The following is a 57,671-nucleotide window of genomic DNA, read 5'->3' as shown; positions in this document are numbered from 1 at the left end:
AACTTCTGGAACACCAGGCCGATCATATTCTTGCGCACGTCGGCGAGCTGCGAGGCGTTGAGGTCCTCGAGCTTGCGGCCCTCGAGCTTCACGGAGCCCTTCGACGGCGAGTCCATGCAGCCGATCATGTTCATCAGCGTGGTCTTGCCGGAGCCGGACGAGCCGACGATCGCCAGCCATTGGCCGGCCGGCACGGTGAGGTTGAGGTCGTCCACGGCGTGCAGGTCGCCGTAGATCTTCGAGATGTGGTCGAGTTCAAGCAGCATGGTGGTTTCCTTACTCTTCACGAAGCACGATGGCCGGGTCGATGCGCGTGGCGCGGTGGACGGGCGGGATGGAGGCGACGACGGCGACGAGCGCGGCGAGCGCCACGGACGCCACGCCGAGCGCCCAGTTGAACGCGATCGCGCGTTCGAACACGGCGACGCACAGCCAGCTGGCGAGCCCGTAGCCGATCGCCGTGCCGACGAGGCCGCCGATGAGGCCGTACATCGCGGATTCGACGTAGAACTCCACGCCGATCGCGGCGGAGCTCGCGCCGAGCGCCTTGCGCAGGCCGATCTCGTTGCGCCGCTGCGAGACGATCGAGCTGATGGTCGTGCCGACGCCGACGAGCGTGAGCACGAGCACGACGAGCGAGACGATCCAGAACAGGGTCTGCAGCATCGTGATGATGCGCGTGTCCGAGGCGGTGATCTTGGTGACCTGCTGCGCCTTGACGTGCATCGACGTCATGTCGTTGATGCTGGCGACGAGCGCGTTGAGGTCGCTCGCGCCGGACGAGTATTCGATGACGTCCACGCCGCGCTTCACGCCGGTGAGCTTGTCGACGTCGGCGTTGGCCGCGTAGATGATGGAGTCCTCGCTGCCGCCGGTGTCGACGATGCCGGCCACGCGGAACTCGGTGCCGGTGGTGTCCATGATGTCGCTGTTCACGCGGCCGTCGCGCATCTGCTGCGACGATTGCGAGGATTGGGAGGCGGCGTCGGATTCGGGGGATTCGGCGGACTGGGACGAGGAGACGGACGAGCCGGTCGAGGAGGTCTTCTGCCCGGAGGCGTTGTCGGAGGCGCGGTAGCCGATGGTGATCGAGCCGCCGACCTTGAGGCCCATAGCGTCGGCGACGTCGCGGCCAACGAGGACCTTGCCTGCGGTCGGCCAGGAGCCGTCCACCACCCAGTGATGGTTGAGGTTCCTCACCTGTGCGGCGTCCACGCCGGCCATCACGTACGGCGCGGCGTTGACGCGCACGTTCTCGTAGCGGTAGGTGGCGTGCTTCTGCGACCCCTTCGCCGCGACCATCTCGGTGGTGTGCTTCACCATCGCCGCGTCGATGCCGGTGGACTTCGCGGCGGACGAACCGTCAGCGGACGAACCGGAATCACCGGACGCCGACGTGTCGGACTCCGCGTCCGAACCGGAATCGCCGGTGGGCGTGACGATGAGGTTCGCGCCGTACGCGCGCATCTCCTGGTTCATCTGCTGCGGCACGGCGATGCAGATCATCGCCAGGCAGAACAGCGTGGCCGCGCCGACCATCGACGCGATGACCGCCATGACCGCGCGCGAACGGCGGCGGAACACGGCGCTGAACAGCATCCGGAAGAACATGCCGGTATTCGTCATCGCGAACCTCCTCTCCTTGCGATCCTTGCGATCCTCTCGGCACTCTCGGCCCTCTTGCCTTCGATTCCACTCATATGACGGTTGCGACGGTCAGCGGCCATGGAGCACCTCCGCGGGCTTGAGGCTCAGGATCGAGCGGATCGACGAGGCGGAGGCGAGCGCGACCGTGAGCGCGAGCAGCACGAACACGAGCACGAACACCATCGGACGCATCGTGATGCCGGAACCGAACACCACCTGTCCGATGATCTGCGCGACGCCCGAACCGAGCCCCGCGCCGACCAACGCGCCGAGCAGCGAGACGGTCGCCGTCTCCGCCATCATGAGGCGGGAGACCGCGCCGTCGGTCGCACCGATCGCCTTGAGCAGCGCGAGTTCGCTGGAACGCTCGCCGATCGACGCGACCATCAGGTTCGCGACGGCCACGGCGGCGGCAATCAAACTCAGCACGGTCATCAGGATCATCACGGCCTGCGTCTTCTGCAGCACGTTGCCCTGCAACGCGGCGACCTGGCGCACCTGCTTGGCGACGGCCCCCGGGATCACCTCCTCGATCTGGTAGGCGATCGAGCTCGGGTAGGCGGTGCAGTACCAGGTCTCCCATTCGTCCTGGCTCAGCGCGGCCGGGTTCTTCGCGGCCTTGCGCGCCAGGTCGTTCTCCGGCGTGGTGAGCGCCTTCACCTCGATCTTGTCGATCGAGTCGGGCAGGTCGGCGAGCACCTGCGCAGTGGACGAGGCGATGTACAGCGACCCGTTCTCGTCGTCGCCGGAATCATAGACGCCGGTGAGGCGGATCCTCTGCGTATGCGTCTGCCCGGATGCGGTCCTCTTGGTGAGCGTGACCGTATCGCCGCGCTTGACGCCGAGCCGCTGCGCGAGCGTCGCGCCGATCACGCCCTGGTCGGAATCGTCCTTCGGCCACGTGCCGTCGAGCGTCCACCACGAGCGCATGCCCTCGACGCCCACGACGGTGGTTTCGCCGGATTCGAGCTTGAGCGTCTTGTTGAACCACGTGCCGACGATCGGCGCGGTCTCCTTGGCGCCGCCGTTCGCCCCCGAGACCTCGGCGTGCACGTTGAGCTGCGGCGCGAAGTTCGTGATGTTGAACGCCCAGAAGATCGTCTTGATCTTCGCCGCGTCGGACTCCTTGAGGAACGACGTCGGGTCGGCCTCGGAGGCCGCGCCGCCCGCCGCGCCTTCCGTGTTGTACAGGTCGGAGACGACGGCGTCGGACTTCGGCTGCACGGTGATGTTCGAGCCGTACGTCGACAGTTCGGCGTTGAGCTTGTCGCCCACGTCGAACACGACGCCGAGCATCGCGACGCTCACCGTGGCCGACAGGCACACGGTGAGGGCGATGAGCAGCCGCCTGCGCAGCTGGCGCGTGAACGACCGCGCGATCATTCGCAGAAAGAACATGATTGGCCTCCTGCCTTTGTCTCACTGGAAGTGGGCGCTCAGGGCGTCCAGGTCGGCGGTGTGGATCGTGATTTTGCCGTTGCCGGTCTTGTACGGGAACGGGATCGGGTTGCATCCGCCCTTGAATCCGATGGTCGCCAGGTTGATCGCGACCTCGCACTTCTTGCAGATGATCTTGCCGTCCTTCTCGTAGTACCCGGCGTCGCCGCAGTTCTCGCACGCGTCGAGGCCGATACCGTACGCGCCGCCGTTCTTCTTGATGATGATGAACCGCATCGAGGTGCCGTCCTTCGCCTTGTATTCGAAGCGGTGCAGGTGCCCGTCCTCGACCTGGCTGAACGGGATCGTCGCCACGCCGTCCTTGAGCGAGTACGCCTCCGGCGGCGAAAGCGTGATCGTGCGCGTGGTCGCGGCGACGCCCGCGGTGAGCGTCACGGTCACGCCGATCGCGGCGACGAGGCTCCACACGGCCGCGGCGACGGCACGACGGCGGAACGCCTTGTGCCGGCGCACGTCGGCCTCGTTCTCGCCGTCGCGCGGCTTCACGGGCGTGCGGAAGCCGGCGACGATCGACGCGACGGCGGGGATGGCGAACACGACGCCTTGCGCGATGATCATCTGCGTGTTGTGGTTGATGGACCAGACGAGCGGCTGGAACAGGAAGTGCGGGAAGAAGAGCGAATGCGCCTGGATGATCTGCAGCAGGCCGGTCGCGTGCTGGACGAACAGGATGAGCATCATGAGCGCGGCGGCCGCGGTGAACGCGGGCCGCACGGCGGTGTTGCGCATCGTGCGGAAGATCGCCGCAACGATGACCGACATGACGACGCCGAGCGTGAAGCCGAGCGCGCGCAGCAGCATCGCCGAGGTGAACGCGGTCTCGCCCGGTTCCACCCAGATCGTGAGCTGGAGGATCACGTCGGGCAGCGCGTAGAAGACGGTGAGCGCGATGGCGAGGGCGCCGACCGCGTTGGCCGCGTGCATGAGCGGCGCGTGGTTGCGCCAGTCCGTGGTGATCCAATGCCCGGCGATGACGGCCACGATGGCGAGCACGTCAACGATGACGGCCACGGTGAGCACCGGCTGGTTGACGAAGGTGCGCTGGTTGATGACGGCGGTGGCGCGCAACGCGGCGAACACGATGGCCGCGACCGTGCCGAAGAGGAGGCCGTAGAGGCGCCAACGGGCGCTGAGCGGCTTGTCCTTGCCTTCGCCGACCGTGAGCGTCACGCTCAGGCACATGACCAGCAACGCGGGTGCCAGCGTCCCCGGCATCACCGCAACGAATTGTTCCAGCATTCGCGCCCTTTCTGATGTGTTGTGCTCTAACGGCGAAAGCCCCCTCCCGGGGAGGGGGCTTTCAACGGGTCATTACCACTGACGCGGCGTGTACTCCCAGTTGTCGAAGGTGACCTCGAGCGGCTCGGTCCAGAAGTGGCCCTTGACGCCGGTCTCCGGGTCGACGTGGAGCATCCAGCCCTTCTTGGCCGGGGACTCGATCGAGAGCTTCAGCTGGTAGGTGCCGGCCTTGTCGAGCTTGACGTTGGCGCCGTAGTGCGGGCCGTCGGAGGCGTTCATCTGCATGAAGGTGCCGGAGGTGGCGGTGCCGCCCTCGACCTCCTTGCCGGTGGACTTGTCGACGATGGTGTAGTTGACGGTCAGGTCAGGGATGAAGTCGCCCTTGCCGTAGCCGAGCTCGGTGCCCTTCTTGTTGGCGTGGATGTCGGCCTCGAGGTGGAAGGAGGCGTCCGCGGCCTTGAGGCCCATGGAGGACGGCTCCATGTCGATCGGCTGGAAGTAGACGGCGCCGACGGTCAGCGGGCCGACTTCCTGATCCTGCTCCTCGGCGGTGCCGGACGGGCCGACCGGGACCTCTTCGAAGCCGGTGCCGGCATCGGAGGAGGAGTCGGAGGAGCTGGAGTCGGAGGACTGCGAGGAGGAGTCCGACTTGGCGGAGCTGTCGGAGCTGTTGGAGGAGCCGCAGGCGGCCAGCGAGAACGCCATGGAGCCGGCGAGCAGCACGCCGAGCAGGGCGGCGATCTTCTTGTTCTTCATCATTTCTCTATCCTTTTTCTTGTGGGAGTGAAGGGGACCTCACAAAAGGGACTTCACAGATTGTTGGTTGAATTATCGATTACTCGGGAAAGTCTTACTTGGTGGCTTACTTGGTGGAATCGTCCTTAGTGACGGACGCTCCGGACGCGGCGGACGCCTTGAGCTTGCGCTGCTTGGCGAAACCGACCACGAACAGCGCGATCACGGCGATGGCCGCGAGCACCTGCGCGACGATGCACTCGACGTACGGGTAGAAGCCGAGCCAATCGTTCGTCGGCACGCCGTCCAGGTAGATGGCGGGCAGCAGGTCGCCCTCGATGAGCGCGTGCACGCCGCCGCCGGCGAAGACGACGACCAGCACGGACATCAGGATCGACGTGACGAGGAAGAACGGGCCGATCGGGATCTTCACGGAGGTGAAGCGGATGATCAGGAAGATGATCACCAGCACGACGGCCGCGGCGATGCCGCCCGTCCACATGCCCTTCGAGTCCTGGCTCATCGAGTAGATGGACTGGTAGAAGATCACGGTCTCGGCGCCCTCGCGGAACACGGCGAGGAAGCTCAGCATGGCGAGCGAGACGATCGTGCCGAACGCCACCTTCTCGCCGGCCTCGACCTGTTCGGAGACGGACTTGACCGCTGCCTCGGTCTTGGTGCGGATGTAGCGGTTCCACGCTTCGACGCTCGACTTGTTGAGCATCCAGTTGCTGGTCCACAGGAGCATGCCCATGGCGATCAGGGCGCACACGCCCTCCATAATCTCCTGCTGCGGGCCGGAGCCGCCGAACAGGAGCGTGAAGATCACGGCGATGATGCCGGAGCCGGCGAGGCCGGCGACGACGCCCAGGTAGATCCACTTGGTGAAGCGCCTGTTGCCGGACTTGACGAGATAGGCGATCACGGCGGCGACGACGAGCAGCGCCTCAAGACCCTCGCGGATGAGGATGAGGAACGCCTGGCCGACGGCGCTGGTGATGAACTTGGTGAAGCCGCCCTCCTTGTCGGCGGCGCCGCCGTCGAGGATGCCGGCGTCCTTGACGAGCATGGCCTTGAGGTCGTCGACGAGCTTCTTGGTGGACTTGAGGTCCTGACCCTTGTTCATCGCGGAACGGGTCATCTTGAACTGGTATTCGACCTGCGAGACGCGGTTGCCGCTGATCGCGTTCATCACGTTCTTCTCGAAGCCGAGCTTCTCGTAGTACTGGTAGTACGCGTTGTTGACGAGCGTGGCGCCCTTGGCGCCGTCGCCCTTCTCGTACGCCTTGTACGCGTTGTCGAGGATCGGGGTCATCTCGTTGGCCACGTCGGTCCAGGAGCGGTTGCCCTTGCCCGGGTTCTTCTTCTTTTTGGCGTCGAGCTCCTTGCGTTCCTTGTCGAGCTCGGCCTGCAGGGCCTTCGCGTACTCCTTCGGCTTGGCGAGCTGCGTGTTCGCGTCGAGCTGCTGCGCGGTGGCGTCGAGATCGGCGACGAGCGCGGTGATCTTCTGATCGAGTTCGTCGTTGTTGCCGGGCGTGTAGGAGAGGTTCTGGATGTCCTGGAACGCCTGCTGCTGGGAGGTCTGCTTGTCGGCGCCGACCGTGGAGTTCACCACGGCGGTGAAGTTGGAGGCGACGTAGATCGAGTTGTACGCGGACATGAAGTCGGAGGTCGCGCCGGACGTGTTGCCGTCCTCGTATTCCTTCTGGCCGTTCTGCAGCTCCTCGGCCATCGCTTCGGCGACCGCGCCCCACGTCTTGTAGTTCGTGGCGTCGCTGGTGGCGGAGGACAGGCCGGACGAGGAGCCGGCCGCGAACGCGGTCCGCGGGGCGGCGATCGGCACGACGGCCATCGCCACGATCATCAGCAGCGCGCCGGCGAGTGCGATGGTCTTCGCCGAGGCGCGTTTGAGCAACGCAAACGCGGGCATCCTGAAATTTCCTCTCTATTTCACAGTCCATGTGAACGATAGAGAAAAAAATCTCGGAACAACAGTCTTGATTTTTCGCGGTTGTCGAGGTAGTGGGCGTGTGCAACGATTTAGCAACGGAAGTTTTCGCGGATTCATCACGTTTTCACGTCAGGACGCCCCACCCGGCGCGTCTCACATCGCGAACGCGACGCCTACTCTCCCACGCCGCGTCCGCATCGCGGAACGCCGCACGCCGCCGCTTCCCCGTCGTTCGGCGCGATCGTCACCGCGCCAAAGCGGCGAGCACCTTGCGTTCGTCGTAGAAGGCGAAGACCACGCCGCCGATGCCGCACAGCACGGCGGCGCTCACGGCGGCGATGCGGTAGCCCGCGCCGGAGGCCATGCCGATCGTGGAGACGCCGGTGAACAGCAGCATCGCGACGGACTGCCCCATCTTCATCGCGAACGTGCGGGCCGCGTAGAACATGCCCTGGCGGTCCTGGCCGGTGGTCTTCGAGCTGGCGTCGGCGATGTTGGCGACGATGGCCTGCGGCAGGATGCCGAACGCGGCCATCGGGATCGCGCCCACGACCGACAGCGCCACGCCCTGCGCCATCGGCGGCAGGAACGCGACCGCGCCGGAGCCGAGCGCGCCGGCGAACGCGAACGCGCAGGTGAAGATCACGAACGCGACGAGCAGCAGGCGTTTCTTGCCCACACGGTTGGCGAGCAGGTTGACGGGCAGGTAGAACAGCACGGAGACGCCGGTCATGAGCACGAAGTAGATGGTGGTCGTGGTCTCGGGGAGCTTGAGCAGCGAGGTCACGAAGAACGGCAGTCCGGTCTGGAACGTGGTGATCGCCACCCAGTAGACGACGTCGGAGCAGACGAATTTGCGGAATTCGCCGTCGCCGAACGTCTGTTTCAATGATTCGACGGTGGATTCGGAGGTGGGCTGCGAGTTGACGTAGTCGCGTTCGCGGATGGCGAGCGGCGGCACGAGCATGCATACGAACGCGACGGCCGCCATGATCGTGAAGGTGAGGCGGATCGCGTTCACGCGACCGAGCATCGGCACGAAACCGCCCCAGACGACGGGCGCCACGTAGGCGACGGCGGTGCCGAACACCCAGGTGAACGAGATGGCGGTGGAGATGGCGAGCTGCTGTCTGGAGTCGTGGCCGAGTTCGGCGATGAGCGCGTTGTACGGCGTGCAGTAGAACGTGAGCGCGATGTAGTAGCCGATCACGGTGACGAACAGGAACGCGGCGTTCGCCCAGCTGGTGGAGGAGACCGGGCTCCAGAAGACGAGCACGGTGACGATCGCAAGCGGGGCAGCGGCGAACTTGAGGAACGGCATGCGGCGGCCGGATTTCGCGCCGCACCGGTCGGACAGGGATGCGACGGCGGGGTCGACGAACGCGTCGAAGAAGCGCGCGAACGCGGTGATGCCTCCGACCACGGTGACGATGCCGAGCACGGCGAGCCCCTGCGGCACGAATACGGTCTGGCCCTGGGAGATGGTCTCGTTGTCCGGCTGGTAGAAGTAGACGAGCCAGTTGGAGATGATGCCGCTCAGCAGCGCCCAGCCGAACTGGCCGACCGCGAACGCCATGATCTTCGATTGCGGCAGGTCCCTCACCTTCGCCGCAGGCGCGGCAACGCCCATGTCCGCGGTCGCATCCGCGCCCGCGCCTGTACCCGCGCCTGCGCCCGCGTCTGTGCCTGTGCCCGTGCCCGCAACTTGTCCGCCCGTCATCGCGCCATCCATCCTCAACCACCTCCGTGACGTCATTGACACCCTGTCAATCCTAACACCCCGCCCCACGCACACCGCCGCATCACCCCGCGGCGCGGCCGCCGCACCGACCGCCACCGCATGGACCCATCACCCATTTTTTGTCCATTACCCCAAAGGGCAAAGAACAACGATTGTGAAGATTTCCTCAAGCTCTGTACACATGGTCCGCACGACTTGTGCACGGCAATCCCCGCCCGCCATCCTTGACGCAACGGTTCGCCGCATCCTGGCGAAACCCGAGGCAAAGGAGCACTCATGGGGCATACGAACGCGCCACCCACGGCAAACACACGCGCAAGAGCGCGCAACATTCCCGCATACGCCCGCCATCCAGTAAAAGATATACTTTGTATATCCAACCAAGGAGGCGACATGGTCAAGGCGAAAGTGACCAAATGGGGCAATGCGGCCGGCATACGCCTGCCGAAGGATTTCTGCGACCAGCTCGGCATCGCCATCGGCGACGAGGTCTCCATCGAACTCGACGGCGACCGCATCACCGTCGAGCCGGCACCAGGACGATGGACCCTCGAGGGACGGCTCGCACACGACTGGGACGGCACCCGACACCAGTCTCCGCGCATCGATTGGGGACCGGATGTCGGCAAGGAACGATGGTGGGAGGAGGAAGACCAATGAGATACGAGCAGGGCGACATCATTCTGCTTGACTTCAACCCCTCCCGTGGGCACGAGCCGAAGAAGACACGGCCGGCGTTGGTGGTCAGCAAAAGCAGTTTCAACAAAGCGACCAGTATGACCCTGGTCTGCCCGATCACCAGCACGGACAACGGCTTCTTCCTTCATGAAAGACTCCCCGAATATTGCAGGACACAAGGCTGGGTCATCATGGAGCAAGTGAGCGCCAAAGACGTGGAAGCACGGGAAAGCCAACTCATCGAGCATCTACCGGATACGGCGATGCAACCGATTCTCGACGCGATACGCACCTTCTGCTGAAAGCTCCCTACGATTAAAGGTATGACCTCACTTGCCGAACGCATGCCGCACACGATGGCCTTCCCGCACGCGCTGGGGACCGGAATGATCGTCCAGTCGGCGGAGGCGTTCGGCGATGCTGCGCACGCCGCGATCGCGACGTTCATCGGTGAATACGAGTCCGTGTTGTCGCGTTTCCGCGACGATTCCACGGTCGCGGCGATGCATCGCGCACCGCACGGCGGATCGTTCGATTTCCCGGATTGGGCGGCCCCGCTGTTCGACCTGTACGATGCGCTGGCCGAGGCGACGGACGGCGCGGTGGACCCGTGCGTGGGCGAGGACCTCATCCGGCTGGGCTATGACGCCCGGTACTCGTTCACGATGGAACCGGGTGCGGCCGGCCGTCTCGGCGCGGCCCACGGGCGCCCGACCTGGCGCGGCGATGTGGAACGCCATGGCACCACGCTGGTCACACGCCGCCCGGTCGGCCTCGATTTCGGCGCGTGCGGCAAGGGTTATCTGGTCGATCTCGTCGCCGCCATGCTGCGCGGGGACGGTAGGGCGGCTTCCGGCAGCGGCCAGGCAAGCGCATCGCCACGGCCGGAGTCCGGCGGTTTCGTCATCGATGCGGGCGGCGACCTGTTCGTCGATTCCCCCGTCGCCCCGATCACCATCGCCCTCGAGGACCCCGCCGATCCGAGCCTTGCGGTCGGTACGGCGCAGGTCGCGCACGGAGCGTTCTGCGCGAGCGCGCCCAGCCGCCGACGCTGGCCGAAGCGCTTCGGCCCCGACGCGGCAACCGCCGGCGACGAAGCGACCGCCGGCGATATCGAGGCAGCCGCCGCGACCGTCCACCACCTGCTCAACGCGATCGACGGACTGCCGGTCGACGACATGGCCGCCACATGGGTGTATGCGGAGGAGCCGGGGACCATGCAAGCGTCCGGCACGGCCTCCAACACCAACACCAACACCAACACCAACACCAACACCAACACCAACACCAACACCAACACCAACACCAACACCAACACGATCATCGCCCCGCACGCGGCCGATTCGCGCACCGATACCAATGACGGCAACGGCCCCCGCATCTTCTCCCCCAGCCATCACTCCGCGATGCTGGCCGACGGCGTGGCGACGGCACTGTTCACCACGTCCGCCACGCGTCTGCGCGAACATCTGCCGTTCGAGTGCGCCCTGCTCAAGGCCGACCGCACCGCCGCCGTCAGCCCGGGGTTCCCCGGAACGTTCCTCACGGACTGACCCGGAAGAGACCTCGGCCACACCCACGACACTCCATTCCACCCCATCGCCCCCGCCGTTCGCCATCACCCCCTCCGACGCAATATATGGAATCGGTACCACCGCACCGGACACCATACCGCAACCCACGGCATCACCCCGCCAATCCTCGGCGACACATATGCCATGTGCATCAAATCCCAATATTTGCAACGAGTTTCGCTCAAACATCGCATAAAAATATCAGCTTCACATCACCGGTGACACACCATCACCCACCACAACACCACCATGTCGTAGAATCGATACCACACCCGGTTGCACAGTCAATCGCGCACGCCGGGTGCATCGGCGGCAACGACGACAGACAACGACATACCAACGCACGGATCGGCGCGGACGACGCGGAACGAAAGGATCATGATGCCGACTTTTGAATGGGGCAACGAAGCCTTGACGCTGAGTTTCGAATGGACGGACGGCGAAACCGCCTCGGTGGCGGCGTTGCGCGCGAACGGGGTCGACGTGCGCTTCGGCCACCGCCTGCCGCTCACGGAGATCCTGGCGACCGGCACCGGCCACTGGCTGGCGAACGACCGCCTCGCGCACACCGACATCGGCCGCGCGCTGCGCTACGTCTCGCACGCCGCCACGCATGACGCGCACGGCGACCATCTCGACGTGACGCTCGCCGACACGGCGCTGGGCCTCACCGCCACCGTCCACTACGATCTGCCCGCCGGCACGCCGATGTTCCGCACGTCCGTGACGGTCGCGAACGTCGGCGATCCCGCCACCCCCGACGCTCCGGCGCTCGGCGGGGACGGCGCGATCGTCCTCGAATCGGTGACGAGCTGGGTGTCGGCGTTCGGCGCTCCCGCAGGCAAGGCCGCCGACTGCGACGCGTGGACGCTCCTCGAGGGCGAGCACGAGTGGCTGGGCGAGGGCCGTTGGCACGCCACTCCCACGCGTGACCTGTTCCCGCGCCTCAACCAGCAGATGACCGGCCACAACCCGCGCAGCGAGCATGCAGTGGTGAACACGGGCACGTGGTCCACCGGCAAGCACACGCCGCTCGCGCTGCTCGACTCGCGCGAGCTGGGCCTGACCTGGCTGTTCCAGATCGAGCACAACGCGGCGTGGCGCTGGGAGGTCGCGCGAGACACGGAGGACGGCTACATCGCGTTGTCCGGCCCGACGAACGTCGACCATGCGTGGGCGAAGCGCCTCGCGCCCGGCGAATCATTCACCACGGTGCCGGCGTCCGTCACCGTCGCCGCCGATTCCGACGCGGCGACCGCGGCCGTGACCGCGTACCGTCGCGCGATGCGCATCGAGAAGGCGGACAACGCCCGCCCGCGCGTCATCTTCAACGACTACATGAACACCATCAACGGCGATCCGACGACCGAGAAGCTGCTGCCGCTGGTCAAGGGCGCCGCCGAGGTCGGCGCGGAGATCTTCTGCATCGACGCCGGCTGGTACGACGACACGGGCGACTGGTGGCCGTCGGTCGGCGAGTGGATGCCGTCGAGGAAGCGCTTCCCGAACGGCATCACCGAGGTCATCGACGCGATCCGCGACGCCGGCATGATCGCGGGCCTGTGGCTGGAGCCGGAGGTGATCGGCGTGAAGTCGCCGATGGCCGTGAAACTGCCGGAATCGGCGTTCTTCCACCGCCACGGCCGCCGCGTGGTCGAGCAGGAACGCTATCTGCTCGACCTGCGCGACCCGGCCGCGCGCAAACATCTCGACGACACGGTCGACCGTCTGGTGAACGACTACGGCGTGGGCTATTTCAAGTTCGACTACAACGTCTCGCCGGACGCGGGCACCGACACGGACGCGGACGGCGCCGGCGACGGCCTGCTCGGGCATAACCGCGCGTACGGCGCGTGGGTGGAAGGGCTGCATGCGCGGCACCCGGAGCTCATCATCGAGAACTGCTCGTCCGGCGGCATGCGCATGGACTTCGCGCAGACCTCGCGCTTCCAGGTGCAGTCCACGTCCGACCAGCAGGACTTCCGTCTCTACCCGACGATCGCGGCCGCCGCGCCGATGCTCATGACGCCCGAGCAGGCAGGCAACTGGGCGTACCCGAACGCGAACGACGATCCGGAGGCGTTCGCGTTCAACCTCAACACCACGTTCCTGGGCCGGTTCTTCCTGTCCGGGTACGTGAATCGGATGAGCGACGCGCAGCGCGCGATGATCACGCAGGCCGTGGACGCGTACAAGCGCGAGGTGCAGCCGGTGATCGGCGGGTCCGTGCCGTTCTGGCCGCTCGGCCTGCCGCAGTGGGACGACGACGTGGTGGCGCTGGGACTGCGGGTGCCGGCAGGCGGCGCGGATGCCGCGGCGAGTGGCGACGCGACGGCGAGTACAGGTGCCGCGGCGTGCGGTGACGCGACGGTCGACGTCGACGCACCGGCACGCAAGGCGTTCGTGACCGTATGGGCCCGCGATGGCAAGGGCGGCGACGTGACGCTGAAGCTGCCGGAGTTCGCCGGGGCGGAGGCCGGTTCCGCCGCCGGCACAGCGGGTGCCGCCGTGACCGTGGAACCGCTCTTCCCCGTGCCGAGCGCGGAACTGCCCGCATGGCCGGAACGTTGGAACGCCGCCGACAACACCCTCACCGTGACCCTGCCCGCCGGCGTCTACGCCGCCCGCACCTTCGCGGTGACGGCGCAGTGACACAGCAGGAGACGGGCCAAGCCATGCGGCGGTAACCGGAGACGAATCGTCCCAGCCGCATGGCTTCCCGGGATCATGTCATCGATTATCGGAACCAGCCGAAGTCACATGGGCGTCAGGCATTCGAGGATATGCGCGAAGCAGCCAGCGCCGGCAATCTGGACAATATCGACTACGCGGCATATCTGTCATGGTTCGACTGACCGACTGACAACTCGACCTTTCGTTGCCTGTGGCGGGTGGCGCGGCCGGGATTGCCTGCACAGGCAGATCGATTGTACAGGCGGGTTACTGGCTTCATGCTCCCGTAGACGTCCGTACGCCCCGTATGTCGAAACCAGCCGTACGGCCATACGGGGCCGCGAAACCGTGCCCTCGTATGGCAAGAGAGGGCGCTTTACGCAAACGGGGGCACACCCTTCCCCGTACCGCCACTGACCATGAATGAAGAAAACGTTGGAATTCCAAGGATTCCAAGGAACGGCACCACGCCCCCGTACACGAATTCCGGCAGTTTTCCGCAAACGGGGGTACACCGTTGCGCCACTGTTTGCGGAATCGGTGCGTCCGCGCGTACGGTGGTACGGATTCTCGCCCCCGTACACCGAATCTGGCGGTTCACACATACGGTGGCACAGCGCACAACGGACACGTTACATCTGCTCCGCTCATCCACCGCAAACGGCGGATGGCGGACAAACCCGCGTCGATACCCGCGGATGATCGGCGATGGGTGCACCAGGAGCGGCACCATCACCAATCACCCGCATGCATTCGCTTTGACTCATCTACCGCCCGAGGCCGCTACCCCCCCCCCGAATCTGGTGGAGCCGCGTTCGATGAGCGTGTAGTCGGTGGTGTAGGTCCGCACCGGCCCGTCATACCCCTCCAACCGCTCGATGAGCATGTCCACGGCCTTCTGGGCGAAATCCTCGACATCGGGGTCGATGGTGGTCAACGCCGGATTGGCGAACCGGCCTTCCGCGATGTTGTCGAAGCCGATGATCTGCACGTCATCCGGGACGTGATACCCACGGCGTTGCAACTCATGCATGGCACCGATCGCCAGGGAATCGTTCAAACAGACGATGACCTGCGGGCATTCGTTCTCGGCGAGGAGCCCGACCACGGCACGTTCGCCGTCGCCGCTGTCCCAGCGGTTGCCCGAACGCAGGATATTCCAATCCACGGTCTTCCCGTAATCGTCGAATGCTTCGATGTATCCCTGCGAGCGCAGGGCGCGGCCGCCTTCATGAACCGAAAAGATACGGTCCCTGTCGGCCTCGTCGGGCACACCGATCAGACCGATACGGTCGTACCCCTGCCTCAGCAATCGCGAAACCGTGTCATACAACGATTGCTTGTTCGGCATGGTGACGCTGTCGGTCCGGCCGTAGGCGCTGTAATCGCCGGCCAGCACGACCGGGAACTGCTGGTCGAGCACCGCGGCCCTATCGCGCAACGGTCGGTCCGCGTAGAAGATCCAGCCGTCGGCCCCGAGCCTTGGGCAATCGGTGACGATGTCCTCCAGACCGGCGCCGTCGAATTCGTAGGTGTTGATGACGACCCCGTAGTTGCGCCGTTTCGCGGCCTTGATGATCAGGCAGGCCAGATAGGACATGAACGGCTGGGTGAAGTTGCATACCGCGAGGCCGATGAGATTCGTGGTGCCGGATTTCAGCATGCGTGCCGACATGTTCACCGAGTATCCAAGGCGTTCGATCGCCTCTTCGACACGTTGGCGCGTTTCCGGTCTCATGCTGCCCGTGCCGTTGATGACGTTGGAGACCGTTTTGAATGACACGGACGCTTCACGGGCCACATCCTTGATGGTCACACGTTTAGGCATCGTACGCTCCTTGCTGAGTCTCCGTTGACTTAGATTCTAACGATTTCCTTCAGCCTATCCCGTCATTCCGCGTTATCCGGGAGCAACGCCGAGAGCACCGTTCCACTCCCCGCCTTCCATATGCAACGGCGCGTGGCGCATGCCGGAAATGGGGAGAAAGAGCATGCACCGCGCGCCGTTCAAGGAACAAGGAAGAGGAAGAGGCAAAGAGGGGAAACCAATGATGAGGGAGGAACCAGAGGGATGACGCCGGTCCCGGATCCGGGGAACCGGAGCCGGCGTCATCCGGCTCAGCCCTTCACCGAACCGGTGGTGATGCCGCCGACCCAGTAGCGCTGAAGGAAGAGGAAGGCGAGCACCAGCGGAATCACCGAGATGAACGCACCGGAGGTCACGAGGTTCCAGACCTGTTCCGCGCCGGCACCCATGTTGGACTTCACCTGCCATTGGGTGAGGCCGACGGTGATGGGGAACAGCTTGGCGTCGGTCAGCACCACGGACGGCAGGAAGAAGTTGTTCCAGCAGCCGACCACATTCAGCAGGAACACGGTGGTGATGGCAGGGGTCATGATGGGCAGCGAGACCTGGAAGAAGGTGCGCAGCTCGCCGGCGCCGTCCACGCGGGCGGCCTCCATCATCTCGTCGGGCAGGGATCCCGCGCAGTACACGCGCATCAGGTACGTGCCGAACGGAGAGAGCAGGGATGGGAGCAGCACGGCCCAGATCGTATCGGTCATGCCGAACTGGGACATGAGGATGAACATCGGGATGACGAGCGCGGTAGTCGGAATCATCAACGCGCCGAGCACGATGTTGAAGTACACCTTACGGCCCACGAACCGGAACTTGGCGAATCCGTATCCGGCCATCACGGAGATGGCCGTGGCGCCGAAGCCTCCGACGAACGCATACAGGAAGGAGTTGGCCAGCCAACGCCAGTAGATGCCGTTCTCATGCGTGGTCAGCTGCTTGATGTTGTCGAACAGGGCGAAGGTCTTGTCGAACCACATCGAGCCGCCGGTGCCGGTGAACAGTCCGGAGTTCGTCTTGGTGGCCGCGACGACCAGCCACCATACGGGGAACAGGAAGTACACGCAGCAGATCGCCAGCAGCACGTAGGAGAACACCTTGTTCCCGTTGCGAATCGATTTGTTGTTATGCATCTCAGCCCTCCAATCCGGACTGCTTGCGCGTCAGGCGCATGAAGAGAACACTGAAGATCACCACGATCAGACCGAGCGCGAACGACACGGTGGCGGAGTAGTTCAACTGGTTGTAGTTGAACGCGAGCGCCTTGGCGTACATGTTCGGCGTGTATTCGGCGGGGATGATCGAGGGGGCGTTGTTACGCAGGACCGTGGGCTCGGTGTAGAACTGCAGCGTGCCGATGATCGCGAAGATGGTCACCATCACGATGGAGCTGGCGATCATCGGGGTCTTGATGCGCAGGGCGATGGTCACCTCGGACGCGCCGTCGATGCGGGCGGATTCGTAGAGCTCGGTCGGCACCGACTGCAGTGCCGAATACAGGATGACCATGTAGTAGCCGGTCCACTGCCAGGTCACCACGTTGACCAATGAACCGAAGATGCCGTTCGTCGTCAGGAAACCGGGCGCCGACAGGCCGAACAGCTCGAAGATCGTCGTGAACGGGCCCATCTCCTTGGAGTAGAGGAAGCCCCACATCAGGGCGCCGATGACGACCGGGATGGCATACGGCAGGAAGTACACCAGTCGGGAGAACGATGCGAACTTGTTCTTCATGGTGTCGAGCACCAGTGCCAGCAGCAGGGCGAAGCACAGCTGGCAGGGCACCATTACCACGGTGAACCTGACCACTCGTCCGAGACCCGTCAGGAAGATGGGGTCCTGGAACGCCCTGACATAGTTGCCCAGACCGGCGAAGACACTGCCGCGCACCTGGGTGTAGGAGTACAGCGATACGTAGAACGCGTAGATGAGCGGGACGACCAGGAAGATCAGAAAGACGACACCGAACGGAGCGGTGAAGAACCATCCCCACAGATTGTCGCGCTTGTTGCTATGCCGCATGCCCGCCGCGGCGTTTTTCTTTGCCATTGTTCAGCTCCCTTAGCGGAGGGGAGGCGCGGCGAACCACGCCTCCCCGTCAATGCGCCGATATCAGTTCTTGACCGTGAAACCCTGCTGGGTGGCGTAGTCCCTCAGGGTCTTGTCGAGAGAGGCCAGCTTGGAGTCCACGTTCGCGCCGTTGCGCACGATGTCGGTGAAGACCTTGGTCTGCTCGTCGTAGGCGTACGGCTGGAAGGGCAGGAAGTCGTAGCCCTTGTAGGCCTTGGCGACCGGCACGATGACCTGGTTGATCTTCTGGTCACCGTAGAAGCTGTCCGTCATGTTCATGAACTCGTCGGACTCGAGCTTCTTGGTCCAGGTCGGGAACAGGGCGGCCTCGGTGACGGCGGTCTCCTGGATGTCGTCGCTGGCGAAGAACTCCATGGCGACCTTGGCCGCGGCCTCGGTGTGCTTGGCCTGGTCGGTGACGGCGAGCGAGGAGCCGCCGAAGTTGACCTGCGGGGTCGAATCATCCCAGACCGGGGCGGTGGTGACCTTCCAGTCGGCATTCGCGTCGGCGCCGGAGATGTCACGCAGGTTGCCCACGAGCCAGGAGGCGCACACGGCCGTGGCGTAGGAACCGTCGACGATGGACTTGTACCATTCGGTGGTGTAGGCGTCGTCGGTGGTCACGACGTCCTCCTTGGCCAGACGCTGCCAGTATTCCATGACCTGCTTGGCGTCATCGGATTCGAAGTCGATGCCCACGTTCTCCGGGTCGGATGCGGAGTAGTCGTAGACGCTGGCGCCCTTCTGGGCGAGCAGTGCGATGTTCGAGCCGTTGCCGCTGGGCTCATAGTTGCCGATGTGGCCGGTGAAGCCCTTTTCACGCAGTTCCTTGCCGGCCTGCTCGTACTCGTCCCAAGTGGTCGGGACCTTCACGCCGTACTTGTCGAAGATGTCCTTGCGGTACATCATGACGTACGGGCCGAGATCAACCGGCACGGCGTACACGCTGTCATCGCTGCCGAGGGAGACGGACTTCCATGCGCCTTCGGTGTAGTCGTCCTTGATCTTGTCGGCACCGAACTGGTTGAGGTCCACCAGGTGCTTCTCCGCACCGGCGACGTACTGGCTGAGCACGTCGTATTCGATCTGCACCACATCGGCCAGACCGGAGCCGGCCTTGATCGCCGTGGTGATCTTCTCGTACTGGGTCTGGCCGGAACCGGCGCGGGTCCAGCACACCTGAACATCGTCATGCGCCTCGTTGAACTGGTCGACCATCTTCTCGATGGACGGATACCATGCCCACAGCGTGACCTTCTCCACACCCTTCTTCTTGATGGTGTTCTGGCAGGTCGCGTTGTCGTTGGCGCTCGCGTCGTTGTTCACCTGCTTCGAGCCATCACCGGAGCCGCTGGGCGCACCGGGGGCGCCACAGGCGGCCATCGACAGGGCGGTCAGTCCGGCGACGAACGCGGCGGCGAACTTCGTTGTTTTCTTCATGGCGTATCCTTTTCTTTCTCCTGAGATGGATATTCAGTTATGAATTGTTCAGTTATGGACCGCAGACGCGTCACACCGTTGTTGGCGCGTGCAGTCAAATCTCTTAGCGAACCTGAATCGCTGTCCAGGACGCGGCGGGCAGCGATACCTTCACGACGTGCCCCGAATCGTCCGACGCGTCGAAGGCGGCCGACTCGTTGGCATGCAACGTCACGCGTTCCGGATCGTCAAGGGTGTTCCTCGCCGACAGGTCGTCATCGTGCAGGGTCCATGCCGTCACAGCGGAGAAGGAGCCGTCTTCCGGCAACCGCACTTCGAATTCCGTGGCCTCGTCCATGGAACGGTTGACGACGAACACACTCATCGAACCGTCGGCGCCACGAACCGCCACCGAATTGATCGTCGGCACTTCGCCGTACTTGGCGGTCTCATAGGTGTCCGAGGCGAGCTTCGGTTCAAGCACCGTGCCGCCCTTGGCAAGGCGCGCCGTCAATGCGAACGGATGGAACGTGCTCTGTTTCCATGCCGGGCCGCCCGGTTCCGTCATGATCGGGGCGATGACGTTGACGAGCTGCGCCAGGCTTGCGGCATGCACGCGGTCGGCGTTCTTGAGCAGTGTGATGAGCAGGTCGCCGAACACCACCGCGTCGGCCACGCTGTACACGTCCTCGAGCAGTCGTGGGGCGACGGGCCAGTTGCCGATGCCTTCCGGGTTCTTGCTCGGCTCATCGTTGATGTACCACACGTTCCACTCGTCGAACGAGATGTACACGTCATGGTCGCTCTTGAGGCGGGCCTTGGTGGCGCTGATCGTGGAAGCGACCTCCTTGATGAAGTTGTCCATGTCGACGCCGGACGCCAGGAAGCTCTTCATGTCGCGGGTGCCGTCGGGCTGCATCTCAGGGTGATAGTAGGCATGGCAGGACACGAAGTCCACGTTCTCGTAGGTCTTTTCGAGGACGGTCTCCTCCCAGCTGCCGAACGTCGGCATCTCATGCTTGGACGAACCGCACACCACCAGCTCCACATCGGGGTCGATCATGCGCATGTCGGCGGCCACCGATGCGGCAAGGGTGCCGTAATCCTCGGCCGACTTGTGCCCGATCTGCCACGGGCCGTCCATCTCGTTGCCGAGGCACCACATGCGGATGTTGAACGGATCCTCGGCACCGTTGGCGCGGCGCCTGTCGGACAGTTCCGTGCCCTGCGGCACATTCGAGTACTCCAGAAGGTCGAGGGCCCCCTGCAGACCACCGGTACCGAGATTCACGGCCTCCATCAGCTCGTTGCCGCCGGCCTTGTCAAGCCACTTGACCATCTCATGCAGGCCGAATTCGTTGGTTTCGGTGGAGTGCCAAGCCAGGTCGAGGCGACGGGGACGCTCCTCCTTGGGACCTACGCCATCCTGCCAGCGGTATCCGGAGACGAAGTTGCCGCCGGGGTAGCGGATGGTCGTCACGCCGAGCTCCTTGACCAAGTCGATGACATCGCCTCGGAATCCGTTCTCGTCCGCGGTCGGATGCCCCGGCTCGTACAGACCCGTGTAGACGCATCGGCCAAGATGCTCGACGAAGGAGCCGAACAGCCTGTCATTGACGGGCGCGACGGTGAAATCGGTGTCGACCACCAGACGGGCCTTGCCGGATTCTGCCTGCTGTGCCATGTCGTCCCTTTCCTCTCGGAGTAAGTTCCTATTTAAGTCAACGTTGTACTTATTGGCGAAAGCGACATTGCATCACTGCGATGACGTTCTGTTCTTTCCGGTTAGTACAACCTTGTACTTGTTGATGACTTTAAGATACACCCGACTTCACTCCCACGCAAACGAAACTAGTACAACGTTGGAGTAAATGGCGGAATCCCAACCGACACGCCGCACCCGGTCCGCGCCACCCACCGGAAAACCGCACAAACCACCGCACAGAATCGAACATCCACGCAAAGCACCCCGTGAATCATGGTCCGACCCCCGCAGCCATTGCCACTTCCGAGTCACTGCCACCGCCACCAGCCTTGCCCTCCCATTCGTCACCGGCCCAGCTTCCTCTTCGCCACCCGTTCAGCCCCAGGCTCCGAACCCCCGAATTCCCGCCCACACCGCCGTCGCAAACCCCACAGCCACAACCAGCCATTGCCGATCCATGCAGATCGCCGAGTACAATTTATGTAAATCGACGAGTAGAACCTATGTAAATCGCCGAGTAGACCTTATGTAAATCACCGAGTAGAGTATATGTAGATTGCCGACTAGACCTTATGTAAATCACCGAGTAGACGTCGCTCAGCCCACGGATACCGCACCATATGCCGACTCAACGCCCGCCGTAATACCCACAGACAGGAGTCTCATGATTCCCCGTGAACTTACCACCAAGATGCTGTCCTTGGCGAAACTGTTCCCCGCGGTCACATTGACCGGTCCTCGCCAAAGCGGCAAATCCACACTCGTGCAGGAAGCATTCCCCGACTACCGTTATCTCTCACTCGAAGATGAGGATCTGCGCGAGACCGCATTGGACGACCCCCGGGCATTTCTCGACAGATACGACAGTCACGTGATCCTGGATGAAGTGCAGCGCACGCCCGCATTGTTCTCCTACTTGCAAGGAGCGATCGACCGTCGCAACGAACCCGGTCAGTACATTCTGTCCGGATCGCAGAATTTCCTGCTTATGCAACGCATCTCCCAATCGTTGGCCGGACGCGTCGCCGTGCTCCACCTACTCCCTCTGTCCTATGCGGAACTCGCCACCGCGCACCGAACGCCGCGCACCATCGACGACTTTCTGTTCGACGGCGGCTATCCCCGCCCTCTAACCATGGGCATAGACCCGGCCGACTTCTTCCCCAATTACGTGAAGACCTATATAGATCGCGACGTCCGCGCCGAATTGGGGGTCAAGAAGGTCTCCGAGTTCAATACGTTCCTCACCATATGCGCCACCCGCGTCGGAGAGGTACTCAACGTCACCAGCCTCGCCAACGATTGCGACATCAGCACCGATACAGCACGCGATTGGCTGTCCATACTGGAAGCGAGTTTCATCGTTTTCAGGCTTCACCCCTACCACAGAAACTACGGAAAGCGGCTCATCAAGGCACCAAAGCTCTACTTCTACGACACCGGACTTGCGGCGAACCTGTTGGGCATGGAATCCTCCGAGCAACTGCTCACCAGCCAATACCGGGGCAATCTGTACGAGAACGCCATCGCCGTCGAAATCATCAAACAGTATCAGGCGATCGGTCGCGAACCGAAACTGTTCTACTGGAGGGACAGCAACCAGAAGGAAATCGACTTCATTATCGAAAAGGGAGGACAGCCGAAGTATGCCATCGAAGTGAAGTCGTCATCCACCTATAGGCCGAAGGCGTTCGAAAACCTCGAAGATCTTGCACCGGTAATGGGTCTCGACCCGGAACACCGGTTCGTCATCTATGGAGGGAACGAAACCTTCGAGACCCGGCACGGACAGGTCATCGGCATCGATAATGTGAACGAACTCGTGGGATAATCCCACCCCGGTTCTCGCCGAGTTTCACACTCCCGCTTTCGAACGATTCCCATTTCTGCATCATTTTTCTGCATCATTAGTTGGTTTTCTGCATCATGATTCTTCATCATGATGCAGAAAACGCCGCAAAGACGCAGAAGTCCATATTCCTCACCCGCGCCGCAATCATTCCCCATTCTCATCATCCCGCTCCGCCCGCCACCGCTACAATGGCTGGTGGTTGTTCAAACGGCCCATGGACCATGCGCAAGACCATGCGCAAACGGCCTGTAGGCCACGCAAGGCCCGTGGAAGGGAGCACGCCGTGAAGGTTGCGGTTGCTGGTACTGGTTATGTCGGTCTGTCGGTGGCGTTGCTGTTGTCGCAGCACAACGAGGTGCACGCGCTGGACATCGTGCCCGAAAAGGTCGAACTGCTCAACAACGGCAAAAGCCCGATCGTGGACCGCGAGATCACCGCGTTCCTCGACGGCGACGCAAGCGGCGAACGCCCGCTGAACTTCCAGGCCACGCTCGACCCGGAACAGGCGTACACGGGCGCCGACTACGCGGTCGTCGCCACGCCCACGAACTACGATCCGAAGAAGAACTACTTCGACACCTCCAGCGTCGAAGCCGCCATCGAAGCGATCCGCAAGTACGACAAGACCGCGTGGATCGTCATCAAGTCCACGATCCCGGTCGGCTACACGCGGCAGATCCGCGAACGCTTCGACGACCGTCGCATCCTGTTCTCCCCCGAGTTCCTGCGCGAGGGCCACGCCCTGTACGACAACCTGCACCCCAGCCGCATCGTCGTCGGCGCCCCGCAGGACGACCCCGAGGCCGTCGAGGCGGCCCGCACGTTCGTCGGCCTGCTCGCCGGCGGCGCCGACCCGGCCGAGCAGACCCGCACGAACCCGGACGGATCCACCGGCATCCCCGAACTCGTGGTCGGCACCACCGAGGCCGAGGCCATCAAACTGTTCGCGAACACGTACCTCGCGCTGCGCGTCGCCTACTTCAACGAACTCGACACATACGCGGAAAGCCGCGGCTTGAACACGCGCGAGATCATCAAGGGCGTCTGCTACGACCCGCGCATCCGCGACGACTACAACAACCCCAGCTTCGGCTACGGCGGCTACTGCCTGCCGAAGGACACCAAGCAGCTGCTCGCCAACTACGACAAGGTCCCGCAGAACCTCATCGAGGCGATCGTCGACTCCAACACCACACGCAAGGACTTCATCGCCGACGAGATCCTCCAGCGCGTCGACGCCGCCCGCACGGCCGGCAAGGCGCGCCCGGTGGTCGGCGTGTACCGTCTGACCATGAAGTCCGGCTCCGACAACTTCCGCCAGTCCGCCATCCAAGGCGTGATGAAGCGCATCAAGGCGAAGGGAGTGGACGTGATCGTCTACGAGCCCACGCTCGACGCGCCCGACTTCTTCGGCAGCCCCGTCACCCACGACCTCGCCGCGTTCAAGCGCGACGCCGACGTGATCATCTCCAACCGCTGGAACGCCGACCTCGCCGACGCCAGCGACAAGGTCTACACCCGCGACCTCTTCCGCAGGGACTGAACCGGCGCTGAACCGGCGCTGAACCGGGACCGAGCCGGCCAGCGCCACTCCCGTCTCACCGTTTCGCGCGGTTTTCGGTCACTCGTCCCCGATCCGGTTGCGTGGCGGCGCCGCTTGGGTATACTCGCTTGGGTTTGCCCGCGGACCGGCGGCCGATGCCGCGAAGCGCATGCACCACGTCGGAACGTTACGGGCGATTGATACGCGAGACGAAGGAGTGCCTTATGGAAGAGAAGAACACGCAGAACACCCAGCCCGAGAACGTCACCGCCCAGCAGCCGCAGAAGAAGTCGAAGAAGGGACTCGTCATCGGCATCATCGCGGCGGTCGTGGTGGTCGCCATCACGGTCGCGGCGTTCATGCTGACGGTCGGCGGCAAGGCTTCGGCCGAGTCGGTGGAGAACTGCCGGACGCAGCTCACCGCGCTCAAGGTGCATCAGGACGCGCTGAAGACCACGCAGGAGGAAGCGGCCACGGCGTCGAAGCTCAAGGGCGTGAAGGATGCCTCCCTGCTCGACGACCTCAAGTCCGCACAGGCCGACGTCGACAAGCTGGGCGACGCGCCCACCTGCCCGGCGAACGGTTCCCAGAAGGACGTGGACGCCGCCATCGACGCCATCCGCCAGTACTCCGACGACCTGCGTTCCGCCACCAGCGGCCTCGACGCCGCCGCCAAGGCCGTCATCGCCTCCACCAGCGCCGAGGAGTGAGCGGAGCGCCCCGCAGCGAATCATTCACACAGCCAGTCGACCACATTCACGATGCGGACCCCCTCGGACGTGACACCGCCTCCGAATCTGTCGAGCGTCAGGACGATCCGAGGGAATGCATCGTCCAAATCACGCAACGGCTGGAGTTCGCGTTCACGGGTACGCTCATCGGTCATGTTCAACGTGACTTGAATGTAGAGTTTCTCCGCGTTCCGCCGGGCGACGAAATCGATCTCGCCACCCGGCATCGTGCCGATCGTCACGGCGTATCCGCGGCGCCGCAATTCCATGAACACGATGCCTTCCAGTTGGGCACCCAGATCGGCCCCGTTGAACCCGTTGGCAAGATTACGAAAGCCGTTGTCGACGGGATAATACTTGCGTTGCGGGCGCAACAGTTCCTTGCCCCTGATCCTCGACTGTTCGCACCCGTAGATGATGAACGCCTTCTCCAAGGCATCGATCTGATTGTCGACGGTCGCATACGTCACGTTCATACCGACGTTTCGCAGCACTTTGACCACGTTGTTCGTGGAGAACAGGTTGCCCGACGTGGAGAACAGGTACCGGCTGAGCTTCTCCAATACGGAAAGGTCGCGGATGGCGTAGCGGGTGGCCACGTCCTTGACCACTACGGATTCGTAGATGGCCCCCAGGATCTCATCCGCCTTGCCTTGATCCGGGTCGCCGGAGACGTACAGGCCCGGCATTCCCCCGAACATCATGTACCTGGCGAACAGTTGGTCCCGAGACGTTCCCGCATTTTGTTTTTCCGCATGCAAAGCATATTCACGGAATGACAACGGGTAGACGGGGATCGTCACGTAACGACCGGTCAGATACGTGGCAAGCTCACCGGACAGCAGATATGCATTGGACCCCGTGATATACACATCCGTGTCTTCCCGGGTATGCAGGCGACGGACAACCCCTTCCCACCCGGACACTTCCTGAATCTCATCGAGGAATACATAGAACATACCCGGATCGGCTTGCGCAACGGCTTCCTGCAATTCCCGGTACAATGCCTCGGCGGAATAGTCGAGTGGAATATCGAAGGAGTCGAATCGTCTTGTGAACACGTTACGCCTGGGAACACCGTCGGCGATCAACGTCTCCGCGTAATGCGACAGCAGCGTGCTCTTGCCGCATCGGCGCACACCCGTAAGCACCTTGATCTCAGGTGTACCTCGATGTTCAAGCAACACATCGGCCAATTGTTCTCTTACGATATAATTCGACATCATTTCCACCTCTAATTTCTAGTATAGAAGAAATCAGAGCTTTTTTGTATGCAGATTTATAGTTACCAATAAATAAACACAAGACAGAGCAGACGCAATCGGACATAGCCCCAATCGCCCGCATACGGACGGGATTGTGTGAAGAATCGCGGCGGCTCCCATGTAACGTCCAGCCGACGCGTGCCATACTGGAGCCGGCCTCCCAGCGGAGCACCGCATGGGAATGAGAACACGGATCGCGACCGGACGGCAGTCAGCGCCGGCGCGAGCGACAGGCGCCCGCAAGGGCGCCATGACAAGGAACCAGGTATCGGAATCATATGCTGCTGACCACGCCGCCGAATACGCCGAAGATCACGCCGCTTGTTTCGATCATCGTGCCGGTGCACAACGCCGAGCGGTACGTGCGGTATTGCGTCGACTCGATTCTGCGCCAGTCGTACACGAATCTGGAGATCCTTCTCGTGGACCGCGGATCGGACGATATGACGCCGGCGATCCTGAACGAATACGCGTCGCGCGACGACCGCGTGCGCACGACGCGCCTGCCGTCGCGCGATGGCGTCACCCCCGGCGCCGGCCCCGAGGCCGCCGTCTCCGCGCGCAACGCCGGCCTCGACGCGGCGCACGGCACGTATCTCGCGTTCGCCGATCAGCATGACATCCTCGACCGCCGCAACATCGAACTGCTGCTGCACGCGTTGATCCGCACCGGCGCCGACATGGCCAAGGCGAGGTCGAAGCGATTCGGCGTGTCCACGATCTACGACGTGGCCGAGCAGGCGGCGGAAGGCGCCAAGGAGCCGGATTCGGTGACGCTGTTCACGAATCCGCTGGAAGCGTACGAGACCGTGTTCTGCAAAGCGATGCGGCTGACCGGCGACCAGCTGGGACGCAACACCGAGGCCCGCTATCTCGGCGACGAGCATTGGTGCCGCCTCTACCGGCGCGAGACGTGGGACGGCATACGGTTCCCGGAATTGGAGGCGGAGGTGGATCCGGAGGAAGCCATGGGAGACCATGCCTCCGCAGCCGCATCCGTAGACGAGGCCGAGGTCGACGCCATGGTCGCGGGCGAACTGTACGCGCGCATGGACAAGATCGCGGACATCGACGTGATCCTCTACCACCGGTTGGTCGGTGTCGGCGTTGCCGAGAGTGGCAACCGCGGTAATGACGATGACACCGACACTGCTGATCAACAGGCCACAGTCCATCAGGACAGCCTCGCATTCGCGTTCCATCACGCCCGCGCAACCGCCGCCGCACGTGATTTTCGACTCAGCATGGACCGCGGCATCCTGCCCGAGCGCAGCTATGCCCTGATGACCAACGCGCTCCGCGACGAAGAGGCGGTCCTGAATCTTCGCGAGAACGGCTCCGATGACGGCATGGACGGGCAGCGGGATGCGCAAGGAGAAATGTCGCAGGATCAGTCGCAGGACCGGCATGCGCTGCAGGACCGGGACGGCCAACAGGACCGGCAGCAGGACCGGCAGCGACAGTTGCAGAACGAAGCGACCTACCAAGCCGACCGGCGCATGGCGGACGAGCTCATCGCCCGCCTCTCCCCCGCCGAACGCATGCGTTGCACCGGCGCCCGACAGCTCCGCCGCTTCGAACGCCACGTGCGCGACGCCGCCATCCGCGCCATGCGGTGACAAGCGCAAGAGACGGACGCATGAGCAGCCGCGGCCCAACATCAACAGCCGTCAGAACACCCCGATGATTGACCTCATTATCTGATAGTATCTTCTACTATCAGATAGTAGAAGATACTATCAGATAATTTCGCCCGATATCGGAGGAATCGATGATCAACCACCGCGAGGATGCGCAAACGGAGTTCAAGCGCGATTGGACCGACGGAGCAAAACGCTCAGCCGTGGCATTCGCCAATTCCGACGGGGGCACCATCTATCTTGGAATCGAAGACGACGGGACCATCGTCGGCGTGCCTAATCCCGATGAATCCATGCGGCGCGCGACACAGGCAATTTCCGATGGGATCAAACCCGACCCGATGAGCTTCGTTTCAGTGGACACGGAAACCGCATCCGGGCATTCAATCGTCGTCGTACATATTCAACGCGGCACCAATCGCCCGTATTACCTGGCAGATAAAGGAATCCGACCGGCAGGTGTGTACATTCGTTCCGGAGCGGCGTCCATTCCAGCCTCCGAATCCGCGATAGTGGACATGATCAGAACCACCGCAGGAGGCTCCTTCGAAGATGCTCTATCACTGGATCAGAACCTGACGTTCACGTTCGTGCAGCGTGTGTTCGCCGACAATGATCTGGCATTCACACCATCCTCGCAACGCACCTTAGGCATGGTGAATCCCAACGAAACGTACACCAACCTCGCATGGCTGCTTTCGGATCAGTGCACGTCGTCCATCAAAGCGGCCGTATTCGCCGACGCGGGCAAAGAGACATTCCTCAATCGACAGGAGTTCTCCGGTTCACTGCTGGCACAGCTCGATCAACTGACGGAATTCATCAACCGCCACAATGCCATCCGATCCCGCACCGGGAGCGACATGAGACGAATCGACACCTACGATTATTCGCCAACGGTATTGCGTGAAGTGGTACTGAATATGATCGTCCACCGCGATTACGGTCTTTCAGGCCCGGCGTTGGTCAGCATATTCGATGACCACATGGAGTTCCTGAATCTGGGCGGACTGCCGGGCAATTTCACCCGTGACGATATGATGAACGGCATCTCGTCGCAGCGCAATCCGAAACTGGTAAACGTGTTTTACCGCCTGAAGTTGGTGGAAGCCTACGGCACCGGCATCCGAAGGATTATAAGCGATTACCGCGGCGATTCCCGACAACCACAGTTCGATATCAGCGACCATTCGTTCAAGGTCGTCCTGCCACGGCATACCACAGATGACGATATGGATTCGGCGGCCTCATCAGCCGAATCCTCCTTGCCGAATCGGTCACCGTCCATAACAAATACAGGACGCAATACGCAGGAGGGCGGCAATCTTCTTCTCAATGAAAGGCAACGTCTGATTCTCGATTACGCCATACAGCATGGCTCGGTGACGCGGCGCCAGGCGCAGCAGATCATCGGCATGTCACCGGCGATGGCATCCAGCATCATCAGGGAGCTTGTAGGCGCGGGAATGCTGACACGAAAAGGCCAGGGGCCTGCTACAACATATTTGCCAATGTGACCGATTCACGGAATGATGTAACACCAAAACATCGCCACATTCTTTGCATATAAGATATGTGTGGCGATGACAGTTGAGATTATTCATAAATGTATTCACTAAGATACGGAACAGCAATATCTCACATGAACAGGAAATCAAGAGAGGATCGTTCATTTGCACGCGATTGTTGACATTCTGATTATCGCCCTATCCGCAATAGCACTAAAAGCATTCTTTCTGTTAGTAAAGCGAAAAGATGACAATCCAATCATCAACTCATACATACCCATTCAGGATATAGCAGCTGGCTCTGGATCGGGATTCTTTCGTTTTACGATTCTTCGATTAATACCTCCCTGCATAGTTTTTATTGGGGAGACAGCACTGCTAAAACGATTTGAAACAAACAATGTGAACACATTGCCAATGTTACTCACCACAGTGACGCTATTTGTATTCCCTACCTACATCGCCGCCCTCAGGAAAGCTTTTACCTTTAAAGAGCGAGTGATTTCTCTCATAATGATTATCACCTACTTTGCAGCGGCTATCCTTATATGGGGCTTGTCATCGATATTCGATTTCTCCATCCTCGCGCCATCAAATCTGCAATCTTTCATTGACAATATATGGGCAACAATAATTGCCGCACTGATTGTCGTCTCTTTCTTTGAATTGTTAAGAAACGATCCCGCACAAAAGAATCAAGACATTGATAATTATAATTATCGAGTATTCTCATTGGTTGAACACAGAATTAGAATATTAGGTCCAAAATATTTTAAAATAATCAATGACGCCGCAAAGAAGTATAACGCTTCCCAATCCTTATTAAAAGCGATTATTATCTACGAGGACCTAAATAGACCTGCTATTGTACGGAAACTAGAGAATATTCTAGTCTTACTACCCGGGGCAAAAATGACAGTCGGTATCGCACAAGTGGAAGCCACAATCCCTCTGAGTGACGAAATGAGCATTTATAAGGCCGCTCAGCAGCTCTCTCTAACCCATGAAGCCGATTTAGAGAACACCATCACCGCTATTCGTCGATACAATCCCTCCGAAAAATACATAAACTCCGTATTGCAAATACAGTCAATCGTATCGAAATTAGATTCACCCCATTCCAACTTAGCCTGACCGCACATCTCAAAAATCAACACCAAGACGAGGATGGATATTAAATCAGAAATATGTATCTATGACATTGATCCATCTAAATCATAGGATCACATACCGGGAGTATGTCGCAAGCCGCAAAATTAAAACAAATAAAGAACGGATTTACTGGAGACGGAATAACCAAATTTCAAGGGCAACCCAACCCGCCGGACAACACGAAAGGCACCAAACCATCCGCAGGTCAACCCAAAGCCCACCGCACCCCAAACCACCGTTATTCGGATGCAAGACATACGGCCATGCTCGCCTGCTCAAACTTATGTCCGAGGATGACCAATACAACAAATACAACCAAAAACTCAAAAACCACCTCACAGGATGACAGTCTCGACGCTACTGGCATTTCTATGCTTCCAGCATCATCCTGTTCCACGTCGGCCGTGGACGGATTCAATAAGATGAATGCGACCGTCTCCTTGCTATCGCTTCACACACGTCAACCCACACCGGAAACGTCCATCATCACTGATCGCCGCCGACTTGTCTGCATACGTTATCCACACCATTCAGCCTCAAACTCGCACGCTCCCGCTACGCAATAGTCGCGACATCATTTTTCTCAATGTACGACATCCGTCAAAACCATGACTCTGACACACCCCACTCCGATATGTCCGTACATTTACCGTACAATATGACGTATGAGCACAGCAATGCAGAACAAGGACAGCCGCTTTGAGATGCGCCTGAACCAGGAGCAGCGCTCCCGTTTGGACGCAGCCGCGGAATCCAAGGGACTGAGCACGTCTCAATGGGCGTTGTCCAATCTGTTGGCAGCCGCCGACCGGGATATCCGGGAGGCCCACATCCTGCGACTGAGCCATGATTCCTGGGAGGAATTCTCCTCCGCCTTGGATGAGCCGATGCCGCCGGCCCTAATCGACCTGCTGAGAAGCGAACCGATCTGGAAGTGAGCGCGCAGTGACCGATTTCACCGCACCACGCAAACTCACCAACGACGACATCGTCGAAGGCTTCGATTGCGGACTGCCTGTCGTCAACGATTGGCTGCACCGCCACATCACCACCGCCCGCAAACAGGGCACTGCCGTCGCCTACGGCACGTTCACGGGCGGCACGCTGGCCGGCTTCTACACGCTAAGCGCCTTCAGCATGGAACATGCGGACGCTTCAGGCTGGCTGCGCCGCAATACCCCCGACCCGATTCCCGTCATCCTGTTGGGCATGCTCGGCGTAGACGTGCGATTCCAGACCATGCATCTCGGCGGACAACTACTCAGGGACGCCGTGCTGCGCGCGCTCGGAGCCGCGGACATCATCGGCGCGCGTGCACTCGTGGTCGAACCCGCCACGGATCGTGCCGCAACGTTCTACGAACATTATGGATTCCGGCACATCACCGGCAGCCAGTTGATGTTCACGCCGCTGAACCTCAAGCCCGTGCGGTAAACGGGAAAAAACAAAGGTGGTCTGGTGGCGATGGGCCGCGTCATACACGCGGCCCATCGCCACCAGACCACCTTTTATATGTGCAGGTGCGTGTGGCCTGAGGTTAGTTACTTGTTGAGCAACGGGGCGACTTGGGTTTCGTAGGCGGTGAGGGCGGTGTCGATGACCTGGTGCATGTCGTAGTACTTGTACGTGCCGAGACGCCCGCCGAACACGGTGTTCGGCTCGGCCTTGGCCTTCGCCTCGTATTGGGCGTACAGTTTCCTGTCCTCGTCCGTGTTGATCGGGTAGTACGGCTCGTCACCGCGCTCGGCGAACCGGCTGTACTCCTCCCACACCACGGTCCTGTCCGGGTTCTGGGAGTCGCGGCGTTCCGGGTTGAAGTTCTTGAACTCGATGGCACGCGTGTAAGGCACGTCCGCGTCGGAGAAGTTCATGACCGGGCAGCCGAAATGGTCGCCCTCGTCGTAGCGGACCTCCTTGAAGTCCACGGTCCGCCACTTCAAATCCCCCAGCTCGTAGCCGAAGTACCGGTCGATCGGCCCCGTGTACACCACCGGCACGCCCGCCTCCTTGAGCGCCTTCTTGTTGTACGGCTGCGCCTCGTCGAAGAAGTCCACGCCCAATCCGACGGTGATCCTCGGATCGTCGATCATACGCTCCATCCACTTCGTGTACCCGTCCCTGGGCAGGCCCTCCCACGTGTCACGGAAGTACCGGTTGTCATAGTTGAACCTGACCGGCAGGCGCTTGATGATCGACGCGGGCAACTCCGAGGGGTCGGTCTGCCACTGCTTGCCCGTGTAGTTCTTGATGAACGCCTCGTACAGGGGACGGCCGATCAGCTGGATGCCCTTGTCGTTCAGATTCTGCGGATCAGTGCCCGCCAATTCGCCCGCCTGCTGTTCGATCACGGCCTTCGCCTCGGCCGGCGTGTACGCCGCACGGAAGAACTGGTTGATCGTGCCCAGGTTGATCGGCAGCGGGTAGACGACGCCGTCATGCGTCGCGTACACGCGGTGCACATAGTCGGTGAACCCGGTGAACCGGTTCACGTACTCCCACACGCGCTTGTTGGACGTGTGGAACAAATGCGCGCCGTACCGGTGGATCTCCGCGCCCGTCTCCTCGTCGAAATACGAGTACGCGTTACCGCCGATATGACCGCGCACGTCGATGATGTGCACGCGCGCGCCCGTATGCTCCACCGCCTGCTGCGCCACCGTCAAACCAAACAGGCCCGCACCCACAACCACCAAATCCGGATACTTGTTCTCCAGCGTATTATCCACCATGGCTTCAAACCTTTCACCGTCCATGTGCGTTTTGTCGCATCCCATCCTACCGGCCACCCCGCCGAAATCTCACACGCCCTGCGCCGCCCGGCAAATAGAGAAAATCCAAGAATCTTATCAAATGAAAAGATCAATCTCTTCATATGATAAGATTCTTGAAGAGATCGACTGACCATGACGTTTGCACCGGCAAGGAGTCGTAATGCATCTACCCAGCAAGGAATCCCTTCATGTCGAATTCAAGAGCGAACGCTCGGGACCAATCGACGATTCGACAATCATCAACAATGTGGTCGCATTTGCGAACACGCGAGGAGGAACACTCTATCTCGGCGTCGAGGATGACGGCCGCGTGACCGGCGTGAGCCCACAGCACCGCAACATCAGCCAGTTGGCCGCATTCGTATTCAACAACACGGTTCCACCCACCCCGGTGCGCCCCTCGGTCCTGAATGTGGACGGGCATAGCGTCGTCGCCATCACCGTGGACGAGTCATCACAGTTGACATGCACGAAAAGCGGACGAGTCATTCATCGCGTGTTGAAGGCGGACGGCGAGCCGGAAATCATCACCATGTACCCGTACGAATTCATATCACGCCTCTCGAGCATCAAGCAATACGATTACAGTGCGCAACCAGCCCCCGGTGCCTCACTAGACGACCTCGACCCTCGAGCACGCGACCTGTTGAGGGAGGGCATCGCGCGAACCCACGCAGACGATCAATTGCTCTCCCTCACCGACGCCGACTTCGACGGGGCCATCGGGCTGACAGTGCGTGATATTCGTACCGGAGCGGCGATGCCAACCATCGCGGGCATAGTGACCATCGGCACGCAACATGCATTGCGGCAACGAGCCCCCTCGGCAACAGCGACATTCCAAGTTATGCGCGACGGCAAACCGGTAACCGACGAGACTCTGCGATTGCCGCTGGTGACGATGCTCCCACGCATAGAGGAGTTGCTGACTCCTTGGAACAAGCAGACCGAAGTCATGCTTGGCTTACACCACGCCAATTACGATGACATCGACCGCGATGCGTTCCGAGAAGCCATGATCAACGCATTCTGCCATCGCGACTACACAATCCTGGGCCCCGTGCGATTCCAGCTGGATGAGACCGGACTGACGATTGCAAACCCCGGAGGATTCATGCGGGGAGTCAGTCTCGGCAATCTGCTTACCACGTCGCCTACGCCCAGAAACCAGCAACTCGCCGACATACTCAAACGCTGCGGGTACGTTGAACGCACCGGTCGCGGCATCGACCGCATCTTCGCAAGGACGGTGGCGGCGGGACGTCCATTGCCGGATTACTCCCAATCCACACCAGAAGCAGTCGTACTGCTTCTGCGCACCACCGCAGTCGATGAACATTTCATCCGTACCGTTAACGCCCTGACCGACAAGCGGCAATCGCCTTTGCCGATAGAGAGTCTCATTGTCCTGGCCGCGCTCAGACAGTATGGAGCATTGCGGTCGGAAGACATCAGAGCGAGAACCAGCCTCGACCAAGAACGCGTAAGTGTGGCCATAAGCGATTTGGAGACGTTACACGCCATCGAAAAACAAGAGAAAACCTATTCGATGATCGGCTCCGGGACCAGCATCCAAGCCGATGAGACGCCCGCCGCGACAGGATTCCCACAATGGAATCCTCGCCGATCCTCCCGGCAGGTCGTTCAGAATGTCATGAACTATATGCGCGAAAAATCCTCAAAGGAAGGCACCCGGTCGAACGGCGTTTCCGTGACCCAAATCGCGGATCATCTCGGCGTAAGCTATGCAACCGCATCGCGCCTGCTCAAACGCATGCTTGCCGATGGACTCATCTCACATCAAGGAGCCGCCCGCAAATCGCGCTACTACCTCAATAAATGACTCAGAATTAATCAATAAACGCAATACAAAAGAAAGAAGTAAAAATGTCAAATGTTATAGCCGTGGTATGGGATTTCGATAAAACTCTTGTGGATGGATATATGCAAGATCCCATTTTCGAGAAGTATGGAGTGGACAGCAGTAGCTTCTGGAATGAAGTCAATGCGCTCCCCGATAAATATCAGAAGCAAGAAATCAGAGTCAATAAAGACACAATCTACCTTAATCAATTCATAAGGGACGCTCATGAAGGTGGACGTTTTGCAGGATTAACCAACAGCGATCTTAAAAATTTCGGCAAAGAATTAAAGTTCTATCCAGGAGTCCCGGAGATTTTCGTCGCGACGAAGAATATAATCGACAGCAATCAAACATATAAGAATTACGATATTAAATTAGAACATTATATAGTAAGCACAGGGATGCGTAAAATTATTGAGGGTTCAACGGTAATGGAATATGTTACCGATGTATGGGGCTGCGACCTCATAGAGGACCCCGATACCCATATCATCAGTGAACTTGGGTACACAATCGACAACACTTCAAAGACACGTGCGCTTTTTGAAATCAACAAGGGAGTACCCACCCACCCCGAGATTGACGTCAATGCCCAAATGCCTGAGTCCATGCGCAGAGTTCACTTTGCCAATATGATTTATATTGCCGATGGCCCCAGTGACGTCCCTGCCTTCTCGGTAGTCAAGAAAAACGGCGGGGCAACCTTTGCAGTCTATCCACCAAATGACAAAAAGGCTTTTGCCCAGGTGGAACGCCTCAGAGAAGACTCAAGAATTGACATGTATGCTGAGGCCGACTATAGCGCTGGGAAGACCGCTTACATGTGGATAGAGAATAAGATCAAAGAATTTGCTGACCGAATAGTGAATAGCGAAAAACAAAAACTTGCGGACTCGGTATCGTCAGCACCACACCACATCACTGAATGATTCGACACACAACAGGGACGGCACCAGCAATGACTCCCGGCCATACGCGAGTCGAATCTCGGGACCTACGAGGAACCTTACGATGGAAGCCATGACAAACTCCCATAATGATTCCCGACCCCACCACATCCTTGTGACGGGCGGCGCCGGGTTCATCGGCGCGAACTTCGTGCACTGGGTGGCGCGCGAACAGCCGGACGTGCGCATCACCGTGCTCGACAAACTCACCTATGCAGGCAAACGCGAAAGCCTCGACGGCGTGCCCGCGGACCGGCTCACGTTCGTGCGCGGCGACATCTGCGACGCCGGACTGGTCGAAACGCTGCTGACGGAGGCGGCGGAGCGCGACGGCGCGATGGTCGCAACCGGGGCGATCTCCGCGATGCCGCCGATCGACGCGATCGTCCACTTCGCCGCCGAATCGCACAACGACAACTCGATCCTCGACGCGACGCCGTTCCTGCGCACCAACATCGACGGGACGTACGTGCTGCTCGAGGCGGCGCGACGGCATGGGCTGCGCATCCACCACATCAGCACCGACGAGGTATACGGCGACCTTGCACTCGATGAGCCGCGCAAATTCACCGAAGCGAGCCCGTACAAGCCGTCGAGCCCGTATTCGGCGTCCAAAGCGGCGAGCGATCATCTCGTGCGCGCATGGCACCGCACGTACGGGGTGCGGGCGACGATCAGCAACTGCAGCAACAACTACGGGCCGTACCAGCATGTGGAGAAGTTCATCCCGCGGCAGGTGACGAACGTTCTCGCCGGCATCCGGCCGAAACTGTACGGGACGGGCGCGGCGGTGCGCGACTGGATCAGCGTGGAGGACCATTGCAGTGCGATCTGGGCGATTCTCACGCGCGGGCGCATCGGCGAGACGTACCTGGTGGGCGCGGACGGCGAGATGAGCAACATCGACGTGCTGCGTATGATTCTCGCACGCATGGGGCGGCGCCCCGACGATTTCGACCATGTGGGTGACCGGCCGGGTGGCGACAAGCGGTATGCGATCGACGCGACGAAGATCACGCGCGAACTCGGATGGCGGCCGCGTCACACCGATTTCGCCGAGGGGCTCGACGAGACGATCGCATGGTACCGCACCCATGAAAACTGGTGGATTCCCGACAAGCAGGCCACCGAGGAGAAATACCGGCTGCAGGGACACTGAGGTCACGGATATCGTTCAGAAACACCGGCACGCAAAACGTTACGATTTCACCTTGCAAATAAACAGGCATGAATGCGGAAGCATTTCAACCGAAGAACATGGAGAAACCAACTTCGTCGTCCAATCGTCGTTGTCATCGTTGCCCTCCGTTCGTCCCTCACCGCCAATCAGGTGAATCTCAGGTGAATTCGTCCTGAACCTGCGTTTACAATGTGCCGGTACGTTGCCGAAGCAGGACAGGTGGAACAAGTGGGCGAACCGCAGAATCAGGACAAAGGCATGGAAGACGACCCCATGACGCGTTCCGGCGAAACCGAACGCCCCGGCAGCCCCAAGCCCGAACGCCGCAACGTCCCCGCCATGCTTGACTCCGTCAACTTCCGGCAGCGCGCGCATACGACCACGACCGACGCCGTCGCCACATCCATAGCGGCCATCAAGACCTCGGACGCGTTCGCCGCCATCATCCACCCGCCAGTCAAACTGCTGTTCGCAGCGCTTAAGCCGCTCCGCGAACTGTGGAGGAAACGGCCGAAGTGCCCGTACACCTTGTACGTACTGGTGATGGCACTGATGACCGCCGCAGCCACGATCTTCATCCAGTGGGGCATGTATTCGGAGCCCTCCTATGATGACCCGAACGCGGTGGACGACACCACCAAGGCCCTCAACAGCGTGAACGGCCAGCTCACCCGTTTCGTCGCACAGATGTGGCTGTCGAGCGATACCAAGCTCAACTGGCTGTTGAATTTCCTCGCATTGGGCATGATCTATCTGGTGCTCGTGTTCGTGTTGAACCGGTTCTGGGTGGCGACGGCCGTGTTCGCAATCGTGATGAGCGTGTACGCAGTGGCGAACAGCATCAAGATGGATCTGCGCAACGAACCGGTCCTTCCTTCCGACCTGAGTTTCATCTCAAGCGGCAACGGCGGCGAAATCGGCTCGTTCATACCGAAGGACAGCCAGCCATTGGTCGACGGCACGATCACGATGCTCGTCTGGCTGACCGTCATCTGCCTGATCCTCCAATTCGTCGATGGGCGACGCTGCGTCATCCCGTTCCACTGGTGGCGCCCGTTCCGCAATGTGCAAACCGTCGTCGGTAATCTCACGCGCATCATCGCCGCGGGTGCGAGCCTCGCGCTGCTCTGCTCGTTCACCTGGACGTTGAGCATTCCCGGTACATGGGGTTATGAATGGGCCAAAAGCTGGGGCGATTCCCCGCAGCTGTGGAGCGCCGCTGGCGATGCGACGAACAACGGCCCGGTGATCAACTTCCTGCGCCTGACGCATCCAAAGATCATGGACAAGCCTGAAGGCTACAGTCAGGAAACGATGGAGGCACTGGCCAGAAAATACTCCAAGCAGGCCCAATCCACGAATAAGACCCGAACGAGCAACCTTACCGACAGCACGGTCATCATGGTCCTGTCGGAGACGTTCTCCGATCCGACGCGTGTACCCGGCATTGCACTGACCGAGGATCCGATGCCGAACATCCGCGCCGTCAAGGATTCCACCACGTCCGGTCTCATGCTTTCACCCGGCTATGGCGGAGGCACGGCAAACATCGAATACCAGACGCTGACGGGGCTGGATCTGGCGCTGTTCGATGCTTCGATGCAGTCGATGTACCAGGAGCTCGTACCTCACCAGAAGAGCCCGTACTCGTTCAACCAGATCTGGAACGCACGATACGGCAGGACCGGTTCCACCGCATTCCATCCGTATTACAAGAACATGTACTTGCGTGACTCGAACTACAAGAAGTTCGGCTTCGACAAGTTCTACACGTTGGACAGCAAGCCGGCCATCACCCATCAGGACAAGGTAGGCAATAATCCGTACGTAAGCGACGCCGCCTCCTATCAGAACGTCATCGATCAACTCAACAAGGAACAGCACCCCCAGTTCGTCCAGCTGGTCACGATGCAGAACCACATGCCGCACAGCGGCTGGTATGACGATGACAATCAGTTCTGGGATGCGAATATCTCCGAAAATCTCAGCGACGGAGAACGCTACACGGTGAACACGTATCTGAAAGGCGTGAACATCACCGATCAGACGACAGTGGATTTCCTCAACCAGCTGAATACGATGGACAAGCCCGTCACGGTGATCTTCTATGGCGACCATCTGCCCAGCGATTACACAACGGCCGCAGCGGACAAGCACAACGCGCTCACACTGCATGAGACCGACTATTTCATCTGGTCGAACCAAGCGTCAGGCGCTGCGGGTTCCGGAGTGAAGTTGGATCCAATCGCAGCCAATACCAACTACACCTCGCCGAATTATTTCATGGCGATGGCGAGTGAACATATGAATGCAAGGGTCTCTTCGTATCTGCAGTTCCTGTCCGCGGTACGCACCGACCTTCCCGCCGTGGAACGTCTGGTGCTCGGCGAGGGTGGGTTCACCGAGGACACGTCCACCACGTATCTGGACAACAACGGCAACGTCATCAGGCGTAAGCAGCTCTCCAAAGAGCAGAAACAGCTGCTCAAGGAGTACCGTCTCGTCCAATACGATATGACCGCCGGCAAGGGGTATCTCGCCAAAACCGATTTCTTCGCCGTGAAATGATGCACAGGCCCCTGCGCGATCTTGCGTTGATCAGCTCGATCAGCCAGTTCGGAAGACAAGCCTGACCATCTCGCGCTAAGCTGAACCAAAGGTATTTCATTACTCGCAGCGAAGGAAGACACCATGGCAGGCATACCGAATGCGCAACAGGAACCATCCGCACGCATCAAGATCTTCATCGCCGCGCACACGCCGAGCGTCTTCCCCGATTGCGCGAGCATTCTGCCGATTCAAGCCGGCACCGCAACCGCGGGAAAAACCGGCGGTACCGTATTCGAGGATATGCTGCATGATGATGACGGGGAGAACATCTCCGATCTCAATCCAATGTACAGCGAGCTGACCGTACTGTATTGGGCGTGGAAAAATACCGACGCGGATTATATCGGTCTCGGCCAGTACCGCCGGTACCTGAATTTCTCCCAGAACTCATATGCCGAAGACAAGGCCGGGGAAATCCCCGGAGCATACATCAACGCGCAATCGATCAGCGAATACGGTCTCAACGATGCAAGCATTGCGCAAGCGGTGACGGATTGGGACATCATTACCGGTCCCACGCGCAACGTGCATAAATTGTACGGATTTACCAATCTGAAAGAGCAGTGGGACGCGGACCGGCATCTGCGCTCCGCTGATTTGCAGCACATGTATGACATTCTGTGTACCCGCCACCCCGAATACCGCGAGGATGCCGATACCGTGCTCAACGGTACGCAATTCATCCCGAACAATATGTTCGTCATGAAAAGGAATGTGTTCCACGACTACTGTTCCTGGCTGTTCCCGCTGCTCGGCGAATTCGTTGCGAACTGGGACCATCGGCATGCCGATGTGGAGTTGCTGCGCACGCCGGGCCATTTGGCCGAACGGCTGCTGACCATCTATATCACCCACGCGCAACGTGTCGAGCTTGGCGATTCATCCGCCTCCTCGGTCAATGGGCCCCTGCGAGTTCGTCAACTCCAATGCGTGCGCTTCTCCCATCCGGAACCTTTCACGCCGTTGGAACCGTTGGATACCAACCCGCGCTTCACCGTACCGGTGATTTTCGCGGCCGACGACGATTACGTCCCCGTGCTTGCCACCGCGATCACTTCACTGTTGCGCAACGCCTCTCCCGACCGCCATTATGATGTGATCGTACTCGACCGCTTCATCACCACGGAAAACAAGCAGACCATCGTTGCGTCTCTTTCCGATTATGCGAACGCCTCCATTCGTTTCTACGATATGAGCCGATTCATCGCAGAGCATCAGACGCCACAGACCCATCTCCATAAGGAGGAACGTTGGAATGTGGCGACCTGTTACCGCTTCGGCATCCAGGAGGCGCTGCCGTTCTATTCAAAGGTGATTTACCTGGATTGCGACGTCGTGGTGAATGGGGATATCTCCGAGCTGTACGACATCGATTTGCATGGCAAGGCGATCGGCGCAGTGCCCGATCTGGATTTTCTGGGCAATCTCAATATGAAGCAGAATGCCGCTGCAGCGTATGCTTCGGATAGATTGCACATGACCGATCCGTACCACTATTTCCAGACGGGCGTATTGGTCATGGATCTCGATCGTATGCGTGAGATTCATTCCGTATCCGAATGGCTTGATTACGCATCACGCCCGGAACTGACGCATCATGATCAGGATGTGCTCAACATGGAGTGCGAAGAGGATGTCGCATACCTGCCTTATGAGTGGAATGTGCTGCACAATTGCGGCGGGCGCGTGAACACCATCTTCTCGTATGCTCCAGCCGACGCATTCCGCGCATATCTCGAATCGCGTAAACATCCCAACATCATTCACTACGCCGGCCCCGATAAGCCTTGGACCAACCCGTGGTGCGATTTCGGGCCTCTCTACTGGAGCTATGCCCGCACGACGCCGTTCTCTCTGCAGATAATGGCCATGCTCGCCGATGTGCGAAAGCCGAAGCCGGTTGAATTCCATGAACGTGCAATAGCGGAAGACCATCCCGCACGGAAGTATGTGGACAAGGTGGCACCGATTGGATCCAGGCAACGAGAAGTCATGAAGGCGGTCGCGCGCAGAGTCCAAGGCAAGCAATAACGATGGATATGAATGTGGGGGAATCCAGATTCCCCCACATTCATATCCGACCGATGCAGGAATCATGATTCATGAGTCGGTCGGGCACTCTCCGTTATTTGGTGAAGTATCGCTGCCACCATTCGGGCGACACCATGGTGGAGAATTCCTTGCGGTATGCGGACTGGTATTTACGCCAGTTGAACGCCAGCCGCGCATAGAGGCATCCCACCCTGATGAGACGTGCACAGGCCGTAAATGGCTTGCGACGAAGCAGCACACCCGTATTGTTGTCCTTGTTCACGAACACCGCGGAGTCCATCTGCGCCATGACACGCCAATGCTCGCTTGCGTTCTTGGCGACCATGTCGAGCTTTTCGAGCGTTTCCGCTGCGGTAAGACCGGCGGCCATATCAGAGGTGGTACCGGACTGTGCGTCATCGACAAGCCAATATGCATGTTGCGGTTCCACGTATCCATCGATGGCCGCTCCGGCATTGCGGCGCGGCAAGGTCAGCTGATGCAGCATCAACGCCACGGTTCCGGCATCATGCACCGAGGCAACTTCACGCTCGCTCTTGATTACCATCGTATGAGGCAAATCAGCGAACGGCACCATGGCCGTATCATCTTCCGCGGCACGCGCCGCACGGATTTCCGGCAGGCGGGTTTCAAGAATCGCCCCGATATGTTCCGCACCCTGCAATACATCACCGACCGCCATCCGATGGAGCGTAATCGCCGAATAACGCATCTTCACCGCGGCGGACATGGAGGCACGCACCATTTCACGGAACAAACCGCCGCCCCAAGGCAGGCGAGAATACAACAGCCCCATAATGAGCTTGTTCCGCACATGGAAATACGCCTGCCAGTCAAGAATATCGTCCTTGTCGACGAAGGACTGATGCCACAGGCACACGCCCGGCACGGTGACGGTGCGGTATCCGGCCTGCTGTGCGCGCACACCGTATTCCACATCGTCGTTCTTGATGAAGAACGGGTAGGACAGTCCGATTTTACGAATCGTCTCGACGGGGATTAGGCACATCCACCATGCGTTATAGTCGGCGTCGATCCGCTTATGCAGATACTGTGATTCAAGGAACGGCCGTGCCGCCAGATCATCGAATTTCGGCGTACCCTCCGCCGTGGTCCAGAACACTCGTTTGCGGTCGAACACCTCCGCAATGGCACACAGTCTTGTCGGTTCGCTGAGGAACAGCATGTTCCCGCCAACCAGCGTGGGCTCGATGCAATGATTGGCAAAAGCGATGGCGCGAGAGACCGATTCGGGTTCCAGCACCGTGTCGTCATCGAGCAGCATCGCGTAGCCGCTTTCGCCGTGATGCTCGACCTCATACATGCCACGAGCGAAACCACCGGATCCACCAATATTGCCCTGGCGGATGACACGCAGCTTGTCACCCAATTTCGTTTTCGCTTCAACGAAACCGGCCTCGTCTTCAACGAGCTTTGTGCCTTGGTCGACGACGTAGACCGCATCGATGAGGCTCATGTCGGCCATGTCGGCAAGAAGGTTGAACTGACGGATGCACCATTCCGGCTTGTTCATCGTGGTGATGGACAGAGATGCGGTAAGCGTACGACGTGTAGGGACCGAGGCCAGCCACTGCGCGTCGGAAACCGTAACCGGACCGCTTGAGGACGCCTGCACGTCGAACCAGAGCCAGCCGCCTTCGCTCATATCGGCGATGGGGATGATGGTCTCGATGGTTTCCGACGCGGCCACATCCTTGCTGTAGACCGTATGTTCGGTCGCTTTCGCGTCGGAAGCGTGAACCGTTATGGTGCCATGTCCGGAGATACGCATGCGCAATGTCGCCGATTGGACGTTGGTCCATTTCGCCCAGTAGGCCGCAGGGAACGCGTTGTAATAGCATCCGGTCGAGTAGCCGCAGCCAGCCGGAACCTCGATGGAGGTACGATCCCTTATCCACGAGTGAAGCGATTCGTTGTTTACGGACTCCCCCATGGGGCCTCGCCCGCTGCCGTAAATCGGAGCGGCCTTCACGCGGAAGGACTCATCCAATCCAACGTTCGCCGAAGGAAACACCACACGCCAAATCGTCTCAAGTTCTGCGTTCTCTGCATAAGGCATACGCTTTACCTTACGGTCAGCACCCAACAATCCCTGCCCTGCTGGCAGCGATTACGCTTCAACGTTCCCTATTCTACGTAAGGTATTGATACCGAAGAACAATGGGAGGATAAATGTGACAGGCAGCAAATACCACGGGAACGAGATTGGCGATAAATACAGTATCATTACGTTTACACCAAGTAACGTACCCGCAGCAACCGTAAGCCAGCGTTTGCGCGTAACACCGTATATCAACAACATTAGCGGCATATATGTGGCGTAATACGCCTGTGAATTCAGCTTAGGATCTGTTGAGATACGCTGACCAATATATGCAACGCGCAGGATGGCTTTGGGACGATGACCATTATCTCGTAGGGGTGCCAATACCTCTTCCGCTGTCATTGGAGGCTGAACGAACGTATTCCATTGCCTCATATATTCCTTATTGAAAAATCGTTGTGAATTCCACCCGTAATACACACCCTGTTTTGGGTAGAACCAATCAAGCATGATATTGCCATACGCTTTTGCGTATTCCCCGGGATTACGCAGTCCAATGGTGGCCCAAGCTTTTAACCCTGTTATTTTCTGACTGATCGAGGAATCGGCATTAACGGCCCAGGAAGTTTCATCGGAACGATAGTTCTTATATGAGGCTCCGGCCTTATCCAAATCCAGCACGCCGGACAGCTCACGCCGTTCCTGCAACGTTATGCGTTCCGGGGTTTTCGACTGTATGCGGGCGACAGGCTGAAAAACAAACCCAATAGCCTCCATGCTAGGCGAATCAATAGCATCCGTGGCATATTCCAATACCGGTTCGCATACACCCTGCGCAAGTCCCAGACCAATAACCAGACACATCACGGTAATCAATCGATATCGCTTGGCCAGCACAATCAAAACAACGAATGAGACGACAATCACAACCGTTGCCGTTCTCTTACTGAGTGAGCTCATCATAATAAGCGCGATCAATATCACACATACCGGAGCACGAGAGAGAACAGCGCCTTTCGTCAAGCATATTTCAACGTACACAATAGCCAAAGGCATCAGGAATACTGCGTGCAACGTATCTTTGCTCATCGTAGGTATTGCCTGAACAATCGCAGGGCAGACAGCAAAGAACAGGAAAGCCGTTGCCAAAACCGAACGAGCGACGCCCAATTTCCTCAAATAACACAATGTAAGTGAAACATCTAGGGCGAAAGCCGAAGCCTGCACCAAAACATATAGTCCTATACCGAGCAACAAGTTGTGGCTCGCAAAACCTATGTTCCAAAACAGACCGAATATCAATGTGTCGAATAATGGGTGCTGAACATAATACGGATGATAACCAGCAGATTGCATGAATTGAGCGATGGTATCATCACGCATCACTCCAGGCCAGCAGACAATCAGCCAAGGCAACCAGCAGACAACAATCGATAATAGCCACCAGACGGAATACCGATGCACACTGTCGGTAAAGGTCATCACATTTTGAGGTTCCAACCAGAATGAACTGGAACGTATGCGCTTCCACAACGACGGTTCGTCAATACTCGAATAAGAACGGACACGATCATTGGTCTCGTTGAAACAAGTCAGTCGATCGAACCACCCAAAAATCAACGAGGCCAACATCCATGCGGTCAAGCCGAATGCCGCAGCATACCCTATCGAGCGAAGGGCCCCTCCGTGGGAATCGTCATTAACGGCCCGTCCCAGCAGAATAAGGACCGAGACACAAGCGGCAAACACCCATACGGGCATGTTCCGGATATCGAACAACCGGTATAGGTGACGGAAAGACATCTCAGTCCTTGTTCGAAATATCTACCTGCGTGAATGTCAGTGCGCGATCGCTCAACAAGGCATATTCGCGGTTGCGATCGTCTTGAATGACGAACGTGCACGCGTTTTCGTCAACGGCCACGCCCACTGCCTCCGTACGTTCGTCATTTACTGGATTCGGAGTACGCAACGAAGTAATCAAACGAAACTCACCATTATTGAAGATGTTCAGAGGAATATCGAAGTGCACGGTGTGGTGCCCATGTTTTTCCATCTTGAAGGTCTTCATTCCAGTGTCATAGGAGATACCACCGCGGCGAATATCGTGCATCGCGATGGCAAGATAGAAATCTCCTGGTTCGTCATACTGGTATTCGACGGCGAAGCGGAACGTATCAGAAGACTTGAGAATCTGAGGGGATACGGCGTATGTACGCAGCAGCGGGCATCGTTTGTTCAGACCGTTGGGATATCCACCACGTTCTTCGCGCTGCTTGCGCTCTGCGGCCTCATCCGCTTTAAGATTCGCCAGCGTGTATTGCTGGGAGACGGTTTCCGGGTCACCAATCGCCTCAACCTCGCCATCGGCAATCATCATGGCTCGGGAACAGTATTTCCTCACCGAATCCATATCGTGAGTCACGAGGATGACCGTCTTGCTCGGATCTTTTTTAATTTCAGTGAAGAATTCATCGCACTTGCGCTGGAACGCCTCGTCGCCGACGGCGAGCACCTCGTCGAGCACGAGGATGTCGCCCCGTGCCTTGATTGCGACGGAGAAGGCAAGACGCACCTGCATGCCGGAGGAATAGTTCTTGAGCTTCTGGTCCATGAACTCCTCAAGTTCAGCGAACTCGACGATGTCGTCATACATAGCGTCGACTTCCTCGGAGGTGAAGCCAAGCAGCGAACCGTTCAGGTACACGTTCTCACGACCGGTGAGTTCCGGATTGAAACCGACACCAAGCTCGATGAACGGCACCAGCTTGCCGTTGACCTTGACACTTCCCGTCTCCGGGTAATAGATCTGGGAGATGATCTTCAGCAACGTGGACTTGCCGCCGCCGTTACGGCCGACGATACCGAAGAACTCACCCTTATGTACAGAGAAGCTAATGTCCTTGAGAACCTGCTGCTTCTTATATCCCTTGATGCCCTTGGTCCAGTTGATGAAGGCCTGTTTCATACCGGTGGCCTGTTCCGTGGGAAGCTTGAAGCTCTTCGAAACATGGTCGACGGAGAGGACCACTGGATTGTTCATCACATCATTGGCATTGTCAGACATCACATGACCTCCGCAAACTTACGGCTGTTACGACGGAACAAATACACACCCAGCCACAGCAGCGCCACGGTGAGCACGACCGGGAACGCCTTGATGAACGGATTATCGAACGAATTCCAGATCGTCGGCTGGGTCTCCGGCGCGATGAGATTATGACGGATGTCCTGAATGGTCTGCGCGAACGGGTTGATCAGCTCCAAACGAGCCAGTTCGGCATACAGACCGCCGCGGTTGGTGACATAGCTCAGCGGGTAAATGATAGGCATGCCGTAGAAGACGAGCTGCTGGAGCACTTCCCAGATGTGTGCGATGTCACGGAAGTACACATACATCGTGGCCATGAGAAGCGTCAAGCCCAACGTCACCGCATAAAGTTCGATGATGTTCAGCGGCAACAGCACCACGCGCCAGGTGAACTGCACCCGTGCCACTAGCGCGAACAGGAGCACCACGCACAGGTTGATGGCGTAGCTAATCAACGCGCCCACCGTGGCCGACACTACGACGATGTAGTTCGGGAAATGAATCTTGCGCAGAAGATCGCCACGTTCGACGACCGATCTCAGGCCGACGTTCGTCGATTCGGTGACGAACTGCCACGAGCTGATGCCCAGAAGCAGCACCACAGGATACGTCGAAGTGCCATCGGACATGCGCAGGAACTTGCCGAACACCACATACATGACGCAGAACATCATCAATGGCTTTAAGACCGACCAAGCAATGCCGAGAACAGAGCCCTGGTAGCGGAGTTTGAAATCCGTCTCCACAAGACCGCGCAGCACCACCCACGCGTACGTATACCGGGACTTGAGGTTATCCACCATATTCTTCACGGCAAACCATCGTATCAGTGGGGCCGGAAGGTGATCCTCTCAAAGAAACCACATAGATCTCTCATTTTTCGTCTGGAATACAGAATATGCTCTGATTAGCAGTAAGAAAATACAGTTAGGGGAGGAAGGCAATGGGGCCCACGCCCAAGGTCACCGTCGCTCTTGCGGTCTACAACCAACAAGCATGCATTCAAAACAGCATTCAAAAGATAGCTCAGCAGACCATTGAAAATATGGAGATTCTCTGTGTTGATGACGGATCTACGGATGATTCACTTGACATCATGGAAGACCTCGCTCGAAAGGATCATCGCATTCGTATTGTTGCTGCGACACATGCCGGTGTCTCGGCAGCTCGCAACCGCGCGATAGATGAAGCCGGCGGAGAATGGCTGATTTTCCACGATCCCGATGACGCCTTCGCCAATAATGATTCCCTCGCAACGTTATTGTCGGCGGCCGAAGCCCATGACGATATACAAGCAGTTGGCGGGTCTTTCGCAATCCGTGATGAAAGCAGTGGCGCCATCAAAACGGATTTCTCAGATGATCCTCTATTATGGGGTTATACCTTGCCTCCCGATACCGATGTAGTGGAATACTCCGACTATCAGTTCGACTACGGCTTTCATAGATTCATGTTCCGTACCGAATTTCTTCGTTCCCATGACGAACTACGATTCCCTGCATACACACGCTATCAGGATCCTCCCTTTCTAGTAGCCGCATTAACGACTGCGGGACGATTTGTTGCGGTACATGACGTCGTATATCTCTATTCACTTGGTCATCAAGCGATCAATTGGACGGACGCAAAAAAACTCGGCGTGTTGAACGGTATCGCCGACGAGCTAAGGGCATCTGGACAGCATCGATTCGCCAAACTGCATGATCTGGCTGTTCGTAGATTGGAAAAAGAATACGCAGGCCTGTATTGGTGGATGCTTGATGAGAATCCGGATATCCTCGCCGTGGCAGCCCAACTGAATTCTTTCATACAGATTGATTTGCTTTCGGAAGAAATGCGCCAACTGTTAACAGGCAACGATGCTCACGCGCCTCTTACCTTTCCATTACGGCAGCAAATCGCCAATTCCGCAAAATGGCATGAGGATGTCACGAACCTTCAGGGTGCCGTACTCGCAGAACGTCGTGATAAGGAACGAGCGTTTTCTCAGCTTGATGATGCCAACCGCAGAGCCGATGACGCCAACCGCAGACTCAACAATATCGTGAGGTCACGGTCATTCAGGATAGGACGACTGCTGACGGCACTACCTCGTTTCTTACAGAATCATATCCGACAAGAACGTTGATTCTCATTGAATATGTCCTGTTCCCAGCTGGTATGTACTTCGTGCGCATACCAACTATCCCCCGCCCTTCTGCGAAGAGGGTTGGGTATCCTTAGGCGTTGAGAATAATTACTTTTTGATAGCGAGGTAAGGGCACATGCCATCAATGCGTTTCGCAAATGTGCTCATGGAGACGACTCCACGAGCGCTTAGCTACCCGACGATGTACTACCGCACCGATCAGCCGGTGCACATTGATCCGGATACCCACGAGTGGTCCATCGATGGAGCGGGTACCATCGATTTCACCACGTATTTCAACAGTCTGTCCACGATGAAACTGCTCAGGTATACTCGTGCGACCGGCTTCCACCTGCACATCGAAGTCAAGGGGGCGGCATGCACCATCACGCAGACCAAGGCCTACCGTCTGTCTTCGGTTCCCGAACTTGAGCCCACGGCCTCAATGGCAGTCGTTGCCAACGAGGACTGGCAACCCGTCGATCTCGACCTCGTCGTCGACGAAGATATGGTGCTCGTGGGCTTCCAAATCGAAACCACCGGCACGGTCTCCGCACGCAACGCGTATTACACACTGGACATCGACGGAGAACTGGCGGATGTCGAACTTTCCCTTTCCACCACCACATTCAAAAAGGAATCCTACATCACCAAGAACATCGAATTGGTGAAAAAAGAAATTCTTGGCTCCGATAACGACATCGCGCAGCATTTCCGTATGCATGTCATTGACAACGGCAGCACGCTGCCGTATAAGGAGCTCAGCACCGACAAGGTGACCGTCTCACCGAACGAAAATGTGGGCGGTGCCGGTGGCTTTGCTCGCGGCATGATCGAGTCCATGGAGCAGGATGTCCCCGCAACCCATGTACTGCTCATGGATGATGACGTCGAAGTCTCACCCGAAAGCATCATGCGCACCTACAATTTGCTCCGTATCGTCAAGCCGGAATACTCCGAGGCATTCATCAGCGGTGCCATGTTGAACTACGAAGACGTGCAGGACATGAAGGAGGATACCGGCTTCATCGATCCCTCCATCGGAGTCTGCGTGGCTGCCAAGATTCCGCTGCAGGTCACGAAGTTCGTCGACATCGTGTTCAATGAGGCGTACGACGAGAGCCTGCGCGTCGGCGACGGCCGGCGCTACGCCGCTTGGTGGTACTGCTGCATCCCCATGAGCGCCATCAAGCGTAACGGCATGCCCCTGCCGGTGTTTGTCCGTTACGATGATGTGGAATACGGTATTCGTTGCAACCCCACATTTATGACGATGAACGGTCTCGGCATTTGGCATTCCAAGTTCGAGATTCGTTACAACGCCGCCGTGGAACGCTACCAGAGCATCCGCAATGGCATGATTGCCCAGATGACGACCGGACTTGCCCCCAGCATCGATACATTCCTGCGTGAACTTCACGACCAGATTGATTTGGAGCTCCGAAAGTTCAACTACACGGACGCGGCGTTGGCCCTTAAAGGTTTCGAGGACTTCCTCAAGGGGCCCGCTTTCATCAAACAGCCCGTGGCCCAGGAGAAGTTCATGCAGGCGAACCGTGAAAAGGAGAAGCTGGTCTCCTTCCCGGAGCTGCAGAAGATGGCCGACGACATGGGCCTAGAAGGCTTCGATGTTACCAAGCTGACCCGACAGGAAATCGATAACGACAAACCCCGTTCACTACAACAGCGAGCATTTGATTTCCTTACCAAAAACGGACAACGCGTACTACATGCAAGTGCCCACAGTGCCAAAAAGATTTACGGCAAGGACTACGCTCTGATTCCCAGCGCCGGCTGGGTTTATCCTTCAGGCAGCATTCACGGCGAGAATATCATCGTTGCTGTTGACTGGTTCAATCGTAAAGGCACGATTCGTGTCAAGGACCTCAAGCAGTACGGCGAAATCATGAAGCGATACAAGCGTGACCTTGCATACTTCAAAAAGCACCGAACATGTCTTGAAGAGGAATACAAGAGTGCCAGTAAGGAACTGACTTCCATTCCTTACTGGAAAAAGTATCTTGGAATGAAGTAAATCATCAGTAAATTCTAGTGGGAGATGGCGGAGAATGCGAACCTGACCATCTCCCACTAAGTATTTTGACATCTATAAATCAAATATGACGGTTATGTTAAATAAACAATCGCAAAACAAAATTGCGCAACGAATTGAAACCCAGGATGGAAGAACTCTGATTTATGGATATTTAACATCGTTCTTCCTGTGGGCAGCAGGAATACTGTTTTCTTTACTTGCCTGCGCCACATTATTCGTAACAATACACTATCCGCACTACACGGAGGGAGTGGAGTACAAACACGGCACCACTCCGCTTGTCATTATTGGCATCGCAATAATATTAGCTATTATCACAACCCTAAAGGCAACTGGCTGGCTCAAGAAAATAGATAGCAAAGTCAGTGCGCTAATAGTGTCAATCTATGTAGGCATTGCAGCTATTTCATGGGCAATAATGTCTAATTCATTCCCAGATTGGGATTCCAAGGATTTAATTGTTGCGGCATCCCAGTTAGGACATGATTACGGAGACAAATGGGCGCCCGGCGCATATATGGAACGGTTCCCATTTCAGACCCCGTATGTTGTCCTTATAAAAATATTACGGTATGTTTTCGGACAAGATCAAACCTATCTCGCTATCGAGTTGGTTAATTCTATGGCAGCCGCAGCAACCGCATTCATCGTAATTCTATATACAGGAAAAATATTCAACAATGAAGTTGCGAATGTTTCAGCATTACTCATCACACTAAGCTGGCCCATTATCCTATATTCAACCTTCGCTTATGGAAACCTTCCAGCTATCCCCTTTGCCCTAGCTGCATTATATTTTCAGCAAATAGCTATCGAAGATAGGGTATTCAAATACAATATTTACGCAGCCTTCCTGATTACAATAAGCATAATGCTAAAGTCCACAATGATTGTCATCTTGATGGCAATGAGCATTGCATGGGGCGTAACAGCAATCAGAGACAACACTAAGAAAAGCCTTGCAGCCATTGCCACAACTTTGTTGATTTATATCGTATGTACGAGCGGATTCAACGCATGCGTTACCCATAAGTATCATGTTCGTCTTGACAACGGATTACCTAAAACCACATGGATAGCCATGGGACTACAACGCCCACAAGACCCTGATGTATTAAATAATTCTGGAGGGTTCAATGGCTATGTATGGTCTTGGATGAATAACTATGACCCAAAACAGGCCAACCGAGAGTCTCTGCAATCAATTCATGCCTCAATCCACGACTTCACAAGTAATCCTTTATACGCAATACGATATTTTTCCCACAAGGAAGCCTGGATTTGGTGTGATCCAACGTATGAGAGCATTCTCAATAGCAACTGGTCAATCACCGCCGACCCACATGGGAAACCCATGTCCAGTAGACCGATAAGCCCAATCGCCCATTCGGTCTATTACGGCAAAATATATAAATTAACCATGTTTATTTCTGACGCTATGCAGACTCTTACATTTGCCGGAGTAGCATTTTCCCTTATAAAAAATAGGAAAACAAATATAAACACAATAGTGTCAGCAATAGCAACGACAGGATTCTTCCTTATCTATCTGCTTTGGGAAGCCAAGGCGCAGTATGCATTCCCGGCAGCACTCCTCCCACTCCCCCTTGCAGCAGCCGGATGCTGGGGTTTGGCAAGCCTGATTTACAACAAGATACCTGCTATCATATGGTCTAAGTAGCCTATCGGCAAAAGTATAGCCATGGCAGAAAATTCATGTTCAAGTTCTGCCATGGCTATAATTAAATTGTGACTTTCTTCCAAATAAATGCGAATAGCTTCCCTTGACCCATATCAACCGTATATTTAAATATTGATTTTCGGATAAGCTCCAGCACTGCTGCACAGCAGTAAACTACCACAACGATAGCCAGCATTCGCACAACCGGATAATTCAGATAATAATATTTATTAAAATCAAATATTTTCTTCCAAAGTAGATCCCGCACGAATGGATGGTCTGTTATCAGATAGACACCAAAAGTTAACGTCGCAATATAATTAATCACTCGCGACTGCAATTGCAATCGCTCAAAAAGCAAAAACATACTGAAACTGAATATCAGCACGGGCAAAGACCATTCACGATCAACAACTAGGAACAACACTCCATATAGGTCCCATGATTGTCCCACATACAACAGCTCCAGCGTAACATTCCAGAACAACAGTAGCAGTGCACTTAAGATAAATATAAGCCACACTGTCTTCGTTTTCATAGGACGCATATACCACCGATGGTAGGTAATCAATACATATATGTAGATGAATCCTGTCAGATCCAATCCAATGTTGAGGGCAGCACCCGGAATTAGGTAAAGCACCCCCCACACCGCGACCATACAGAAAATCAGACGCTTATGCCGTAAGCTACCCAACGATTTCAATCCCGACATCAAAAAAGGAAGAAATAGCAAGAATAATACATAACTGGTTGCATACCACCAGAGCTGTGTCGCTACAGGGAACACCGCCGACACGAAATCCATTATGTTCATTTGCATCGGAGTAGCCACTAAACGTAACACTAGACCCGCAAGACTCCAGAACAACAACTCTCGTTCCAGAACCCAAATCTTTTTGCACGATTTTTCCAAGGTCTGGTTTCCGACCGACAAGAACCAAGCCGATGCTATAAAAAATAATGCGATTCCGATTTTTCCAGGCAGATATTCAAATAGTCCAAGAAACACTTTTCTAAAAGAATCTGGCTGTGCCATAAAATCAAAGGAATTATGAATTACCATATGGTGGACAACAATCAGATACATGGCAATGATACGCAATAACTCAATTCCTGATCTTCTCTGCCGCTTCAAGGAACGATCGGACTCCATGCTCAGTCCTATCCTTTCTCATCGTATGCCGTCGCGCCGCAATATGGCTGTTATAATATAGCGCCGCGGCCACACAACCTATAGGTTCACATGCCCGGCCAAAGTTCAGGAGTGTCTCTTTGGCCGACAACTCCTACTTGAGCCTCTATACCCACCAAACAACCCAGTCTTTGCATATCGCAAAGTAGGATATACAACAGTTCACCCAACAGACGGAAAGAGTCCCTGTCAATGAGCGGAATCTTCATGAAAAGCGCACGCACCGCGATTATCGCATTTCTTAGTATGACATTGCTGGCCGGTTGCTCCCTCTCATCTCAACCCGCTCAGACTTCACAATCTTCGCAAGACCCCAGTGCAACATTGCAACTACCGAACTACTACTCCGAGGGCATGGTTTTGCAGCGGAATAAGCCTATACGCTTGCATGGCACTGTCCAAGGCGAGCTAGGCAACAATACCGTACGACTCGAAGCACTACTCGTTAGCGGAAGCAGGCAGTATAAATCCGCAACCACTGTGCATGAGGGCTCCAAATTTACTATCGTCATAAAAAAAGTGCCTGCGCAGCTCAAAGCCTATACGCTCAAATTCCGTATAGCAGATCGGACAGTCGCTACTATTCGCAATGTCTATGTAGGAGACGTGTTCATTATGGGCGGTCAGTCCAATATGGAGCTCAACCAGCATGACTACTACGGAACAATTGATAGCTTCAACGCCAATGTACAGGGGCTTTTCAACGCGACCAACCTCCCCACACCGGTAAATGACAGATATATCCGATTCATCAAACTTGCGCATTCCACTGCCGGTAATGAACTGCCACTCAGCACGATCAATGGGCAGACTTGGGTATCCGCCACCACTGCAAACTCGCAATATCTAGGGTATCTCCCTCAGCTTTTCGCCAAACAACTGCGCTCACATTCCCCGAAGGTCCCCATCGGCATCATTCAGACCGCATGGGGAGGTACCGACATCGCACGGCATCTCAAAGGCGGAGACATCTATGCCAACCACATCGCCCCGCTGGCAGGATATGCCGTTGCCGGCATTCTGTGGTATCAAGGAGAAAACGACGCAGCAGAAGAGGCCCCTGCTCTGCAGTACGAGACCAACTTCGCCACACTGATCAACCAGTACCGTGAAACGTTCGATGATGCAGATCTACCATTCCTGTACGTTCAATTAGCCCGCTATCCTGGTTACGCCTACACGCCCCTCGTACGGCAAGCGCAAGCCAACATACTGTTCAGCAAAGCTGTGGACACCACGAAAAATCTGTCGATGACCATCTCTTTGGACACCGATAAAGGCACTGCAAAGGTCATTCACCCCCTAGGAAAGGATATCCTCGCCTCGCGCATGGCTGACCAGTGGTATGCCTTATCCGCCGGAAAGACGGTGGCGACAGGACCTCAAGCCAAGTCTGCCACACCAGTGGAAACGGACAATTCCACTGTAATCATTGACTTCCATGCGCACACAGCCGAAGGTTTGCAAGCACTCCGGCCGAACTACACCCTCTCCGCCACATCCGCAAACCTACTCAGCACAGCCATGGTGCCGTTGCAAGGATTCGAGGTCGCCGGTATCGACGGAGTCTTTCATAGTGCGACTGCCGTCATACAAGGAGAAAAGGTGATAGTGCATTCCGATAATGTGAAGACCATCACCCAAGTACGGTATCTATGGAGCGGCTATCCCACGGGAGAAAGCTTGCTATACAATGCGAACAATCTACCGGCAAGTCCATTCTTACTCGCTGTAAAAGGCACATCCATCTTGTTCCGTTGACCTCAGCTTGCAGAACAAGCATATGCGCAAGATGCTTACGCCAATAATCGACCGAACAGCTCCAGACGGGTAAACTGTCCATAGCGCATAGGCACGGACTACCAAAGAGGACAAGAGAATGACCTTCGACACCAGCACACGTGATGCAGGTTTCGCCGATACCGCTATAGACGATTCCAACAGTTCAATGAATCGGAACAAGCCCACCATTTACTTCGTGCTTCCCTGCTACAACGAGGCTGAAGGGCTCGAGCATACGGCCGAAGTGCTGCTCGCCAAGTACCGTGGTCTCACCGGAACCGGCAAGATCGACGAAACGAGCCGCATCCTGTTCGTGGATGACGGGTCGAAGGATGCCACCTGGAACATCATTTGCAAGCTCCACGAATCCGATCCGACCGTGTTCGGTGGGGTGAAACTCTCCCACAACCGCGGTCATCAGAACGCGTTGCTCGCTGGTCTGATGACCGCCCTCACCCAAGGCTGCGACGCTGCAATTTCGATGGACGCCGACCTGCAAGACGACGTCAACGCGGTAGACGAGTTCATCCACAACTTCAAGAACGGCGACGAAGTCGTCTACGGCGTGCGTTCCGCACGAAAGAAAGATACCTGGTTCAAGCGCAACACCGCCGAAGCCTTCTACAGGGTGTTCGAATGGATGGGTGCCGAGACGGTTCCCGACCATGCCGATTATCGTCTCATGAGCCGAGAGGCACTTGATGCCCTGTCCGAATACCACGAGGTCAACCTGTTCCTACGCGGCATCGTGCCCACGCTCGGATACCAGACCAGCAAGGTCTACTACGAACGCGGCGAACGCGAGGCCGGCGAATCCAAATACCCGCTGAAGAAGATGATCGCCTTCGCCATCCAAGGCATTACCTCATTCTCCACGAAACCGCTGAGCTTTGTCACCGGAGCCGGCATCATCTCCATTCTCGTGGCCATTGCCATGTTCATCTACGTACTCGTCTCGCTTGGCTTCGGACACACCATCGCCGGCTGGGGATCCATGATGTGTTCCATCTGGCTCATTGGTGGACTCATCATGGTGTCCCTCGGCATCGTAGGAGAATACGTGGGCAAGATTTACATGGAATCCAAGCACCGGCCCCGCTACCGCATCGAAACCACGTTGTGACTGCCGACATGTTGCCGTGCATAACCTAACGCGCGGCAACACTTTTAACCCTCTACTTATACGTAGACGCCCAGTTTATCGACTGGGCGTCTACGCTTTACTGGAACTTCAGAGCATTAGAGATGTTCGCAATTTTTGCACAATCTTGAATATCCTGCTCTCTGCGCCTGTTCCAAAGTCCCCTCTCTCACATTCCGCTGGTTGGCGGCTCGTAGCGAAGGGCAATTCTTTTTCGTATGGTAGACGTGCGAAGTGGATGTGACCACCCACCATACCTTGGAGGCCACTGACGGATTCTCCGATTTCTCCAAGTTACCAGTAGCCTTATTGAAGTAATAACGCTTGCCGTCGATAGTCTGCCAGCCATACACCATTTGGCCGGAATTCCTGTCGTAGAAGACTTTTCTGCGGTCCGGAAGCGAAGTCCAACCATGGGCCATCGCACCGGTACCGGGGGCAAAGTAGTACCAGCCATTATGATCACGGTCATACGAAAGACGCTGCTCACCGTAGCGCATCTGACCGGTGTTGATGTCGTAATACACCCACTTACCGCCATTGGACGTCATCCAACGCACACCATGGGCCATCGCGCCGGTGCCCGGTTCGAAGTAGTACCAGCCATTATGATCACGGTCATACGAAAGACGCTGCTCACCGTAGCGCATCTGACCGGTGTTGATGTCG

General features: G+C 58.0%; 41 protein-coding genes and 1 pseudogene (1 of these 42 cut by a window edge). 22 read left to right on the top strand and 20 right to left on the bottom strand.

The genetic code is table 11. The features are described 5' to 3' along the window. The 7 genes from GFD21_RS03690 to GFD21_RS03660 form a co-directional block, all read right to left on the bottom strand. Positions 1-266 carry the 5' portion of an ABC transporter ATP-binding protein gene (locus GFD21_RS03690; protein ID WP_163196603.1) on the bottom strand. It extends 532 nt beyond the left edge of the window, so only the first 266 of its 798 coding nucleotides appear in the window; its start codon is at positions 264-266; the stop codon falls past the left edge of the window. Between the two features lie 10 nt (positions 267-276). After that, complete coding sequence (locus GFD21_RS03685; RefSeq protein ID WP_163196602.1) at positions 277-1,626, bottom strand: ABC transporter permease; 1,350 nt, start codon at positions 1,624-1,626, stop codon at positions 277-279. Positions 1,627-1,716: 90 nt separating this feature from the next. Next, entirely contained in the window at positions 1,717-3,045 is a 1,329-nt protein-coding gene (locus GFD21_RS03680; protein ID WP_163196601.1) for an ABC transporter permease, read from the bottom strand. A gap of 21 nt (positions 3,046-3,066) precedes the next feature. Beyond that, positions 3,067-4,344 (bottom strand): DUF2318 domain-containing protein, encoded by a 1,278-nt coding sequence (locus GFD21_RS03675; RefSeq protein ID WP_163196600.1) that lies wholly within the window; start codon positions 4,342-4,344, stop codon positions 3,067-3,069. A 72-nt stretch (positions 4,345-4,416) separates the two neighbouring features. Next, positions 4,417-5,103 (bottom strand): iron transporter, encoded by a 687-nt coding sequence (locus GFD21_RS03670; protein WP_163196599.1) that lies wholly within the window; start codon positions 5,101-5,103, stop codon positions 4,417-4,419. A 103-nt stretch (positions 5,104-5,206) separates the two neighbouring features. Next, complete coding sequence (locus GFD21_RS03665; RefSeq protein WP_163196734.1) at positions 5,207-6,943, bottom strand: FTR1 family iron permease; 1,737 nt, start codon at positions 6,941-6,943, stop codon at positions 5,207-5,209. Between the two features lie 331 nt (positions 6,944-7,274). Then, positions 7,275-8,660, bottom strand: coding sequence for an MFS transporter (locus tag GFD21_RS03660; RefSeq protein ID WP_163196598.1), 1,386 nt, complete (start codon positions 8,658-8,660; stop codon positions 7,275-7,277). A gap of 504 nt (positions 8,661-9,164) precedes the next feature. On the opposite strand from GFD21_RS03660, the gene GFD21_RS03655 reads away from it, so the two are divergent. The 4 genes from GFD21_RS03655 (at position 9,165) to GFD21_RS03640 (ending at position 13,675) form a co-directional block, all read left to right on the top strand. Then, positions 9,165-9,431 carry an AbrB/MazE/SpoVT family DNA-binding domain-containing protein gene (locus tag GFD21_RS03655; RefSeq protein WP_163196597.1) on the top strand — a complete coding sequence of 89 codons (267 nt, stop codon included), beginning with the start codon at positions 9,165-9,167 and terminating at the stop codon, positions 9,429-9,431. Continuing rightward, on the top strand, positions 9,428-9,751 hold the full coding sequence (locus GFD21_RS03650; RefSeq protein WP_163196596.1) for a type II toxin-antitoxin system PemK/MazF family toxin: 324 nt from the start codon (positions 9,428-9,430) through the stop codon (positions 9,749-9,751). The genes GFD21_RS03655 and GFD21_RS03650 overlap by 4 nt, the downstream gene beginning before the upstream one ends. Positions 9,752-9,772: 21 nt before the next feature. Next, complete coding sequence (locus tag GFD21_RS03645) at positions 9,773-11,002, top strand: FAD:protein FMN transferase (RefSeq protein WP_163196595.1); 1,230 nt, start codon at positions 9,773-9,775, stop codon at positions 11,000-11,002. Positions 11,003-11,401: 399 nt separating this feature from the next. After that, positions 11,402-13,675 (top strand): glycoside hydrolase family 36 protein, encoded by a 2,274-nt coding sequence (locus tag GFD21_RS03640; protein ID WP_163196594.1) that lies wholly within the window; start codon positions 11,402-11,404, stop codon positions 13,673-13,675. Positions 13,676-14,459: 784 nt separating this feature from the next. Here the strand turns inward: GFD21_RS03640 and GFD21_RS03635 are convergent. The 5 genes from GFD21_RS03635 to arfA all read right to left on the bottom strand — a co-directional run bounded on the left by GFD21_RS03635 (position 14,460) and on the right by arfA (position 20,727). Beyond that, positions 14,460-15,512 (bottom strand): LacI family DNA-binding transcriptional regulator, encoded by a 1,053-nt coding sequence (locus GFD21_RS03635; protein ID WP_318643729.1) that lies wholly within the window; start codon positions 15,510-15,512, stop codon positions 14,460-14,462. A gap of 302 nt (positions 15,513-15,814) precedes the next feature. Beyond that, positions 15,815-16,687, bottom strand: a complete 873-nt coding sequence (locus tag GFD21_RS03630) for a carbohydrate ABC transporter permease (RefSeq protein ID WP_163196592.1) — start codon at positions 16,685-16,687, stop codon at positions 15,815-15,817. Between the two features lies 1 nt (position 16,688). Beyond that, the gene (locus GFD21_RS03625; RefSeq protein ID WP_163196591.1) at positions 16,689-17,603 is read right to left on the bottom strand and encodes a carbohydrate ABC transporter permease; all 915 of its coding nucleotides are present in this window, start codon (positions 17,601-17,603) and stop codon (positions 16,689-16,691) included. 63 nt (positions 17,604-17,666) lie between these two features. After that, positions 17,667-19,064, bottom strand: coding sequence for an ABC transporter substrate-binding protein (locus GFD21_RS03620; protein WP_163196590.1), 1,398 nt, complete (start codon positions 19,062-19,064; stop codon positions 17,667-17,669). 103 nt (positions 19,065-19,167) lie between these two features. Further along, positions 19,168-20,727, bottom strand: coding sequence for an arabinosylfuranosidase ArfA (gene arfA / locus GFD21_RS03615; RefSeq protein WP_163196589.1), 1,560 nt, complete (start codon positions 20,725-20,727; stop codon positions 19,168-19,170). Between the two features lie 712 nt (positions 20,728-21,439). Between arfA and GFD21_RS03610 the strand changes: the two genes are divergently transcribed. The 3 genes from GFD21_RS03610 to GFD21_RS03600 all read left to right on the top strand — a co-directional run bounded on the left by GFD21_RS03610 (position 21,440) and on the right by GFD21_RS03600 (position 24,853). Next, entirely contained in the window at positions 21,440-22,579 is a 1,140-nt protein-coding gene (locus GFD21_RS03610) for an ATP-binding protein (RefSeq protein ID WP_225431660.1), read from the top strand. Between the two features lie 304 nt (positions 22,580-22,883). Then, complete coding sequence (locus GFD21_RS03605; protein ID WP_163196587.1) at positions 22,884-24,143, top strand: nucleotide sugar dehydrogenase; 1,260 nt, start codon at positions 22,884-22,886, stop codon at positions 24,141-24,143. 224 nt (positions 24,144-24,367) lie between these two features. Next, positions 24,368-24,853, top strand: coding sequence for a hypothetical protein (locus tag GFD21_RS03600; protein WP_163196586.1), 486 nt, complete (start codon positions 24,368-24,370; stop codon positions 24,851-24,853). 20 nt (positions 24,854-24,873) lie between these two features. Here the strand turns inward: GFD21_RS03600 and GFD21_RS03595 are convergent, their stop codons facing one another. After that, positions 24,874-26,097, bottom strand: coding sequence for an ATP-binding protein (locus tag GFD21_RS03595; protein ID WP_163196585.1), 1,224 nt, complete (start codon positions 26,095-26,097; stop codon positions 24,874-24,876). A gap of 320 nt (positions 26,098-26,417) precedes the next feature. Between GFD21_RS03595 and GFD21_RS03590 the strand changes: the two genes are divergently transcribed. From GFD21_RS03590 to GFD21_RS03570, 5 genes are all read left to right on the top strand, one after another. Then, positions 26,418-27,758 carry a glycosyltransferase family 2 protein gene (locus GFD21_RS03590; RefSeq protein WP_163196584.1) on the top strand — a complete coding sequence of 447 codons (1,341 nt, stop codon included), beginning with the start codon at positions 26,418-26,420 and terminating at the stop codon, positions 27,756-27,758. A 152-nt stretch (positions 27,759-27,910) separates the two neighbouring features. Further along, positions 27,911-29,296 (top strand): RNA-binding domain-containing protein, encoded by a 1,386-nt coding sequence (locus GFD21_RS03585; RefSeq protein WP_163196583.1) that lies wholly within the window; start codon positions 27,911-27,913, stop codon positions 29,294-29,296. A 156-nt stretch (positions 29,297-29,452) separates the two neighbouring features. Continuing rightward, entirely contained in the window at positions 29,453-30,421 is a 969-nt protein-coding gene (locus tag GFD21_RS03580; protein ID WP_163196582.1) for a hypothetical protein, read from the top strand. 695 nt (positions 30,422-31,116) lie between these two features. After that, complete coding sequence (locus tag GFD21_RS03575; RefSeq protein WP_163196581.1) at positions 31,117-31,377, top strand: type II toxin-antitoxin system TacA family antitoxin; 261 nt, start codon at positions 31,117-31,119, stop codon at positions 31,375-31,377. A 7-nt stretch (positions 31,378-31,384) separates the two neighbouring features. Further along, positions 31,385-31,873 carry an N-acetyltransferase gene (locus GFD21_RS03570; protein WP_163196580.1) on the top strand — a complete coding sequence of 163 codons (489 nt, stop codon included), beginning with the start codon at positions 31,385-31,387 and terminating at the stop codon, positions 31,871-31,873. A gap of 107 nt (positions 31,874-31,980) precedes the next feature. Here GFD21_RS03570 and glf read toward each other — a convergent pair whose 3' ends face one another. Beyond that, positions 31,981-33,168 (bottom strand): UDP-galactopyranose mutase, encoded by a 1,188-nt coding sequence (gene glf, locus GFD21_RS03565; RefSeq protein WP_163196579.1) that lies wholly within the window; start codon positions 33,166-33,168, stop codon positions 31,981-31,983. Positions 33,169-33,370: 202 nt separating this feature from the next. Here glf and GFD21_RS03560 point away from each other — a divergent pair, with 202 nt between their 5' ends. From GFD21_RS03560 to GFD21_RS03540, 5 genes are all read left to right on the top strand, one after another. Further along, the gene (locus tag GFD21_RS03560) at positions 33,371-35,053 is read left to right on the top strand and encodes an RNA-binding domain-containing protein (protein WP_163196578.1); all 1,683 of its coding nucleotides are present in this window, start codon (positions 33,371-33,373) and stop codon (positions 35,051-35,053) included. Between the two features lie 44 nt (positions 35,054-35,097). Beyond that, positions 35,098-36,003 (top strand): HAD family hydrolase, encoded by a 906-nt coding sequence (locus GFD21_RS03555; RefSeq protein WP_163196577.1) that lies wholly within the window; start codon positions 35,098-35,100, stop codon positions 36,001-36,003. Between the two features lie 82 nt (positions 36,004-36,085). Continuing rightward, the gene (gene rfbB, locus GFD21_RS03550) at positions 36,086-37,180 is read left to right on the top strand and encodes a dTDP-glucose 4,6-dehydratase (RefSeq protein WP_225431631.1); all 1,095 of its coding nucleotides are present in this window, start codon (positions 36,086-36,088) and stop codon (positions 37,178-37,180) included. A gap of 249 nt (positions 37,181-37,429) precedes the next feature. After that, positions 37,430-39,769, top strand: coding sequence for an LTA synthase family protein (locus tag GFD21_RS03545; RefSeq protein ID WP_318643728.1), 2,340 nt, complete (start codon positions 37,430-37,432; stop codon positions 39,767-39,769). 123 nt (positions 39,770-39,892) lie between these two features. After that, a complete protein-coding gene (locus GFD21_RS03540; protein ID WP_163196576.1) occupies positions 39,893-41,842 on the top strand; it encodes a DUF4422 domain-containing protein in 1,950 nt (649 codons plus the stop codon). A gap of 94 nt (positions 41,843-41,936) precedes the next feature. Here the strand turns inward: GFD21_RS03540 and GFD21_RS03535 are convergent, their stop codons facing one another. The 4 genes from GFD21_RS03535 to GFD21_RS03520 all read right to left on the bottom strand — a co-directional run bounded on the left by GFD21_RS03535 (position 41,937) and on the right by GFD21_RS03520 (position 47,822). Beyond that, entirely contained in the window at positions 41,937-43,943 is a 2,007-nt protein-coding gene (locus GFD21_RS03535; protein ID WP_163196575.1) for a glycosyltransferase, read from the bottom strand. A 51-nt stretch (positions 43,944-43,994) separates the two neighbouring features. Continuing rightward, positions 43,995-45,410 (bottom strand): DUF6020 family protein, encoded by a 1,416-nt coding sequence (locus tag GFD21_RS03530; RefSeq protein ID WP_163196574.1) that lies wholly within the window; start codon positions 45,408-45,410, stop codon positions 43,995-43,997. 322 nt (positions 45,411-45,732) lie between these two features. Further along, entirely contained in the window at positions 45,733-46,995 is a 1,263-nt protein-coding gene (locus tag GFD21_RS03525; RefSeq protein WP_163196573.1) for an ABC transporter ATP-binding protein, read from the bottom strand. Continuing rightward, positions 46,995-47,822 carry an ABC transporter permease gene (locus GFD21_RS03520; RefSeq protein WP_191996850.1) on the bottom strand — a complete coding sequence of 276 codons (828 nt, stop codon included), beginning with the start codon at positions 47,820-47,822 and terminating at the stop codon, positions 46,995-46,997. The genes GFD21_RS03525 and GFD21_RS03520 overlap by 1 nt, the downstream gene beginning before the upstream one ends. A 140-nt stretch (positions 47,823-47,962) precedes the next feature. Between GFD21_RS03520 and GFD21_RS03515 the strand changes: the two genes are divergently transcribed. The 3 genes from GFD21_RS03515 to GFD21_RS03505 all read left to right on the top strand — a co-directional run bounded on the left by GFD21_RS03515 (position 47,963) and on the right by GFD21_RS03505 (position 52,884). After that, the gene (locus GFD21_RS03515) at positions 47,963-49,147 is read left to right on the top strand and encodes a glycosyltransferase family 2 protein (RefSeq protein ID WP_163196571.1); all 1,185 of its coding nucleotides are present in this window, start codon (positions 47,963-47,965) and stop codon (positions 49,145-49,147) included. A 136-nt stretch (positions 49,148-49,283) separates the two neighbouring features. Then, complete coding sequence (locus GFD21_RS03510) at positions 49,284-51,182, top strand: glycosyltransferase family protein (protein WP_163196570.1); 1,899 nt, start codon at positions 49,284-49,286, stop codon at positions 51,180-51,182. A gap of 94 nt (positions 51,183-51,276) precedes the next feature. After that, the gene (locus tag GFD21_RS03505) at positions 51,277-52,884 is read left to right on the top strand and encodes a glycosyltransferase family 39 protein (RefSeq protein WP_163196569.1); all 1,608 of its coding nucleotides are present in this window, start codon (positions 51,277-51,279) and stop codon (positions 52,882-52,884) included. Between the two features lie 61 nt (positions 52,885-52,945). Here GFD21_RS03505 and GFD21_RS03500 read toward each other — a convergent pair whose 3' ends face one another. Then, positions 52,946-54,040, bottom strand: a complete 1,095-nt coding sequence (locus GFD21_RS03500) for an acyltransferase family protein (protein WP_163196568.1) — start codon at positions 54,038-54,040, stop codon at positions 52,946-52,948. Positions 54,041-54,271: 231 nt separating this feature from the next. Between GFD21_RS03500 and GFD21_RS03495 the strand changes: the two genes are divergently transcribed. Next, positions 54,272-55,840: a sialate O-acetylesterase gene (locus tag GFD21_RS03495; RefSeq protein WP_225431628.1), complete on the top strand. Its 1,569-nt coding sequence runs from the start codon at positions 54,272-54,274 to the stop codon at positions 55,838-55,840. Between the two features lie 187 nt (positions 55,841-56,027). Beyond that, positions 56,028-56,984 carry a glycosyltransferase family 2 protein gene (locus GFD21_RS03490; protein WP_225431652.1) on the top strand — a complete coding sequence of 319 codons (957 nt, stop codon included), beginning with the start codon at positions 56,028-56,030 and terminating at the stop codon, positions 56,982-56,984. Positions 56,985-57,100: 116 nt separating this feature from the next. On the opposite strand, the pseudogene GFD21_RS03485 reads toward GFD21_RS03490, so the two are convergent. Beyond that, positions 57,101-57,671, bottom strand: a pseudogene (locus tag GFD21_RS03485) (hypothetical protein); the annotation flags it as partial.

Source organism: Bifidobacterium platyrrhinorum (assembly GCF_010667645.1).
Classification (GTDB): domain Bacteria; phylum Actinomycetota; class Actinomycetes; order Actinomycetales; family Bifidobacteriaceae; genus Bifidobacterium; species Bifidobacterium platyrrhinorum.
This window is presented reverse-complemented; position numbering and strand designations above follow the sequence as displayed.

Coding starts and splice junctions, on each gene's coding strand:
- GFD21_RS03540 (WP_163196576.1), top strand. CDS start 39,893: ATGGCAGGCATACCGAATGCGCAACAGGAACCATCCGCACGCATCAAG.
- GFD21_RS03665 (WP_163196734.1), bottom strand. CDS start 6,943: ATGATCGTGGCGATGGCCGTCGTGCCGATCGCCGCCCCGCGGACCGCG.
- GFD21_RS03560 (WP_163196578.1), top strand. CDS start 33,371: ATGCATCTACCCAGCAAGGAATCCCTTCATGTCGAATTCAAGAGCGAA.
- arfA (WP_163196589.1), bottom strand. CDS start 20,727: ATGGCACAGCAGGCAGAATCCGGCAAGGCCCGTCTGGTGGTCGACACC.
- GFD21_RS03490 (WP_225431652.1), top strand. CDS start 56,028: ATGAATCGGAACAAGCCCACCATTTACTTCGTGCTTCCCTGCTACAAC.
- GFD21_RS03595 (WP_163196585.1), bottom strand. CDS start 26,097: ATGTCGAATTATATCGTAAGAGAACAATTGGCCGATGTGTTGCTTGAA.
- GFD21_RS03660 (WP_163196598.1), bottom strand. CDS start 8,660: ATGGGCGTTGCCGCGCCTGCGGCGAAGGTGAGGGACCTGCCGCAATCG.
- GFD21_RS03610 (WP_225431660.1), top strand. CDS start 21,440: ATGCTGTCCTTGGCGAAACTGTTCCCCGCGGTCACATTGACCGGTCCT.
- GFD21_RS03600 (WP_163196586.1), top strand. CDS start 24,368: ATGGAAGAGAAGAACACGCAGAACACCCAGCCCGAGAACGTCACCGCC.
- GFD21_RS03685 (WP_163196602.1), bottom strand. CDS start 1,626: ATGACGAATACCGGCATGTTCTTCCGGATGCTGTTCAGCGCCGTGTTC.
- GFD21_RS03495 (WP_225431628.1), top strand. CDS start 54,272: ATGAGCGGAATCTTCATGAAAAGCGCACGCACCGCGATTATCGCATTT.
- GFD21_RS03590 (WP_163196584.1), top strand. CDS start 26,418: ATGCTGCTGACCACGCCGCCGAATACGCCGAAGATCACGCCGCTTGTT.
- GFD21_RS03525 (WP_163196573.1), bottom strand. CDS start 46,995: ATGTCTGACAATGCCAATGATGTGATGAACAATCCAGTGGTCCTCTCC.
- GFD21_RS03675 (WP_163196600.1), bottom strand. CDS start 4,344: ATGCTGGAACAATTCGTTGCGGTGATGCCGGGGACGCTGGCACCCGCG.
- GFD21_RS03510 (WP_163196570.1), top strand. CDS start 49,284: ATGCCATCAATGCGTTTCGCAAATGTGCTCATGGAGACGACTCCACGA.
- GFD21_RS03640 (WP_163196594.1), top strand. CDS start 11,402: ATGATGCCGACTTTTGAATGGGGCAACGAAGCCTTGACGCTGAGTTTC.
- GFD21_RS03500 (WP_163196568.1), bottom strand. CDS start 54,040: ATGGAGTCCGATCGTTCCTTGAAGCGGCAGAGAAGATCAGGAATTGAG.
- GFD21_RS03680 (WP_163196601.1), bottom strand. CDS start 3,045: ATGTTCTTTCTGCGAATGATCGCGCGGTCGTTCACGCGCCAGCTGCGC.
- GFD21_RS03505 (WP_163196569.1), top strand. CDS start 51,277: ATGTTAAATAAACAATCGCAAAACAAAATTGCGCAACGAATTGAAACC.
- rfbB (WP_225431631.1), top strand. CDS start 36,086: ATGGAAGCCATGACAAACTCCCATAATGATTCCCGACCCCACCACATC.
- GFD21_RS03620 (WP_163196590.1), bottom strand. CDS start 19,064: ATGAAGAAAACAACGAAGTTCGCCGCCGCGTTCGTCGCCGGACTGACC.
- GFD21_RS03530 (WP_163196574.1), bottom strand. CDS start 45,410: ATGACCTTTACCGACAGTGTGCATCGGTATTCCGTCTGGTGGCTATTA.
- GFD21_RS03650 (WP_163196596.1), top strand. CDS start 9,428: ATGAGATACGAGCAGGGCGACATCATTCTGCTTGACTTCAACCCCTCC.
- GFD21_RS03535 (WP_163196575.1), bottom strand. CDS start 43,943: ATGCCTTATGCAGAGAACGCAGAACTTGAGACGATTTGGCGTGTGGTG.
- GFD21_RS03520 (WP_191996850.1), bottom strand. CDS start 47,822: ATGGTGGATAACCTCAAGTCCCGGTATACGTACGCGTGGGTGGTGCTG.
- GFD21_RS03625 (WP_163196591.1), bottom strand. CDS start 17,603: ATGGCAAAGAAAAACGCCGCGGCGGGCATGCGGCATAGCAACAAGCGC.
- GFD21_RS03645 (WP_163196595.1), top strand. CDS start 9,773: ATGACCTCACTTGCCGAACGCATGCCGCACACGATGGCCTTCCCGCAC.
- glf (WP_163196579.1), bottom strand. CDS start 33,168: ATGGTGGATAATACGCTGGAGAACAAGTATCCGGATTTGGTGGTTGTG.
- GFD21_RS03585 (WP_163196583.1), top strand. CDS start 27,911: ATGATCAACCACCGCGAGGATGCGCAAACGGAGTTCAAGCGCGATTGG.
- GFD21_RS03630 (WP_163196592.1), bottom strand. CDS start 16,687: ATGCATAACAACAAATCGATTCGCAACGGGAACAAGGTGTTCTCCTAC.
- GFD21_RS03555 (WP_163196577.1), top strand. CDS start 35,098: ATGTCAAATGTTATAGCCGTGGTATGGGATTTCGATAAAACTCTTGTG.
- GFD21_RS03575 (WP_163196581.1), top strand. CDS start 31,117: ATGCAGAACAAGGACAGCCGCTTTGAGATGCGCCTGAACCAGGAGCAG.
- GFD21_RS03655 (WP_163196597.1), top strand. CDS start 9,165: ATGGTCAAGGCGAAAGTGACCAAATGGGGCAATGCGGCCGGCATACGC.
- GFD21_RS03515 (WP_163196571.1), top strand. CDS start 47,963: ATGGGGCCCACGCCCAAGGTCACCGTCGCTCTTGCGGTCTACAACCAA.
- GFD21_RS03670 (WP_163196599.1), bottom strand. CDS start 5,103: ATGATGAAGAACAAGAAGATCGCCGCCCTGCTCGGCGTGCTGCTCGCC.